45 protein-coding genes, 2 rRNA genes and 2 pseudogenes are annotated in these 57,671 nt (G+C 42.4%); 14 read left to right on the top strand and 35 right to left on the bottom strand.

From position 1 onward, the window contains the following. Window positions 1-4: 4 nt before the first annotated feature. Both ACUM5Y_RS15305 and ACUM5Y_RS15300 read left to right on the top strand, forming a co-directional pair. Window positions 5-535, top strand: coding sequence for a hypothetical protein (locus tag ACUM5Y_RS15305; protein WP_445977745.1), 531 nt, complete (start codon window positions 5-7; stop codon window positions 533-535). Continuing rightward, on the top strand, window positions 536-910 hold the full coding sequence (locus tag ACUM5Y_RS15300; protein ID WP_445977744.1) for a DUF4260 family protein: 375 nt from the start codon (window positions 536-538) through the stop codon (window positions 908-910). A 107-nt stretch (window positions 911-1,017) separates the two neighbouring features. Here ACUM5Y_RS15300 and ACUM5Y_RS15295 read toward each other — a convergent pair whose 3' ends face one another. Beyond that, entirely contained in the window at window positions 1,018-1,149 is a 132-nt protein-coding gene (locus ACUM5Y_RS15295) for a hypothetical protein (RefSeq protein ID WP_394183753.1), read from the bottom strand. 84 nt (window positions 1,150-1,233) lie between these two features. Between ACUM5Y_RS15295 and ACUM5Y_RS15290 the strand changes: the two genes are divergently transcribed. Further along, complete coding sequence (locus ACUM5Y_RS15290) at window positions 1,234-2,106, top strand: hypothetical protein (protein ID WP_445977743.1); 873 nt, start codon at window positions 1,234-1,236, stop codon at window positions 2,104-2,106. A gap of 17 nt (window positions 2,107-2,123) precedes the next feature. On the opposite strand, the pseudogene ACUM5Y_RS15285 reads toward ACUM5Y_RS15290, so the two are convergent. The 3 genes and pseudogenes from ACUM5Y_RS15285 to ACUM5Y_RS15275 form a co-directional block, all read right to left on the bottom strand. Next, window positions 2,124-2,192, bottom strand: a pseudogene (locus ACUM5Y_RS15285) (helix-turn-helix domain-containing protein); the annotation flags it as partial. A gap of 178 nt (window positions 2,193-2,370) precedes the next feature. After that, window positions 2,371-3,759 (bottom strand): sigma-54-dependent transcriptional regulator, encoded by a 1,389-nt coding sequence (locus ACUM5Y_RS15280; protein WP_445977742.1) that lies wholly within the window; start codon window positions 3,757-3,759, stop codon window positions 2,371-2,373. Window positions 3,760-3,771: 12 nt separating this feature from the next. Beyond that, window positions 3,772-5,703: an ATP-binding protein gene (locus tag ACUM5Y_RS15275; protein WP_445977741.1), complete on the bottom strand. Its 1,932-nt coding sequence runs from the start codon at window positions 5,701-5,703 to the stop codon at window positions 3,772-3,774. A 366-nt stretch (window positions 5,704-6,069) separates the two neighbouring features. On the opposite strand from ACUM5Y_RS15275, the gene ACUM5Y_RS15270 reads away from it, so the two are divergent. Then, window positions 6,070-7,479, top strand: a complete 1,410-nt coding sequence (locus tag ACUM5Y_RS15270; protein ID WP_445977740.1) for a cytochrome ubiquinol oxidase subunit I — start codon at window positions 6,070-6,072, stop codon at window positions 7,477-7,479. After that, entirely contained in the window at window positions 7,479-8,513 is a 1,035-nt protein-coding gene (gene cydB / locus ACUM5Y_RS15265) for a cytochrome d ubiquinol oxidase subunit II (protein ID WP_445977739.1), read from the top strand. The genes ACUM5Y_RS15270 and cydB overlap by 1 nt, the downstream gene beginning before the upstream one ends. Before the next feature lie 240 nt (window positions 8,514-8,753). Here the strand turns inward: cydB and ACUM5Y_RS15260 are convergent, their stop codons facing one another. Beyond that, window positions 8,754-9,452 (bottom strand): aspartate/glutamate racemase family protein, encoded by a 699-nt coding sequence (locus tag ACUM5Y_RS15260; protein ID WP_445977754.1) that lies wholly within the window; start codon window positions 9,450-9,452, stop codon window positions 8,754-8,756. Between the two features lie 9 nt (window positions 9,453-9,461). Further along, window positions 9,462-10,865, bottom strand: a complete 1,404-nt coding sequence (locus ACUM5Y_RS15255) for a Na+/H+ antiporter NhaC family protein (protein ID WP_445977738.1) — start codon at window positions 10,863-10,865, stop codon at window positions 9,462-9,464. Window positions 10,866-11,091: 226 nt separating this feature from the next. On the opposite strand from ACUM5Y_RS15255, the gene ACUM5Y_RS15250 reads away from it, so the two are divergent. Then, on the top strand, window positions 11,092-11,904 hold the full coding sequence (locus ACUM5Y_RS15250; RefSeq protein ID WP_445977737.1) for a helix-turn-helix domain-containing protein: 813 nt from the start codon (window positions 11,092-11,094) through the stop codon (window positions 11,902-11,904). 24 nt (window positions 11,905-11,928) lie between these two features. On the opposite strand, the gene ACUM5Y_RS15245 is transcribed toward ACUM5Y_RS15250, so the two are convergent. Then, the gene (locus tag ACUM5Y_RS15245) at window positions 11,929-13,119 is read right to left on the bottom strand and encodes a methyltransferase (protein WP_445977736.1); all 1,191 of its coding nucleotides are present in this window, start codon (window positions 13,117-13,119) and stop codon (window positions 11,929-11,931) included. Window positions 13,120-13,129: 10 nt separating this feature from the next. After that, complete coding sequence (locus ACUM5Y_RS15240) at window positions 13,130-13,393, bottom strand: hypothetical protein (RefSeq protein WP_445977735.1); 264 nt, start codon at window positions 13,391-13,393, stop codon at window positions 13,130-13,132. Window positions 13,394-13,675: 282 nt separating this feature from the next. On the opposite strand from ACUM5Y_RS15240, the gene ACUM5Y_RS15235 reads away from it, so the two are divergent. Together ACUM5Y_RS15235 and ACUM5Y_RS15230 are read left to right on the top strand one after the other, a co-directional pair. Next, a complete protein-coding gene (locus ACUM5Y_RS15235; RefSeq protein ID WP_445977734.1) occupies window positions 13,676-14,464 on the top strand; it encodes an ion transporter in 789 nt (262 codons plus the stop codon). Window positions 14,465-14,603: 139 nt separating this feature from the next. Beyond that, the gene (locus ACUM5Y_RS15230; RefSeq protein ID WP_445977733.1) at window positions 14,604-17,855 is read left to right on the top strand and encodes a VPA1262 family protein; all 3,252 of its coding nucleotides are present in this window, start codon (window positions 14,604-14,606) and stop codon (window positions 17,853-17,855) included. Between the two features lie 220 nt (window positions 17,856-18,075). Here the strand turns inward: ACUM5Y_RS15230 and ACUM5Y_RS15225 are convergent, their stop codons facing one another. Next, window positions 18,076-18,444: a helix-turn-helix domain-containing protein gene (locus ACUM5Y_RS15225; RefSeq protein ID WP_445977732.1), complete on the bottom strand. Its 369-nt coding sequence runs from the start codon at window positions 18,442-18,444 to the stop codon at window positions 18,076-18,078. A 100-nt stretch (window positions 18,445-18,544) separates the two neighbouring features. Between ACUM5Y_RS15225 and ACUM5Y_RS15220 the strand changes: the two genes are divergently transcribed. The 3 genes from ACUM5Y_RS15220 to ACUM5Y_RS15210 all read left to right on the top strand — a co-directional run bounded on the left by ACUM5Y_RS15220 (window position 18,545) and on the right by ACUM5Y_RS15210 (window position 20,722). Continuing rightward, on the top strand, window positions 18,545-19,072 hold the full coding sequence (locus ACUM5Y_RS15220; RefSeq protein ID WP_445977731.1) for a VspR family transcription factor: 528 nt from the start codon (window positions 18,545-18,547) through the stop codon (window positions 19,070-19,072). Next, window positions 19,072-20,436 (top strand): DEAD/DEAH box helicase, encoded by a 1,365-nt coding sequence (locus ACUM5Y_RS15215; RefSeq protein ID WP_445977730.1) that lies wholly within the window; start codon window positions 19,072-19,074, stop codon window positions 20,434-20,436. Before ACUM5Y_RS15220 ends, ACUM5Y_RS15215 begins: the two co-directional genes overlap by 1 nt. A 148-nt stretch (window positions 20,437-20,584) precedes the next feature. After that, complete coding sequence (locus ACUM5Y_RS15210) at window positions 20,585-20,722, top strand: hypothetical protein (protein WP_445977729.1); 138 nt, start codon at window positions 20,585-20,587, stop codon at window positions 20,720-20,722. A gap of 105 nt (window positions 20,723-20,827) precedes the next feature. Here ACUM5Y_RS15210 and ACUM5Y_RS15205 read toward each other — a convergent pair whose 3' ends face one another. From ACUM5Y_RS15205 to ACUM5Y_RS15095, 23 genes and pseudogenes are all read right to left on the bottom strand, one after another. Continuing rightward, complete coding sequence (locus ACUM5Y_RS15205) at window positions 20,828-21,949, bottom strand: hypothetical protein (RefSeq protein WP_445977728.1); 1,122 nt, start codon at window positions 21,947-21,949, stop codon at window positions 20,828-20,830. A gap of 75 nt (window positions 21,950-22,024) precedes the next feature. After that, entirely contained in the window at window positions 22,025-25,138 is a 3,114-nt protein-coding gene (locus ACUM5Y_RS15200; protein WP_445977727.1) for an HsdR family type I site-specific deoxyribonuclease, read from the bottom strand. A gap of 68 nt (window positions 25,139-25,206) precedes the next feature. Continuing rightward, window positions 25,207-26,208 carry a Fic family protein gene (locus tag ACUM5Y_RS15195; RefSeq protein ID WP_445977726.1) on the bottom strand — a complete coding sequence of 334 codons (1,002 nt, stop codon included), beginning with the start codon at window positions 26,206-26,208 and terminating at the stop codon, window positions 25,207-25,209. A gap of 69 nt (window positions 26,209-26,277) precedes the next feature. Continuing rightward, window positions 26,278-27,825 carry an AAA family ATPase gene (locus ACUM5Y_RS15190; protein WP_445977725.1) on the bottom strand — a complete coding sequence of 516 codons (1,548 nt, stop codon included), beginning with the start codon at window positions 27,823-27,825 and terminating at the stop codon, window positions 26,278-26,280. Next, window positions 27,826-29,094 (bottom strand): restriction endonuclease subunit S, encoded by a 1,269-nt coding sequence (locus ACUM5Y_RS15185; RefSeq protein ID WP_445977724.1) that lies wholly within the window; start codon window positions 29,092-29,094, stop codon window positions 27,826-27,828. Then, window positions 29,091-30,650: a type I restriction-modification system subunit M gene (locus ACUM5Y_RS15180; RefSeq protein ID WP_445977723.1), complete on the bottom strand. Its 1,560-nt coding sequence runs from the start codon at window positions 30,648-30,650 to the stop codon at window positions 29,091-29,093. The genes ACUM5Y_RS15185 and ACUM5Y_RS15180 overlap by 4 nt, the downstream gene beginning before the upstream one ends. A 116-nt stretch (window positions 30,651-30,766) precedes the next feature. Beyond that, complete coding sequence (locus ACUM5Y_RS15175) at window positions 30,767-32,950, bottom strand: AAA family ATPase (protein ID WP_445977722.1); 2,184 nt, start codon at window positions 32,948-32,950, stop codon at window positions 30,767-30,769. Beyond that, window positions 32,950-33,384: a VPA1267 family protein gene (locus ACUM5Y_RS15170; RefSeq protein ID WP_445977721.1), complete on the bottom strand. Its 435-nt coding sequence runs from the start codon at window positions 33,382-33,384 to the stop codon at window positions 32,950-32,952. Before ACUM5Y_RS15170 ends, ACUM5Y_RS15175 begins: the two co-directional genes overlap by 1 nt. Next, window positions 33,384-33,944 carry a recombinase family protein gene (locus tag ACUM5Y_RS15165; RefSeq protein ID WP_445977720.1) on the bottom strand — a complete coding sequence of 187 codons (561 nt, stop codon included), beginning with the start codon at window positions 33,942-33,944 and terminating at the stop codon, window positions 33,384-33,386. The genes ACUM5Y_RS15170 and ACUM5Y_RS15165 overlap by 1 nt, the downstream gene beginning before the upstream one ends. Window positions 33,945-34,000: 56 nt before the next feature. Further along, complete coding sequence (locus ACUM5Y_RS15160; RefSeq protein ID WP_445977719.1) at window positions 34,001-34,720, bottom strand: hypothetical protein; 720 nt, start codon at window positions 34,718-34,720, stop codon at window positions 34,001-34,003. A gap of 2 nt (window positions 34,721-34,722) precedes the next feature. Then, window positions 34,723-36,804 carry a site-specific integrase gene (locus ACUM5Y_RS15155; protein WP_445977718.1) on the bottom strand — a complete coding sequence of 694 codons (2,082 nt, stop codon included), beginning with the start codon at window positions 36,802-36,804 and terminating at the stop codon, window positions 34,723-34,725. Further along, the gene (locus ACUM5Y_RS15150) at window positions 36,797-39,010 is read right to left on the bottom strand and encodes a hypothetical protein (protein WP_445977717.1); all 2,214 of its coding nucleotides are present in this window, start codon (window positions 39,008-39,010) and stop codon (window positions 36,797-36,799) included. The genes ACUM5Y_RS15155 and ACUM5Y_RS15150 overlap by 8 nt, the downstream gene beginning before the upstream one ends. A gap of 8 nt (window positions 39,011-39,018) precedes the next feature. Beyond that, window positions 39,019-40,164, bottom strand: a complete 1,146-nt coding sequence (locus tag ACUM5Y_RS15145) for a tyrosine-type recombinase/integrase (protein ID WP_445977716.1) — start codon at window positions 40,162-40,164, stop codon at window positions 39,019-39,021. Window positions 40,165-40,733: 569 nt separating this feature from the next. Next, window positions 40,734-41,300: pseudogene (locus ACUM5Y_RS15140) on the bottom strand (ion transporter); the annotation flags it as partial. Window positions 41,301-41,437: 137 nt separating this feature from the next. Further along, the gene (locus ACUM5Y_RS15135) at window positions 41,438-41,713 is read right to left on the bottom strand and encodes a hypothetical protein (RefSeq protein ID WP_445977715.1); all 276 of its coding nucleotides are present in this window, start codon (window positions 41,711-41,713) and stop codon (window positions 41,438-41,440) included. A gap of 104 nt (window positions 41,714-41,817) precedes the next feature. Continuing rightward, window positions 41,818-42,396: a mechanosensitive ion channel domain-containing protein gene (locus tag ACUM5Y_RS15130; RefSeq protein WP_445977714.1), complete on the bottom strand. Its 579-nt coding sequence runs from the start codon at window positions 42,394-42,396 to the stop codon at window positions 41,818-41,820. A 32-nt stretch (window positions 42,397-42,428) separates the two neighbouring features. Beyond that, the gene (locus ACUM5Y_RS15125; protein ID WP_445977713.1) at window positions 42,429-43,316 is read right to left on the bottom strand and encodes an AEC family transporter; all 888 of its coding nucleotides are present in this window, start codon (window positions 43,314-43,316) and stop codon (window positions 42,429-42,431) included. A 69-nt stretch (window positions 43,317-43,385) separates the two neighbouring features. Continuing rightward, on the bottom strand, window positions 43,386-44,336 hold the full coding sequence (locus ACUM5Y_RS15120) for an ABC transporter substrate-binding protein (RefSeq protein ID WP_445977712.1): 951 nt from the start codon (window positions 44,334-44,336) through the stop codon (window positions 43,386-43,388). A gap of 102 nt (window positions 44,337-44,438) precedes the next feature. After that, window positions 44,439-45,236, bottom strand: coding sequence for an ATP-binding cassette domain-containing protein (locus ACUM5Y_RS15115; RefSeq protein ID WP_445977711.1), 798 nt, complete (start codon window positions 45,234-45,236; stop codon window positions 44,439-44,441). Next, complete coding sequence (locus tag ACUM5Y_RS15110; RefSeq protein WP_445977710.1) at window positions 45,236-46,318, bottom strand: ABC transporter permease; 1,083 nt, start codon at window positions 46,316-46,318, stop codon at window positions 45,236-45,238. The genes ACUM5Y_RS15115 and ACUM5Y_RS15110 overlap by 1 nt, the downstream gene beginning before the upstream one ends. Window positions 46,319-46,401: 83 nt before the next feature. Further along, window positions 46,402-47,421, bottom strand: coding sequence for a sugar ABC transporter substrate-binding protein (locus ACUM5Y_RS15105; RefSeq protein ID WP_445977709.1), 1,020 nt, complete (start codon window positions 47,419-47,421; stop codon window positions 46,402-46,404). 150 nt (window positions 47,422-47,571) lie between these two features. Next, entirely contained in the window at window positions 47,572-50,094 is a 2,523-nt protein-coding gene (locus ACUM5Y_RS15100; protein ID WP_445977708.1) for a PAS-domain containing protein, read from the bottom strand. Next, complete coding sequence (locus tag ACUM5Y_RS15095) at window positions 50,095-50,829, bottom strand: response regulator (protein WP_445977707.1); 735 nt, start codon at window positions 50,827-50,829, stop codon at window positions 50,095-50,097. A 139-nt stretch (window positions 50,830-50,968) separates the two neighbouring features. On the opposite strand from ACUM5Y_RS15095, the gene ACUM5Y_RS15090 reads away from it, so the two are divergent. After that, on the top strand, window positions 50,969-51,259 hold the full coding sequence (locus ACUM5Y_RS15090; protein ID WP_445977706.1) for a 2Fe-2S iron-sulfur cluster-binding protein: 291 nt from the start codon (window positions 50,969-50,971) through the stop codon (window positions 51,257-51,259). Between the two features lie 47 nt (window positions 51,260-51,306). After that, window positions 51,307-53,829 carry an ATP-dependent helicase HrpB gene (hrpB, locus tag ACUM5Y_RS15085; RefSeq protein ID WP_445977705.1) on the top strand — a complete coding sequence of 841 codons (2,523 nt, stop codon included), beginning with the start codon at window positions 51,307-51,309 and terminating at the stop codon, window positions 53,827-53,829. On the opposite strand, the gene ACUM5Y_RS15080 is transcribed toward hrpB, so the two are convergent. After that, a complete protein-coding gene (locus ACUM5Y_RS15080; protein ID WP_445977704.1) occupies window positions 53,822-54,835 on the bottom strand; it encodes a phosphotransferase in 1,014 nt (337 codons plus the stop codon). The genes hrpB and ACUM5Y_RS15080 overlap by 8 nt on opposite strands. A gap of 185 nt (window positions 54,836-55,020) precedes the next feature. Here ACUM5Y_RS15080 and ACUM5Y_RS15075 point away from each other — a divergent pair, with 185 nt between their 5' ends. After that, window positions 55,021-56,556 (top strand): hypothetical protein, encoded by a 1,536-nt coding sequence (locus ACUM5Y_RS15075; RefSeq protein ID WP_445977703.1) that lies wholly within the window; start codon window positions 55,021-55,023, stop codon window positions 56,554-56,556. A gap of 799 nt (window positions 56,557-57,355) precedes the next feature. On the opposite strand, the gene rrf (ACUM5Y_RS15070) is transcribed toward ACUM5Y_RS15075, so the two are convergent. Next, window positions 57,356-57,470: ribosomal RNA gene (gene rrf / locus ACUM5Y_RS15070) — 5S ribosomal RNA — on the bottom strand. A gap of 80 nt (window positions 57,471-57,550) precedes the next feature. Further along, a 5S ribosomal RNA gene (rrf, locus tag ACUM5Y_RS15065) occupies window positions 57,551-57,665 on the bottom strand. Between the last annotated feature and the right edge of the window lie 6 nt (window positions 57,666-57,671).

The raw sequence follows: 57,671 nt of genomic DNA, 5'->3' as shown, positions 1-57,671 counted from the left end.
AACCATGATAATAAAGCCCACTACAATGACGGCAATTGGCTTAATTAGTTGCGTAATCGCCAACAAAGCGTCGGCATTTGATATTGAGATAGACCCAAGTGCCTATTTGTTAGGAGGGCATTCGGTACACTTAGGCTTTGGAAATGATCATTACCGTATAGACATCGGCACCTTTGGCTTAAAAGTCCCTCAAGCTTTGCACGGTGATGACAACTACGATGTAGAGTTTTCTGGGCTGGGGGTAAAACTGGATTATTTGTTTGGTCATTACGCAGGCTGGTTTGTAGGGCTCGAAGCGGCCTCTTCCGATATGACCTACACACGCATCACTAGCAATGAAACCACTTTTCGCAGACAGACCTCCCTCGGGCCGAGATTCGGTTATCGCATTATGTACAGCAGAAATATCACTATAACCCCTTGGTTGGGAGTAGCTTTCAACCTTGAACATAAGGATGTAATTCTTGATGGGGAACGCTTTGAAAGTGAAGCGGTAAGCTTTTTTCCCGCTGTTCACCTTGGCTGGAGGTTTTGAATGATCACCCTAGGCCGAAATATCAAATGGCTACTGCAACTTGAAGGCGCTGCGGTATTAGTTCTTGCCAGCATAACTTACTTTAATTATCACGTGGGTTGGCAGATGTTCGCCTTGTTATTTTTGCTCCCTGACCTAGCGCTTTTAGGTTATTTAGTCAGCAATAGAACTGGCGCAATCTTATATAACCTGACTCATTCTTACCTTGGCCCAGCCGTATGCCTTGGCTTAAGCTGGGCTATCTTCAACAGCCAGAACGGCATGGCCATAGGACTCATATGGGCCGCCCACGTAGGCTTTGACCGCGCCCTAGGCTACGGACTTAAATACGCTTCTGGCTTTAAAGACACACACTTGGGGAAAGTTGGCAAATAGCTTTTGTGTTGGATCGAAAGCAACCAAAACACGTTCGCTCCACGCGCCAGCGCGAAAAGTCGCTGAACGTTGTTATGTTGCTTTCTTCTTATCCTTACCTAAGAGCGTTACTTCCCTTTTTCATGATCGTGCTCTTTTAATGTCGGATGTTTCTTTTTATTTTCAGGTGTCACTCTGCGTCGTTTGTCTGTCTTCCCTGTAGAATCAGCTTTTGGCTTTGGTCCAGGTTTAATGCTCATACTTTTCCCCTTACCTTTATGAAATAATGCAAAGTAAGTATATAAGAACAATTTAAGTCATTATGCTAAAAAGGACTTTGAGAAATGGATAAATCAGTGAAGTTAAATCTTTTAGAAAACAGCCACTCTTTTTTAGTAGAAGCTGTGGATAAAGCAATTGGGGCTGAAAATAATGTAAAGCATTGGCAATTCGCCATCTTGAATTTAGTTCAATCTTTAGAGTTAAGCTTAAAACTAGCGCTTAAAAATATTCATCCCCTCTTCATTTTTGAAAACATCGACAAACCAGCACATACCATAAGCATAACTACTGCGATTAAACGGATTTCTAACCCTGAAATAGGGAATGTGGTTTTCACAAAAAATGAGCGAGAGGGAATGGAATCTGCAATTAAATTAAGGAACAAAATAACTCATTCTGAATTCGAACTTTCAGTTGACTATGCACAAGCCCATTTCTTTAGAGTATTCTCCCTACTTGCAACAATTCAGCGTAGACAGTTTGGACACCAAATAGAAGACTTTCTTTCTGAAGAAGCCATTGGAAGCCTTATAATAATAGAAAAAAGTAGAAAAGTACTGACAGAAAACGCTATACAAAGAATTAAAGATGAAGAGATAAAAAGCTCTTATATTTTAGAATGCCCGAACTGCTTATCAGATACCTTTGTCATCCATGACTCGATTGACACTTGTTATTCATGCTCTTACAAAGAAGAGTTTAGAGACTGCCCTCATTGTGAGAACTTATTTTTCAGCTCCGAGCTTGAGTCGATCCATAATCATTTTGATATTGACTATTGTGAAGGCCTAGCAACTATTCATAATTCATATGGTTATGATGATATTGACGTTTGCTCAGATTGCGCGCAAAAAATAGCTCAAGATATCGAAGAAAAAAGATTACAAGAATTTCATAACGATGCCGAATACCACTACTGGATGGAGAATAATTAACTCCTTCTCACAAAATATCACAATCTATACCGCTCTATTTTCTTGATCAGCCCTTGTCGTGAAATACCAAGTTGTTTGGCGGGTTGAGAAGTTGTGAAACTACCGTAACCCGTTGGCTAGACAGGAACATGGCACAGTTCAGCGACTTTTCGCGCTTGCGCGTGGAGCGAACGTGCTATGTTACTGTCAAGCCTCCCAAATCAGACGTTTCTAACTAACAACCCAAATCAAAAGCTTCTGTCTAGCTCCCCGAATCAGTAGTAATCACAGCCCATACCGCTCTATTTTCTTGATCAGCCCTTGCCGTGAAATGCCGAGTTGTTTGGCAGCTTGGGTGCGGTTGCCTTGGTGGTGTGTGAGGGCTTGATGGATCAGGCGTATTTCCAGCTCTCGTACTTGCTCATCCAAGGTGCCATCACTGTTTGTTGCGTATTCACTAGGGTGAGATTGAGGCAATTGCACTACTCGGTTTGGGTAAAGCAGCTGAATGTCTTCCATGGTGATGCGCCCCGTAGGGGAAATGGAAGCGACGCTTTCTAAGGCATTTCTGAGTTCTCGTACATTGCCTTGCCAAGTTTGGTCGCGAAACCATTGCATGGCCTCTGGTATAAGCTGTAGGCTTCGCGATTGTTGGTTTTCTAAGTGTTTTAAAAACGCCTGTAGCAATACTGGTACATCTTCCAAACGCTCGGTTAACGCTTGGGTTTCAATGTTCACGCCTTTAATTCGATAATATAAATCTTCCCGAAAGCTGCCCGCTTGCACCTTGGCAAACAGGTCGGCGTTGGTTGCGGATACGACACGAATGTCGATGTGCTTTTGCTCTCGCCCGCCCACAGGAAAGAAGGTGCCTTCTTGTAGCACTCGCAGTAATTTTACCTGCATGGCCAAGGGCATTTCGCCAATTTCATCGAGAAATAAAGTACCACCATCAGCCAAGCTTAATAGACCAACCTTGTCTTTTTCCGCACCGGTAAACGCGCCTTTCACATAGCCAAACAACTCACTTTCCAACAGTTCAGCGGGTATAGCACCACAATGAACCGACACAAATGCCTTGCTCGACCTGTGGCTCATGTCATGCAAGGCCCGTGAAATCACCTCTTTGCCCGTGCCCGACGGCCCAGTGACCAATACACGCACATCGGTGGGGGCAATGCGCTCAATCAGGCCACGGATCATTTGTGCATTCTGGGAATGACCAATATAGGTTTCTGCCCCTTGCACCTTGGCGGTGACCTGTTTTAGCTGGTTGAGCTCTTTTTCTAGGGTATGTTTGGTAATCGCCCGGCGTACCACCACGGCCAATAATTCTGGGTCTATCGGTTTGGCGATAAAATCCCAAGCCCCAAGCTCTACGGCTTTAAGTGCTAACTCACGATCCGCATGGCCTGTAATGATGATCACTGGACGGCCAGCAAACAACCCCATGGCCTGTAATGTCTCTTGTGGGTCAAAGCTTGGCGGCATAGATAAATCGAGCAATACCAGATCCGCATCAAACTCTGCAATGGCCTGCTCGGCTTGCGCTAAGCTGCCAGCACTGCGCACATGGTAATCGTGTTTGGCCAACCAACGACCAGCCAACTCACGAAAAGCCGGCTCATCATCCACTAATAAAATACGTTGCTGGCGGTGGGAATTTTCCGTCATGTTATTGCCTTATTAATCCGCTGAATGGGTTGGTTGAGGAAAGCTCAGTTCAAAGGTGACTGGCCAATGGCAGTCACTACGGTGGCGAATACGCCCGCCGTGGGCTTCTAGAATACGACGCACAATGGCTAAACCTAAACCACTGCCGCCACTGCGTTTGGTGACAAAAGGCTGAAACATTGCCTCCCCTTGCATACTCGGCTCAATTACAGGGCCATTGTTATGCAGCTGAATCACCACCTGCTGAGCTTGTTGTTCGGCGCTGATTAGCAACTTGCCATCGGGCATATCCCTCACATACGCGAGGGCGTTATCGATAAGATTAATGAACACCTGCTGCAAGCGCTGGAAGTCTCCTGCTAGGTGTAGGTCATCTGCAATACGAACCTGACAATCCACCTGCTGGGTTTCACTTTGTGACAGCAGATTGTTAACTAGTGCAGCAAGGGGCACAGAAGAGATTTGCAAGTGCAAGCCGCCAGAATACACCAACATATCACTCACCAGACGATCGGCTCTTTGCAGCTGAGTTTGAATATGCTGACGTGTGTCTGCTGGGCTGTCGTAGGCCGCCATGGCAATAATGTTTAACGGGTTTCTCAACTCATGGGCCATGGCCGCAGACAGGCGACCGAGTTCTACTAGGTGTTGTTCATCTAGGCGTTTGCGCTCTGCGGCGGCAAGGGCTAGGGAACGCTCTAGCAAGCTACAGCTGGTGGAAAATAACGAGCCGAATACCTCCGCGGTTAGGCGCATACCCGGGCTGGCATCTTCCCAACCATGTAAGCTGAATTGCCAGCCTTGTTCGGTTACTGACACTTCCAGAGTTAAGGGGCTAGAAACTGTCGTGTCAGTCGTTTCGGCAGGTGGTGACCAAGGTGTTTGCGCTAACGCCTCTGCCGCTTCCGTACCATGAATCTGAATGGTCACTTTGCGCAACACTTGTTCTGATAGTAAGCGCTCACCTATTTGATTAAGGCTCGGCCAGTCATGGGCGGCTTTTAGTTGGCTCGACCAAGCTTCTAGAAGCTCTTCACTTAGCGTTGCGCCGGGGTAAATTACACGAGAGATAATTCGAGTTAGTGGCCGATGGATCAAGGAGGCCACCACCAGCATGAGCAGAGAATAAAACCAGAGCTGCCAGCTAGGTACATTGGCCAAGGCTTGCAAGCCTAAGCGGGCAGACACCACACTGATCACAGCAATCAGACACAGCATGACCAACATCATTGCCAGCCAGAGCAAGGCGCGATTAGCAAAGGCGTTTACAGACAAAATTTGATAGCGCACCACGCCGTATACCAACAGCAACAAGTAACTGGGCAGCAATAGCATGGGGTAAGGAAACCAGCTTATTCCAAAGGATGGAAACACAAAGCTGGTGGCCAGTAATAGCCCCCAAGCCCCCACCCCAAACATGGCAAGAATGGAGCGTTTTTTGTTGCCTTGGTGGCGCAACCAGCCATACAACAGCACCCCATGGGCGAGCACACCCACCAGCACTGTGTAGGCTAAATTAAAGATACCAGCATCGGTAAAAACAAAAAATGCCCGAGTGTCGTGGGTGTTTACCGTGCTGCCCCCTTGCACCCACCAGCTGTGCAGCACCACCAAGATGCTGGTCAGATAAACCAGCCACAGATACTGCCCCAAACCTTTTAACCATGGGCTTTTCACCTGTCCCGCGTAGACAAAACGAATGGCAAAATGCAGGAAAAATGTCGGCATTAATGGGTTCGCCAAGACGATGAAGATCCCTAATGTTTCCATGCCTTGATAAAGGGCCACGTGGCCAAAACACCAGATCGCCATCATGATGGCGAAGCCCGCCAGAGCTTGTAAATCCGCTTGTTTTCGTGCTCTCCACAAGAGCCAAACAGCTACAAGAAAGCCGCAGATACTAGAGATCAGCATGGACACTTCAAAGATTAAGGGAATCGCCATGGGTGTAAACCTTGTTTACATGATAAAAACAAAAATCGTAAACCCATTTTACACAGCAAACAAGCAAAAATAAAAATATCAAATAATTTCAACAACTTAAAAAAATATAAAACTTGGCTTAGCGTTTGCTCTTACCTATTTATATTTTTTGATCTATCTCAAGCTTTATCGAATTAATAGGAGCTACCCCATGAATATCCCTTTTCTTATGACAGAGATCATCGCGCTTTTTAGCATTATCAGCTTGGCATTATTGCCCCTAATATGGCGTCAAGCCTACTTAAGAACACGCACTAAGCGCTCCTAAAACAATGCTTTTATACACACTATTTTTTAGCACGATCACTTTATTAACAGGTTTATCTCATGGATCTTGATGTTGCTCTTTTGTCGCGATTGCAATTCGCTTTTACGGTGAGCTTCCATATTATTTTTCCTAGCATCACCATTGGCCTTGCCACACTGATCGCTATTTGGGAGGGCATGTGGCTGAAAACTCACAACCCCTATTATTTACAGCTGGCGAAATTCTGGATTAAGCCCTTCGCGATCACTTTTGGTATGGGAGTGGTGTCTGGCATTGTGCTGTCTTATGAGTTTGGTACCAACTTCTCAAAATTCTCCGAAATGACCGGTGCTGTGCTAGGCCCGCTAATGGCCTATGAAGTACTCACGGCTTTCTTTATGGAAGCGGGTTTCTTAGGTGTAATGTTATTCGGCTGGCAAAGGGTCGGCCGTAAGCTGCACTTCTTCTCAACCCTAGTGGTGATGACGGGCACATGGTTTTCGGCGTTTTGGATCATAGTTGCTAACTCTTGGATGCAAACCCCTACTGGCTATGAAATCGTCAATGGGCGCTTTGAGGTGACCAGTTGGTTTAAAGTGATATTTAACCCTTCTATGCCCTATCGTTTAACCCATATGGTGATAGCATCACTGATCACCGCAACCTTTGTGGTTGCCGGAATCAGTGCTTACTACTTGTTGAAAAAACAACACACCACATTCGCCAAGAAAGGCCTATCCATGTGTATGTGGTTTGCCTTAGTGCTCACGCCACTACAGGCTTGGGTGGGGGACATGCACGGTCTTAATGTGCGTGAACACCAGCCGGTAAAACTCGCCGCTATGGAGGGCATCTGGCCTGCCGTAGAAGAGAATGTACCTCTGCTGTTATTTGCTATGCCGAATATGGCAACAGAAACGAATGACTTAGAAGTCGGCATACCTAATTTAGGTAGCATGATACTCACTCACACTTGGGATGGCGCCGTACAAGGCCTGAAATCTGTCCCTGCCGAAGACAGACCCAATGTACCACTGGTGTTTTGGTCATTCCGCGTCATGGTGGGCATAGGGTTCGGCATGTTAGGCATCGCCGTCTTGGCGCTGATATTACGCCGTAAAGATCGACTCTTTAAAAACAAAGCCTTTCTTGGCCTAGTGACTCTGTTTACCCCCATGGGTGTGATTGCCGTGCTGGCGGGTTGGTACGTGGTGGAAGTGGGACGCCAGCCGTGGATTGTTTATAACCTAGTGCGTACCGCCGATATAGTATCGCCTCTGCCAGCGGAACGTGTTCTCTTCACCTTGGTGATGTTTGTCATTATTTACACCTTACTACTCGGGGTTTATCTGTACTTTATGCGCAAACTTATTAAAAAAGGACCGCCGAGTATGGCCACATTGGAGCAGCAGTTAATCGGTATGAAAGCACCCGGTTATGCCTTGGCTTGGGTTAAGAATCTGAATCATAAAGATCAAGGAGCAAACTAATGGATTTGCCACTGTTTTATTTTCTCGTGCTTGGCTTCGCCATTTTTATGTATGTCTTGCTCGATGGCTTTGATCTGGGTATCGGCATTCTCTACCCTTGGTTTCATCAAGCAGGCGAGCGAGACCATCTAATGCGTTCTATTTCACACGTGTGGGATGGTAACGAGACTTGGTTGGTGTTCGGCGGGGTGATCCTATTCGCTGCCTTTCCAGCGGCTTATGGAGACATAACGTCTATTTTCTATTTGCCGATTATGCTGATGTTGTTTGCGCTGATTTTTCGCGGCGTGGCCTTTGAATATCGCTTTAAGTCAGATACTTCGCGCCCCTATTGGGATCTGGCCTTTAGTGCTGGCTCAGCCATTGCCGCGTTTTGCCAAGGTCTACTGCTTGGTGCCATAGTGCAAGGCATACCCGCCACGGGCGGCGAGTTTAATCACTTATCAAGTTTGCATTGGCTCACCCCCTTCTCTATTTTGACAGGCTTTTCAGTGATGGCCGGTTATGCTCTATTGGCGGCTTGTTATTTGGTAATGAAAAGCCGTGGCCGAATTCAACGTCACGCGGCCAAATTAGGGATTAACTTATTGATGTTGTTGCTGTTGGCCATGTTAGCGGTGAGTTTGTCGACCCTTACCAACCAGCCAGAAATTCGGGAACGTTGGTTTAGCGGCATGAACTTCTTTGTCCTTGCGCCTTTACCGCTGCTGAGCTTATGGGCTGGCTACACCACCTTCAAAGACCTAGGAACCTTTAGTGACACGACAGCACAAGTCAGGACAAGTCGTCATGAAAAGCGCCCTTTTTGGTGTGCTAGTCTGTTGTTTCTAACCGGCTTCGCAGGCCTAGTAGTGGGGCTATTTCCCTACTTAGTGCCTCGTCAACTTACCTTTTGGCAAGCCGCTTCCCCAGACTCTAGCCTGTTATTTTTACTGCCCGGCATTTGTATTTTTGTGCCGCTGATCTGCGCTTATACCCTATGGGGCTATCGTGTGTTCGCAGGTAAGGTCGAAGATTATCAAGAGGGGTATTAGCATGTTGTCGATCTTTCGTCGCCAAACCTGGCGGGTTAAATGCCAGTCACTAAAGTCATGGCAATGGTTTGTGCTCTTGTATCTGCTTGGTTTTGTCAGTTTAGTGGGCATGTCCTATCTGCTTAAACTGGGTTTCAAGGTGTTACCTTAAGGCCCAAAAAAAGGGGACGTAGTATCCACTTCGCCCCCTTTTGTTTTCATGGCGCTTTCTCTAGCAGCAGTAGCTTTATTAGAAGCAGCCTATGCTAAAGATAACGCCACCATTTCTTCTGCCACCAACTCCGTCACATCCATCAATTGCTTATGGGTTTGTATTGGAATGAGTGGTAATTCCGTACACGCCAACAGCACCACGTCGGCTTCAAGTTCATCCACCAGCTTGGTAAAACGTGCCACTATGTCGGTTTTTGCACCGCCATAGGTTTTCACATCATATATAAGCTGATGTAAGCCGCTGTCAGCCTTAGGCACTTCTACCTGCACCACATCTTTAAGCTGACGATAGGGTGACCAAGTGCCAAGATTAGTCACCGAGTCGGAACCTAATAAAGCGACTTTAGTGAGACCTTCCGTCAGTATCTTGTGCTTCAGAACATCACCAAAGGATACGAGTTTGGCACTCAATCCCAAGGCTTCAAGTTGTGGCTGATAGTAATTAAGGGTATTACAGGCAATGGCGTAGTAATCTACTTGTGTCGCCAGTTGTTGTGCCACCCTTGCTAGATTTTGCCAAACTATGGCATCGTTTTTTTCTAACTCCATGGAAAGGCCAAGCTGAGGTTCAGAGATAATACTCACATTAGGTGCGTCTAAGTCTCCCTGAAAGCCCTCTTGCATCATGTGTTTATTCGCGGCAAGAATCTTTTGCCACATATCCACACCCGCTTCAGGGCCAGAGCCTGTGATAATGCCTAGTTTTGCTCGATTTACTTGCTTCATCACTGACTACTACTTCCCTGCCGCAGGCTGATCATCCACAAAGCTACGGCCCCACCCCGTAAGAATGGAAACACTCATCACCACCAACAATACCCAGGTATATAAAATCCAAGGAGTCATTTCTATTGGGCTTAATGCTGGTACACCCGCGAAAGATTCCGCTGCTTTTGACGACAAACCTGACGCAAACAGCAAGGCTGCAGACCAAGGTAGTGAGTACACAAGAGTACAAGCCATACTGTCGATAATATTAGCTCGACGATAAGGGTGCAGCTTAAAGCGTTCGCCCACAGGTTTGGCATAGGACAAACCGACCGCAAGGATTGCTGGAGCGTTAATACTCATCACCGCCGATAGGAATAGGGATAAACCCGCTGAGGAAGCTTCGGCACCACGTGGGGTGTTGACATAGCTTTTCAAGCCTTCGATAAGCTTGTCGCTACCACCGCCGTCCAGCATGATTCGGATGCCGCCCGCTAGCAGTAATACCAGAATAGACAAGTCCGACATCCAACCTGCCACACCGTTAATCAAGGCGCCATTTTCGACCGATAAAAAGCCATCAATTGTATTTAAACCTGTCACCACGGCCACCAGCATGCCTAATAATATGCCCACTGTCGTAGCAAAAATCACATCGCCCTTTTTCATAGCGACATAAATAGCTGCAAAGGCAGGAATCAGCATAAATAAGCCTTTCGGGTCCATATGCTCGGCCAGCACTTCATAAGGTACTTTCGCTGAAACACCAGAATTAGCAAGACTAAAAACCACCAGCAGTACCAGAGTGATCACGCCCGCTGTGGCTGAGTATTTCAAGCGAGAACGCACCACACCACCAATATCCGTGCCTTGGCTGGCCGCCGATGAAATAGTGGTATCTGAAATAGGTGCTAAGTTATCACCAAATGCACCACCTCCAACAATCGCTCCCGCCATCAGCAAAGGGTCTGCGCCGAGTAATACCCCTGCTGGGTAAAGCACGCCCATGCCTGCGGCTATGGTGCCAAAACCTGTACCCGCCGCGGTGGCAAATAACGCACTGGCGATAAAACTCACGACAACAAATGCTGTGCCTGTCGCTCCAGTGTGGTACGCCGCCCACAACACGCCATCGACCAAGCCTGAAGAACGCAAAACGGTGGCAAAAATTCCTGCGAAAATCCACGCTGCCACAGGCGCAATGGCTACTTTACTGGCCATGCCCTTCATGATGGTTTCGGCATATAAGGACTTATCTTTGGCGAATAAGAAGGTCACTAGCAAACCCGCAAGTATACCTACCCACATGCCTTGTATCGTGGCCTCTTCAAGAGCTGTGGCCACATAAATCGCCACACTAACAAAACTAATAATGGGTAAAAATGACAGCCATGGGCCACCGTAAAACGACAAACTCGATTTTTCCGTCATAAAAATTCCTCAAGATTTTTCTCATACTTACATCGCCCTGACAGTGAAATGACTCACTGGACGACATGGAGTTTTTAAGTAGAGCAAATGAAGACTTTTTAAGACATTTGACACTCTGTACTAGGTTGGCGTACTTTGACGCGCTTTGTGCATCAAAATGCGTCTTTCATGAAGCGTAAACTACTTGATATGCTTATAAATCCTCTCTCTTCTCTAGGCTCAAATAATGAATCAAGACGTTGCATTGAATCTTCGGCTGTTGTGCAGCTATTACAAATCGATCAGTGATGTAACTCAACGCTTGGGGATCAGTCGCTCGCAATTTAATCGTTATTTGAGTGGGCGACACCGCCCAGCGGCCAATACATTAAGACGTATTTGTGAGTTTTTTGATGTGGCAGAATATGAGCTACAGCTACCCCATGAGCAGTTCCAGCAGTTAGTACAGCACAGCCCTCGACAAGACAGCTTGGTAAGTGGTCAGCCAGAGCTTGAGCATTTAAAAATGCTGATGGACAAATCTAGCCCAGAATTAGACAAATATTTGGGCTACTATTTTGAATATTATTACTCCATGAGTAACCCGGGTAAGGTGCTTAAGTCCTTAGTGTGCTTTTCAAAAGTGGAGGATAAAATTCTCTATCAGCGTACCGAGCGCTTAGTGGAAGCCGGTGAGCAAAATCAACAAGTCTGTCATTGTAAATACCTAGGCGTGGCGCACTTTTTGTCTGATCGTATTTTTATGACGGACTATGAATCCTTAACCGTTAATGAAATCACCCAAACCATCCTTTATCCAACCTTTAAGAACCGAATTCATTGGCTGCATGGCTTACGCATGGGAGTTTCTTCTAACGATGAACGCATGCCTTGCAGCGCTAGAGTTTCCATGGAGTTTTTAGGACAAGAGATTTCATTGCGCAAAGCCTTAGCAGAATGTGGCTTTTATGCCCCAGATGATCCAGTTTTAGAACCTTCATTGCTAGAGATGATCAATAACCAAGGACACAACGAGCATTGGCAATTTCGCGCCAAGTAAGTAAGGACTGCCTAGTATAAATGCTTACTGCCCAGCACGAGACGCTCTAATAAGCCAGTTACGCGGGGTGATATTCTTCTCACAAAAGCCTCCTATCTCGACTTGATAGTCCTGCTCTTGTAAATAAAGGGCTCGGTCTAATACTAGCCAGTGCTCAAGGGCGGGACGGAACAATTGGCTAATGGCTTCGAGCTTTTGAACCACTTGGTAGCGCTGTTCTGCAACCTGTTCAAATTGGCCAAAACCTAGGGTATTCACATATTGGCTTAGGCCTTTGCATTCTGCCGCCCATTGGCAGAAGCCTGCGAACCCCTGCGCGAGTAAGGCTTTTTGAATTGAGGGTAATGGCAGGTATTCGTCTATGCCTCGAGCTTGTCGTTGCCAAGCATCAAAACCCAATCGGTAGGTGAGTTCTTGCTTCTTGAGGCGCTTTTCTCTCGCCCCTGCAGTCACTACTTCTTTCACCGCTAATTTTAAATCGGCTTTACGTATACTGAGCTGTGAATGCCTTGCCACGGTGGCAGATAAAGGCTGGTAAGTGTCATCTTTGGTTAACTGGTAGCAACAAGGAGACAAACATAAATTGGGCACTTTGGCCAACGCAGCTTGGGTGAGTAAGGTGCGGTGTAAATCCCCACAGGCATGCAAGGCCACCGCACAATCGGTACTGGCAAGGGCGGAAACTCCCTGTTGCTTTAACACATCGGCGTGCTGAAAAGTTTGCGGAAGTTTCAGTTTGGCGGCCTGTTGCTGGCCGTCCTCACAAAGAGTTTTTTGCCACTCTAAACTGACAACACCCTGCCCTGTTTGATAGGACAATAGTTTCCCCAAATGCCCTTTACCGGCACACCATTCAACATAGTTTTGCGCTTTGGGAGTACGTGCCACAAAGGCTTCTATCTGTTGCCATTTGCGCCCTTTAATACCCGCCGCGAGGTAACTAGGCGGGGGCGTATAAGCCGCCACTTCGCTAATAGGTTGAGGGCCTTGCCAAGCTTGCAAAGCTGATAGGCTCGGCAAAAATTCACAAAGAGTATTCAGGCCACATTGATCTTCCAGATCCGCCAATTCTAGGCCATCAAGATACTGACTCAATTGAGGGTATTGAGTCTGCCAAGGGTTCGTTAGGCTAGCAAAGGAGTCGAACTGCCATAGGGCTCGATGCTCGCTCAAGCAAGCATCGAGGGCTAAAAAGTCTTTATGAAAGCAAGCCATTAGCAGTGTGTTATTTAGGCTGGTCTTTATTATCGCTAGACTGAGCGTCTATCTGTTCTGCCAGTCGTGCTATTTGGCTCTGCAATTCACCGATCTGAGCCACGAGCGCTTGATGATTGTTCTCTTGGGCGTCGTGCTCTTTGGCGGCGGTTTCTTGGGTCATCACATCTAACACCACACCCACCATCATGTTTAAAAACACAAAGGCGGTTAAGAAGATAAAGATAATGTAGAAGATCCAGCTTAATGGGTAGACCTCCATAGTTTCGTACATGACATAGTTTTTATCGGGGAAATATTGTAAACTAGGGAGTGAGTGAATGAGTAAAGACCCCATTTATAAAGAGTTAAAGTGTATGCATAGAGGCATGTTAACAAAAATATCGTTAACATGCCTCTATGCATAGTAAAACTTAATCTAAGAGATCTCAATCTGTTAACCAAAATTTTATCGCATACAGAGATCAACGACACATCAAAGAATTTGCGGTAAATCATAACGAACATATCTATAATCATGACTTTCTATTATCTTCAAAGATTGGCTGAAAGAACCATGTACGATGCTGTAAAAATCAAACTAAACAACCTCAAAAACAATAAAATTTTCGAACTGCTAGTTGTAGCAGTCATCATTATTTCTGCCCTTGAAATAGGAGCAAAGACATTTGAGCTACCTGATACAGCGATATCGTTCACGAGCATCTTAGATGCCTTCATCACAATCTTCTTTCTTTTTGAATTAACTGTTCGATTTGTGGCTGATGAAGATAAGAAGGCCTTCTTTAAAAAAGGATGGAACATCTTCGATACATTGGTAGTGATTGTTAGCCTTATACCGATTGACAACTCTGAGATGGCACTCCTTGCTCGACTAGTACGAGTATTCCGTGTTCTTAGGATGGTCTCTGTTGTTCCAGAACTAAGAATTTTGATCAACTCATTAATAAAGGCGCTACCACAATTAGGATATGTGGTTCTTCTGATGTTTATCATTTTTTACATCTACGCGGCGATTGGTAGCTTTCTATTCAGTGAAATCAATCCATTTCTTTGGGAAGACATTGCTATCTCAATGTTGACATTGTTTAGAGTTATGACTTTTGAGGACTGGACCGATATTCAATATGAGACCATGGAAGTCTACCCAATGAGCTGGATCTACTATATGTCATTTATCTTCTTTACCGCATTTGCGTTCTTAAATATGGTAATAGGTATAGTAGTTAATGTGATGGAAGAAGAGCATCAGGCAGAAAGAGCAGAAAAGGAACCTTCACTTAGCGATCTACAGCAAGAACTTAAGGAAATTAAAGCAATACTGTCAGAGTCGCAGAAGAAATGATTCGAAAAGACTTTTAAAAGAGCTATTGCGGAGACTAAGAGTAACCTGGTGTTTAAATGATTCAAACATGCTTAATGTATTTTCATAAGATCCATAAAATTTTAATTTGTCAAACTATACACAGATACCCAGGCTAAATATGAAAAAACAACAAGGTTCTATGCCTTTTTCACTAGACGACATTTTAAATGATCAACGAATTCAAAGGCTATTTTCAGAGAAGCATTCATGTGCTCTACAGCTATGGGTTCTACGTATAGAAGGTAACAACTATGTTGAAAACAGAATCATTTATGGGCGTTTACTACCCTATAGTTTTTGCAACAACTCATGGTCCTTTAGTAACGATGACAATTCGAAGGCATTCGAAGGCTATAGAGCCCAAGTCAAAAAGTTCAACATATATTTAGATGGCAAAACAGCTAAAAGTGTCGTCGAAAAACTTTGTTCCGGTGAAACTCTTCGCGGTATTAGTGAGAAATGTGAGCTACGTTTTAGACAAAATAAGATTGCTGATCTCTTTGGGGACACTAAACTGTCTCAAGATAAACTCGCGTTTAAACCTATTACTTATTTAATCAATAAAGATGCCCACCCTAGTAATTCAATTGGGAGCCCTCATGCTGGCGCTGGGGCTTTTAGCGCATCTATTGTCCAATGTAATAAACAGGAACTATTTAGTGTCCAAGAAAACTACAACATTGATCTAACTTCAATGGTTATTGATGAATTAAATCAAGACACAGGGTTAAAGTTTAGAGAGCATGATTTATCTCGATTTGGTGACATCGAACTCATGTTCTTCCCTTCCATTGATGATAAAGAAAAGCCATTGAGAAACATTCAATGGTCTGATGATAAGAAAGAAATTTATGTAAATATAAGTCCAGCTGAACTTGATCAACACACTCAATTTCAATTCAATTTACGCCTTGAAAACAATGGTCAGCTTCTTTACTCATCACTCAAAACTGCAATTCAAGATGCTAGCGGAAGGCATGAGTGTACGTTTAATGTCGATAGTAAACTCAACTCGATTATAGACTCGATGTCTTTAGATATCTTCGGGGCTACAGATAAGCAAACGGGCGAATTTACGCTTTATGACCGCTGGACAACGTACTTCATTAGACAGGTGAATTACCAGATTCATGTAGACAGCGACTTTTCTGAGTCGAATAAGTTTGATTGGTTAGAGAAAACGGTAACTCAAAAGATGTCAGACCGCGTTGCGAAGGTTTTGTCGATAAATAATAACACCCCTACTACAAGAAATACTATTACAAACCGAAAAACAGATCCTTGGGTTCCAATCAACCGCTCCTTAAGCAAAGCATTCAAACTGATTTATCCCGAACAGTCAGACGGAGCTTTCTTTCCTCGGTGGGGGATGAGCTCAGGGGAAGGTAGACTTCAATTCACTGAATGGTTTAAAGAGCTCGCACAATCTAGTAAAAGGCACTCAATTACAATTTTCGACCCTCATTTTGAAGATGTAGGACTAGCTCTAATACTGTTCAGTTCAACACATGACTCCGACTATACTATTTTTAGAACAAACAACCATACAAAAACTAGAGGAACTGAAGCCTTATTAAAAGCATGCTCTCATAATCAAAAACTAATGCAACAAAAGAACATTAATATTTATGGTGTTAGTGATGGTAACCTACATGATCGTTACATATTAGTGACGGATAATAAAGGTCTACCAGTAAAAGGTTATCATTTATCAAACTCCCTCCAAAGTGTAGCCGAAAACCATCCTTTACTTATTACACCAATCCCAATGGATGTCCTGTATAAAGTAGTCGAGTATAAGAAAAACTTACTATCTAATTCTAATAAAAAAGTATCTCATCTCTACAACTCAAAAATACATGAGTCAAAGCTCGTTAAACCCAATAAAGGTGATACTTTTTTTGACAGTGATTTTATAGGCGATATCTTATCTCACTGGTTTAAAGAGCCAACACTAAAAGGGCTAAAAGAAAATGATCTAATCAATAAACTTAAGGATTTAAAATTATACAATGATAATTTCCCTAAAAACATAGACCCAAATGGATTGAAGTCATTTATTAATTCCATTGATTTCGATAAAATTGATTTTAGCCCATACTGGGAAGTCATTGGAGAACTTTTATCTCAAATAGAACTTAGTTGTTACGATACAAAATATTTTTCAAATAAACCGAATTTCTTGAATTCACTGTCTGGGATCTTAAAAACGACATTTAATAGAGAAGTTGGTAAAAGTACTAATCATGAATTATCTTTGATCTCCCCTAGCTATTTCAAAAAGACATTATCCGATTTTCTGCACAGTTCGGCAGCCCCTCATAACTTCTCCATGGGAGTTAAACAATCGCTTCTTACATGGAGTGAATACTACTGCGTCAAATATCTATGGACATACGATCCCGTTTCATTAATTAAGTTAGTTGATACTCAAGCTATGGAGCTTACTAACGAATTTAACGATTCCGATAAAATTCGCTTGTCTGTTTTAGAGCAAATTCTACGAAACATTTGCTTTTCTATTGAAGCTAGACTGACAAGCGAGCTACAAGTTACAGCTCTTTTAGGTAGCAAAAATGATTTTTTCAAATGGCTAGCATGGTGTGAATTAGACTACCGAGTAGGCGAAACTAGTAACCTTAACATAATTAAGAACTTGCCGAGAGATGAGCAATGCACCTTTATAAGTTGGTTAATCAATCGCTACTCGACCATTAAACAAGATACCAATTTAATCAATAAGCTTGTAGAAGAACTTCATCAACTTCTTCCAGAAAAATTAGACCTAACTATTCTTAGAGGTATGATTGATTCATTACGAGGGCATATGAAACAGCTCTCTTGGGCTGAACCTTGGATCTCACGTAACGTTATAGCCCCTTTAATTGACAAAAAAAGAGTTACATTTGAAGACGCGAGCCAAATTTGGCATGAAGAACTTGTTAATTTACTGGAACCTGCTAACTCAATGAAGATAAATAGGTTTAACTTTGACCGAGAAGGAGAAGTAACCAAAATTGCAGCATGGTTATTTGCTAATAGCTCACAAGAATATCAGAAGAAGTGTCTAAAAAATCTAAATCAGATCCTGAGAAAACAAAAACAAGTTATTCAACAACCATTGGCTAACACTGCTAATTGGTCTAACTGGAATAACGCTCTAAAGGTATCTTTATGGATATGGCTATTTACTGAGTGGTGTCGATATTACAATTCAATCAATGGGAATGATAACAGTCAGAAAATAGTAGAACTTTATGACACTGCGAAAGAGCTAGCTTTAATAAGACCTGAGTCCGAATTGCTACAAGACGAAATATTCCTTCAGATAAACAAGGTAGCTGAACAGAAAGGAAGCCACATTGATTGAAGCTCATAATAGGGCGTTCGACGTAAAGTCTTATGAAGCTCCTCTTACAACCTAATGGGTGAACCATCTTATTACCAGATAAAACTAGGGCTTAAAATTAATTAACGAGCCTGATAATGTAACAACGATTTCAATACACTAATCGGATCTAAATCGTGAGATGACGACCTTTCTGAATAATTTAACAAACAGCAAGAGAAGGCATGAATAGCTATAAATCTTAGATATCTATAGTAACCTCAGGTGAATTTTCACGCTGTTCTACGACTTTTTCTAAGTCTAAGTCTTCCAACTTCTCCAGTTCAGTGATTAATGCTTTCTTGGAAGTATCATCTAAACGAGAAATCAAACACGCCAATTCAGCACTTAGGTCGTCCTCACACAAAAAATAGTTCAGCGGAACATTGAGTTCTTGAGCGATTCTTCTCAGCGTTTCGAGATCAGGCGAATGCCGTCCCTTCTCATAGTGGTTCATACGACCGCTGGCAGAGCTTTCGTCCATGCCGATCTTTATCCCAAGCTCTTTCTGGGATATGCCGATTTTCTTACGAGCTTGTTTAAGCCGTAGTGGTATTGGGTTATCTGACAAAATAGTTTCATCTTTAAAGTCTCATGTACTTAGATTGTCTAAGTTTTACTTATTTCTGTATACTTAGCAATCCTAAGTATTTAGTTTTTGAGACACAAACATGACATCCAAACCATTTTCTTTGAATAAACAGTTCAAAGAACTTTTACAGCGCGTGAAAGGAACCAGCATTAGACGAAAAGATCTCATTCAATTAGCATCCAGTACAACTGAGCTAGATATAACCCAATCAACGAGACTGGTAGCAAGGAACGTTAACAGGCTAACATCTGAAGGTCTCCTAAATGCCAGTGGAGAGCGTAATGCCCGAACTTACCACCTAACTTCTGAATTGATTTTAATGCTAAGCAGAAGCTCTCATGAGCAGTCTGGCGAAGAAACTATCAAAATAAGTCAAAGCTCAAATGAAGTGCATCTTCTGGATGAAGAAAAGAAAGCCAATGCTGAATTAAAACTACTGTTGGGGGAGATTGATGCTTATCAGGAGTATTTAGGACTGTTTCCACATAATCGACCTGCTATTGTAAAACTGCTTAATGAGTCGAGAGAAAAAGCGACAAAGTTCTACGGCCGATTAAATGCCATAAAAAAAATTATTAAATCAACTCAATCTGAGAGGTGTGTGTAATGCTTAGGGAATGGCAAGAACAGTGTCTCGCTCAGGCAGTAACATCTTTTAAGAAGCGCTCTCAATTCTTAGTATTGGCTTCACCTGGTGCCGGTAAAACCCTGCTTGCAGCGCATATTGCAAAAGATCTTATTAACAATGGCGATATCGACTATGTAGTATGTTTTTCTCCTTCTCGAATCGTTTCACAGAGCATCGAAGAAACATTTGAGAAAACATTGAAGCGCAAGTTGAATGGAAGACTTGGAGCAATCGGAACATCACGTACTTATCATTCACTTAGCAACTCAGCTGAACTAATCAATGATCTTGCGGCCACTAGAGTCTTGGTCATTTTTGATGAAATACATCACTGTGCGGGCGACGGAAACTCTCCAGCTAACGCATGGGGAATGCAACTTTTATCGACGATACAACATTTAGCAACTTATACGTTGTCACTTACTGGCACACCTTGGCGCACTGATACGCTTCCTATTTCATTCGCTAAATACTCAGATCCAGAAGGTAACATTATGTGTGACTACTCGTATGATCTTGTTGATGCAATAAAAGACAAGGTCTGTCGGAAGCCTCAAATTACCGCAATTGATATTGAAAAAGTTACAGTGAAAGGAGTAGATAAATTTGAAACCTACACCAGCTTGCAGTCATTGCTAAGCGAAGGAGAAGTAAGTTATCAAGCTGTGATCAGACACCCTGAAGTCATCAAGCATTTACTTTCATTAAGCATTAATCAGCTGAATGCTCTTAGAAAAAACTCACCTAATGCAGGCGGATTAATAGTTGCATCTTCATACGAACATGCTTTACAGATTCAATCGATTCTATCAGACCAATTCAATAAAGAATCGACGTTAGTTTCCTATAGGCATGATGACTCCCCAGAGCTTATTAACCGTTTCCGCAAAGACAACAGCGAATGGATCATCAGCATCGCCATGATCAGTGAAGGGACGGACATACCAAGGTTGCAAGTCTGCTGTAGCCTGACTGATGTAACTACTGAACTATACTTCCGTCAGATTCTTGGACGTATCATACGAATGACCAAAGATCAGCCACCTGTCGCTGATATGTACATGCTGGCAGAGCCAAACCTAGTGGAGTTCGCAGAACGACTGAACAAAGCAATTCCAGGTACCTACAACTATCAAAAAACTGAAGAATTGCTCAATAGCATAAACACGCCAGTATCAAAAAATAGCAATAACCAAGGCTCTTGTGCAGATAGCGTATTACAGTCTGAAATAGACCTTGATGAGTTTATCTTGAGTGATAGTCATGAACTATTGAAATTAACAATTCTAAAAGAGCTTACGATGTCGTCATTCAAATCGAAAATCATTTCTTACTATTTATAGGTGCATTCTCAGATCAAAGTCTTGGCTTTTAACCAATGCAAAATTGTTTAGCATGCGCTCTTAACCCCCCTTATTTCACAGAGAGTCTCGATAGTAATATTTCCTTACAGCAGCAATGGTGCTGCTTAGTTAATAAAGGAAACATACCATGTCTCAATTCGAAAGTGACTACGAGCAAACTCAAGATGATATTGATAATCGCGCAGACCAATTAAACCCAAACAATGATTCGTATTGGCAGTCTCGTGGGGAAGAAGAACGACCTGAAAACTGGGAGGATCAATAATGACGACAAACAATCCGAATTGGCCAACTAAAAATGGTAGTGGCAACCCTTCAGGCAAAGGGCGAGGAAATAATCCACCTAAGAAATAGACTTATATACGGCCGCTTAAGCGGCCGTCTCTTTTTCTCTCAAATAGTAGGTCAAGTAGTTATCTGCGGAGTAGATTTCCTTAAGTATCCGCTGCTCATCATCTTTATACTTAACGAGCTGACGGTCTATTGCTTGGCAAATCAAGCAATAAATCAATAAAAGAAGTTGGTCTTCAAAAGCAAATTTTGAGCAAAATTTCTCTAGCGTTGCAAAGCTAGGTTTCGTTTTTCCTTTACGCCATTCTTTTAGACGTTCAACTTGAACTTCTAAGACAGTCCGGCCTGTTTCCGTACTTTCTTGCCGAATGGGTACACACTGAGCTAAGTCCTTAAAAGAAATATTAAGCTCAGTTTTGATAAAAGATATAAGTTTGCCAAAATAACATTTACCTTCTGATGCCAGAATTTTAACCAAAAAACTGTTATGTTGTTTAGTGCCTTCTTGATGAAGATGCTTCCAGTTGATGGCAACTAGGTCTAGAGCTGCAAATAAAGACAAATTGAAATCTTGCGTAAAAAAACCCATAGCTTCCAATTCGTCTTGGTTTGTTTCTATACTTTCGCCCAAAGCAAGCTTATCTAACCCGCTGATAACCAAATTTTGTTGTTCTGAGCTCAAAGCAGTTTTTTTGATAACTGGACGGTAAAAATTAGGGATTAGAGTAAGCATTTTGGGCTCATCTATTCCTCTATGGCTAGCAGCAAATGTGCGTTGAGGCTCAAATTCTATGCACCGTCTCTCAATAAAATCGATCAAAGGTTCTAAAAATCGCGGGGCTTGTTCTATAGATTGAAATTCAGCTAAAATTTGCTTAATTAGTATATCCCAAAGCAACTTAATATCATCTACCATTGACCCTGTGGGAATTAAATCATCAAGATTTAAGTTCAATCGATCCAATTGAGTGAAAAGAGGAGTAAGCGCCTCAACTGCTTTCTTTTCAGATATCCCCTTTCCCGATAAGTTATCAAGGCTGCGATCACTAACTTTCACCTCTTGCCCATGCAAGGTTGCAATAAATTTAATCTGTTTTCTAATAGAGGTTGAAAAACCAAATAGTTCTACGACCTCCTGAGGTGTTTTTATAAATGGATTTTTATAAATTATTGGTCTGATAACTACTTTTTCACTGCTCATTAGTTTGATCGCAAAATGACATTCAAAAAAAGGCTATAGCTCATTAGCACATGCCAGAAAAATATAATTACTAATTTAAAGTTTACCACCGACCCCCTTAAACTTTTCAACAAAAGCGGCAATTTTCTGAAAAACCGTTTGCTTCTGGGTTCGGTACTGTGGGTTCAATGGGCTAAGTTTGGGCAGCGCCTCATTAAGTGCAGTACCATTTTCAGAGGCGTACTCACGTTTGAGAGATGACGCAATATAACGTTTGGCAGCTTCTTCATTGAGCTTTTCAGACGCAATAATGGCATCGGCTTCGCGCTTCTGCTCAGCCTGGGCGAACTTGAAGAAGGCGTCGATAATGCTGGCTTTGTCATTGATCTCATCCAGGTTTGTCTGGTTAATAAAATCAACCACCAAGCTCTCTTTCGCTCTATTGCCAAGGCTACCACGAATCATACGACGAACTTCTTCAATCAAGCCTTCTTTGCTCTTGTTCTTCTTATTGTGGTCAAAGATCAGTTCAAGAATGTAGTCGAGGTTTATTTCTTGAGATTTAAGCAAATCAATTTCAAAGACCACATCGTCCCAGTCTACCAATGACTTTTCTTTGTCCTGACCTTCTTTATCACGTCGTAACCAGTCGCGGGTATCGTTGTAGGTAGAACGATAATCTTGGACAGCACGCTCGCTTGGCATATCAATGGTTTGCATTGCTTCGATGTCAGCATCGTTCAGATAATACTTTGATTTGAACTCTTCGACGGCTTGCTCATCACTGGTGTCTAAACTTTGCAGCGCTTTTAAACCAACAAATTCATCGTAGTTTTGTAAAATATTTTCTGCTTTTAGGTATTCACCAAACAGCTTGGCAAACTCTTTTTTATCTTGTTCTTTTTCAATATTTTCAGGGTTTGGAAAGCGTTCTTTAAGCTCTTTTACGATATCAACAAAACCTCGACGCGCTTGGCCAGTAGCAATATCTTCAAAGCCTTCCATGTATTCTTTGTAGCTCTTCTCCAACACCACGTTTTTGGTGTTTTTGTCACCAAACAAGGTGATGGCATCAATGGTTGCCTGCTCTAAGTCCCGGAAGGTCACAATATTGCCAAAGGTCTTGGTCGCATCATAAATGCGATTAGTGCGAGAAAACGCCTGCATCAAACCGTGATAACGCAAATTCTTGTCAATAAACAAGGTATTGAGCGTAGGCGCATCAAAGCCAGTCAAAAACATACCGACCACTATGAGCAGATCTATTTCTTGATTCTTCACGCGCTGGGCAAGGTCACGGTAGTAGTTCTGAAAGCCATTACTGTCCACGCCATAGTTAGATTTAAACATGGCATTGTAATCGTTAATCGCGGCGCTCAAAAACTCTTTCGCGCTGCTGTTCATCGCGCTAACTTCAAAGCTCTCATCTAAAATATCACCAATGGCGTCCTGCTCTTCATTGGCTGCAAATGAGAAGATAGTCGCAATTCGCAGAGGTTTACTTGTAGGTCCATTTTCGGCCTCGGCCTGCAATGTTTTGAAGGTTTCATAGTACGCTTTCGCTGCATCAACACTACTGACTGCAAACATGGTGTTAAACCCTTTGGCACCAGAATAGGCTCGATGCGTTTTCTGGTTAAAATGGTTCAGAATATACTGCGAGATTTCACGAATGCGCATCGGGTGTAAGAACGCTTTCTTGTTCTCCGCCGCACTAAGCTTCTTTTCATCCTGCTCAGTCTCGATGCTCTTAAATTGCGGACGAACATCGTTATAGTCCACTTTGAACTTGAGTACTTTTTCATCACGAATGGCATCAGTGATCACATAAGTGTGCAACTGCTGGCCAAACACGCTGCCCGTGGTTTCAGCACCCAAGGCATTTTCAGGGAAAATTGGAGTACCGGTAAATCCAAACTGGTAGTACTTTTTGAATTTCTTCTTCAGGTTTTTCTGCGCTTCACCGAACTGGCTTCGATGACACTCATCAAAAATAAAGACAACCTGCTTGTTGTATATCGCTAAATCGCTTTCGCTTTTGATTAAGTTGTTGAGCTTTTGGATAGTGGTGACGACAATCTTGTTATCGTCTTTATCCAGGTTGCTCTTAAGCCCTGCGGTGCTGTCTGAACCGTTCACACTATCAGGCGAGAACCGCTGATACTCTTTCATCGTCTGATAGTCGAGGTCTTTTCTGTCCACCACAAAAAAGACTTTATCGATACAGTCTAAATCAGTGGCCAAACGTGCCGCTTTAAAGCTGGTGAGTGTTTTTCCTGAACCGGTGGTGTGCCAAATATACCCGCCACTCTCGGTGTTGCTCCAATTCTTAGCGTTAAATGCGCACTTTATCTTCCATAAAATGCGCTCTGTAGCGGCAATTTGGTAGGGGCGCATTACCAGCAAAGTATTGCTGACATCAAACACCGAGTAACGCAAGATCACTTCAAGCAACGTCTCTTTCTGGAAAAAAGTGGCGGTAAAGTCTTTTAAATCCTTGATCAGTGTATTGTCCGACTTCGCCCAGTTCATCGTAAAATCGAAGCTGTTTTTGTCTCGCTTAGTTGTATTGGCAAAATAGCGCGTGTCGGTGCCATTAGAGATCACAAACAGCTGCAAGAACTTGTACAACGAGTTCTCTGCATTAAAGCTTTCTTTGCTGTAGCGATGTATTTGGTTAAACGCCTCACGGATCGCCACACCACGCTTTTTCAGTTCAATTTGCACCAAAGGCAAACCATTGACCAAAATCGTCACATCGTAACGGTTGGCATGGCTTCCTGTTTGCTCAAACTGCTTAATGACCTGCACTTTGTTACGAGCAATGGTCTTCTTATCAAACAGGTAGATGTTTTCGATATGGCCATCATCAAAGACAAAATCGAAAATATAGTCACTGTGCACCTTGCGAGTTTTATCAAGAATATTATCGCTAGGGGTGTTTAAGTATTGCTCGCAAAAGCGACCCCACTCGGCATCGGTAAACTCAACTTTATTGAGTGCTTGTAGCTGTTTTCGCACATTCGCCAGCATGGCGTCAGGCGTCGTTAGCGCAGGTAAATACTCATAACCCTGATTGCTTAAATCCTGAATCAGCTCGCGCTCTAAATCACCTTCGCTTTGAAAACTTTCGTTAACCTGCCATTCTTTAGTGTATTTATCTAACACAATAAAATTATTTGATTCAGCAACTGTTTTATACGTTGTCATTCATCTACATCCTTTTTCTTTTTGTAAGCCGTGGTGTGTTCCAAAATGGAAATAGCCACGGCGTCGCATTATTCAGTGACTTGCCAATGGCCGGTTTTATCTGAACCGACCCGAGTTAACCTGTCTTCTTTTTGTAGTTTGCTAATGGCACGGCCAATGGTTCTAACGTCTTTATTCAAGGTATCAGCGAGTTGTTGTCGGGTTAGCTCGGGCGTGCTACTGAGCAATGCTAAAATAGCCTCAGGCGTTTTAAAGCCCGTTACATTGATAAGGGTATTTACAGGGGCGTTTTCACCTTCTTTTAGGAGGGCGTTTACCGAGGCGTTTTGCGCGAGTGTTTGCTGAATAACCGACAACATAAAATGAATAAACGGCGTACTGTCTGCTTGGTTATCGGCCTGCTCTAGGACGTGATAATACGCTTGCTGATGGTCTTTAATCACACTTTCTAGCGGCAAGGATAAAAACAGCGGATGCCACTTGGATAAAATCAGCGTTTGCCATAACCGCTCCATACGACCGTTACCATCGGCAAAGGGGTGAATAAACTCAAATTCGTAATAGAATACACAACTGGCGATCAATGGGTGATCTTTTGTATGCGTGAGCCATTGGATTAAATCAGCCATTAAACCGGATACCTGATGGGCAGGCGGCGCAACGTGATGCACCACACCGCCTTTATGGATACCCACGACTTTACTGCGAAACTCACCCGCATTTACAAGAATATCTGACAGCATTAATCCATGAACTGTGAGTAAATCGTTAATGGTGCTAGGTGTAAAGGTAGGCAGTGCATCGTAAGCGGCAATCGCGCCTTTTACCTCGGCCAGCTCGCGCACGCTACCCAGCACAGATTTACCCTCAACAATGGCGGTGATTTGTTCTTCAGTTAAGGTATTGCCTTCAATGGCCAGCGTGCCAGTAATGGTTTTAATGCGGTTTTGCTTGCGCAGTTGCGGCGAGGCATTAAGGTGGCTGGCGTTTAACTCACCCACCTGCTGCCTGATTTGCGCCACAAAATTGAGAATCTCGGTGGTAATAGTAAACGGCAGTTGATAGGCCATTAGGCTGCCTCCTTATGCTTGACATCGTTGGCAGAGGAGTAAATGGTGTCAGGCGGCTTTTTGCTGATTTTAGTCATTAAGCTCTTCCTGTTGCCAATAATTGTAATTATTAACGAGGTGCGCTAACAGAAAGCCGACTATTTTCTTTTCTTCAGGTTTAAGCATGGCTGGACGCAAGTGAGCTAAAGAGTCATGACTTGAAAATTGAATTATACGATTAAGATAGGCTTCTCTATTTTCATCATTATCACCTGGTAATAAATTTGACCATTTTGGGTAACCTAGAAAACTAGCTGTTTTTTCGTAAAGGTTACGGATGAATATAAAATGTTGCCTATCAATATTTCCATTCTCAATTGCCTGTTCAAGCTGCCTTTTAAGCTCTAAATGATAGAAAAAACTCGTATTTGAATCACCATTCTTTTTAACTAATGAATAACTTTGATCTTCTAGCACTTCTAACAAAAAACATTCTTTTGAATTCAGTTCATTATAAAGAAAGTTATAAAACGTCGTGTCATGTGTTGAAACAATAAACTTAATCGAAAGCGGGCTATTTTTTATTAAAGAAGCTAAATCAACAGCAAGCTGCATTAAATGATTTTCATCTAAAGAACTCACAGGGTCATCAATATAAACATATTGAATTTCATCAAACTGATTTGTCTCTCGCTCACCTTCTTCAACCACATTTCGGGTATATATTACCTGCTCTAAAAGAGCATAAAAAACACTCCAAATAAAACAACTTTCTTCTCCTTTAGAAATTTTTATCTTACTTAAGCTATCATCCCCACCTCTTTCTAACGAAAACGACACTTTAGAAAAATCATCATTAAAATACGGTGTGATGTTTGAATTTGAATATTGTTGGAATCGACGAACAATCTGGCCATCCAATCCTTGGCTTTGAAGAAAGTTTAACAGCCTATTCGTAAATGAATTGGGCTGAATATTGAGCTGACGTTCTTTATCCTTATCTAAATCATTATCCCAATAGAACAAATCTTCAGTGAATGCGTTGTAATATAAAACTTTTGAATTTGAAAAATCTGCAGGATCTTCCGCCTCAGCTTCGCTCTTAGGATCGATTAGCTCCCTAAACTCACGAGACAAACGCGTCTTACCTGTGCCATTAAAGGCATAGATTAACTGCACTTTTTTATCAGTATTCTTTAATTTATGGGCAATCCCTGCAAGTGATTTTAAATACTCCCCATAAAATTCAGAAATATCACATTTCTTAACGGCCCAATGCCCCCGGTGAAACTCAAAATCATCGATATCTAATTTTTGTTGTTTCTCCTTTAGAAGGCCTCTGGTTAAAGGGTAGTAGTCTTTGTCAAATCGATACTTAATGCGTAAACTATTCGAATTAACTTTAATATCGGTAATTTTCCCAATTCTTGCATCAGCGACTTCATCCTCGACCGCAAACATAGTTGGCAGATTCTTGAGCTTATTTATTGCATCCTGATCTAATGATTGAAATTGCCCTTTGATAGAGGCTTCCGTGTATTCAAGAAACCTGCCTTTCGGAATCGTGAATTCCCCTTGCTCCCCTGAGTAAAAGCTAGGCACGCTTGCCATGATCAGGTTGTACATTTGACCGCTCATTTACGCTGTTTCCTCCATAGGTTTGCGGAAGCTCAACAACAGGTCACGATAATACTCGTATTGCTTTTGACGTAGCTCGATTTCGCGGGGGAGACCTTCTTTTATGGAACTTGTTAACGTATTGAAATTATCTAATATCTTAACAATTCGGGTTTGTTCATTAATAGAAGGGACAGGAATTTTAAACTCCGACATCTGTTTCAAGTTTATATTTGGCTGAGCAGAAGTTTTATTAAACCTAGCAATATAATCGGTCATTGCTGTGGTCTGCATGTAGTAAAAAGCAAACTTTACATTTACCTCCTGGCTCAAGCGAACAATAGCTAATGCTTGGTTGGTATTTGCAGGTAAAACACTCTTATCAACAATCGCGCACTTTCCAATAGTTGCCCCTGCTATAGCAAATAAAATATCACCTTCTTCTAATATTGAGCGTTTAAGTTCCTTATTGTGAACTTCTGGAGTAATAAACATAAACTTGTCTGGTTTGATTTGGTTATCATCAAAACTTTCCAGTTTAATAAAATTAACCCCGGAGCTTACAAATCCTTTTGGGGTTGTTCCTTTGGTAATAAGTCGGGTCACCTCACCCAACGTCTTCCACTCAACTTCACCCTCCTCAAAACTCAACAACTGGTCGCGGTAGTAGTTGTATTGTTTTTTGCGCATGCTAAGCTCGGCGGTCAGCTCGGCGGTCAGCTCGGCGGTCATGGCGGTAAATGCGTCCAGAATACGCACTATTTCAGCTTGTATTGCCAGCGACTTTTCTGGGTTATCTGGGCATGGGATGGGGAAAGGAAATTTTTTAAATCCACCCATATCAACAGATGCAAAACTGGACATGGTTGTATTTTTTTTACACCAATCCGCCAAAATAAAGCAGTAGTAGAAAATAAACTTGCTGTTAAAAGTGTCTTTATAACCAGGCTTTAAACTTAAATTAGTAAATCTCTGATTTGCTAAAAATGGAACACGAACCAAAGCGTGCTCTCCAATGGTTGCTGATGTGGCAATTATTATTGAATTTGCAGGAAATAGCTTTCCACCTTTGATTGCACTCTCTGAGACTTTTTGATGCGAGCCATCAAGGATTTGGCCATTTTCTCGGATGTCGTCCATTCTAAACCATGGAACAGTTCCATTTTCCCAGAATTCTTTTTTTGATTTTGATGGTGTATATCCATTTTTAAGCTGAAAAATATCTGCTAATTTTTTCCACTCAACATCAACCCCATCCAGCAGCTTCTCTAAATAACTCAAATGATTCATGCTTCAAGCTCCTCACCTTCAATTTCCGCGACAATGGCGTCAATATCACTGCGAAGTTGGTCGATCTTAGCAACAGTGGTTTTTAGATCCCGATTGAGTTCAGTAATGTTTGTGACTACGCGATTGTCTTTAGCTTCCACATAACTGCTTACCGATATGTTGTAGCTGTTGGCTGCAATGACATCTAAATCAACGGATTTGGCAAAATACTCATCGTTCTCTTTGCTGGCAAACACCTTGATGATGTCTTCAATGTGCTGCTCAGTCAGCACGTTGTTGTTGGTTTCTTTTTTAAACAAACCGCTGGCATCAATAAACTGGGTGGTAGTGTCAGTTTTGTGTTTAGACAGCACCAAAATATTCACCGCAATGGTGGTGCCAAAGAACAGGTTAGGTGCCAGTGAAATCACTGTTTCAACATAGTTGTTATCAACCAGATATTGGCGAATTTTTTGCTCAGCACCGCCACGGTAAAAAATACCGGGGAAGCAAACAATCGCTGCACGACCTTTGCTTGATAGGTAACTAAGTGCATGTAATACAAAAGCAAAGTCTGCTTTTGATTTTGGGGCGAGAACACCTGCGGGCGCAAAGCGGTCGTCGTTGATTAAGGTTGGGTCGTCGCTACCAATCCATTTCACTGAATAAGGCGGGTTAGAGACAATGGCATCAAAGGGTTTGTCATCTAAAAAGTGTGGTTCGGTTAAGGTATCACCCAACTGAATATTAAACTTGTCGTAGTTAATGTTGTGCAAAAACATGTTCATACGCGCCAAGTTGTAGGTAGTGTGGTTGAGCTCTTGACCAAAAAAACCATCTTCAATAATGTGCGCATCAAAGTGTTTTTTCGCTTGTAACAACAACGACCCAGAACCCGCAGCAGGGTCGTATATTTTATTGACGCTAGTTTGCCCATGCATGGCAAGCTGCGCAATCAATTTTGAGACGTGCTGGGGGGTGAAAAATTCGCCACCGGATTTACCCGCATTGGCGGCATAGTTTGAAATCAGGAACTCATAGGCATCACCAAATAAATCAATTTGGTTGTCTTCAAAATTACCGAAGGTTAAATCTGCCACGCCTTTTAACACAGCTGCAAGGCGTTTGTTTTTTGCCTCTACGGTATTACCTAAGCGATTACTGGTGGTATCAAAATCCGCAAACAAGCCTTTGATGTCTTTTTCTGAATCATAGCCATTGGCTGAGTTTTCGATTGCCGCAAAAATTGCTGCCAAATCCGTATTTAAATTTTCGTTTTTGTGTGCATTGGCCGTCACATTGCTAAACAACTGGCTAGGGTACAGAAAATAGCCTTTGGTTTTAATGGCATCTTCTTTGGCAAATTGGATGTTTTCGTCATCATCAGACATGGCCGCATAATTAACACTCTCATCACCGCCAGTGATGTAGTTGACAAAGTTTTCACTGATAAAACGGTAGAACAGCGTACCCAGTACATATTGTTTAAAATCCCAACCATCCACTGAGCCTCGAACATCATTGGCAATCGCCCATATTTGGCGTTGAAGTTCGGCTCGTTGTTGCATGCTTGTCATGTTTACTTCCCTAATTTAAATCGTTTTAAAGTCACGCGCTCTTTCAAATTTAAGCGCATGTTAGTGTTTGGTGAACCGGCTAAAAGGACCATTGTAAGGTATTAAATACATTAATCTTACACCGATAATAATTTTTCAAGATAACTATTCCTTCGACTTGCATTACTTGTGGCTGCGGTAATAGCAATAAAATCTTCCTTGCTTCCCACGATATGTATTTCACTCTCTGCACGGGTAATGGCTGTATATAGCCAGGCACGATCGACTATTCTGCCTTTATGCAATGCAATGATCACTCGTGGAAATTGTGAGCCTTGGGCCTTATGTAGAGTAATGGCGTAACCTAATTCCATACAATCCAAGACGTCCTGTGTGATTTGTATTCTGTCACCGGTATCAAGTGTAACATCACCAAAATATATTTCAGTCAACTCATCTGAGTCATCCTGTTCTGGCTCAACGCCACTAAGAACGCCAAGGCTGCCATTCTGGATCCCTCTGTGATAAAGGTTCTTCGTAAACAAAACGGCATCATTCAGTCGTAGATTTAAGAAGAACTCTTCAGAGTACATGGTGAATCTAAGCATTTCGCCATGACTATTCACAGCAGATTGAACTTTGTTATTTATCTCAGAGACCATATTTCTAGTAGGCGCAATAATACGACTCTTCTCAGGGCTTTCACGATACAGAAGGCAACACCTATCGGTTATTTCGCTTCTATTAGCCTCATGGAAGAATATAGAGGCGGTAGACAGTTTCGGAGGAATCTCTCCCTGATTAATGAGCTTCGAGTACTCAGGGATTCCGGTACTTCCATCCTGACGTTTCACAATATCCAGCATGGTGTTTGCTATTCGTTTTGAGTGAACGATATCAGCCAATACTTTTCCGCATCCAATAGGCGGCAGTTGATCCGGATCACCCATTAGTACGATCCGTACAGATGGATGTATATGCGTAACTATCCGATACATGGTCGGTAAATCAACCATGCTTGCTTCATCAATCACCAATAGGTTTTTATCGCTACCTGTGCTGTCCAATGGTGGGTTTCTCAAAAAGCCAGCAATAGTCATCGTGGTGAAGCCTATAGACTCATGTAGACGCATTGTAGCCCGACCACTCAGTGCAACTGCGTGGATCGCATACCCCATAAAACTAAAGGCTCTAAGTGCTGTTCTGAGTACTGTCGTCTTACCTGTTCCGGCCCCTCCTGTAATACAGGCTACAGCATTATCTAAGCATGTTCCCACTGCTTCTTTTTGCTTGCCTGTTAGATCATAAGGTAATTCTTTAAGAGCCGCACGGTAAGCTTGGCTGGTTTTTCGGTCATACAAACCGTTAATATCAGCCATTGTTAGCAGACGTTTGGCAACGGTAGATTCCATTAATAGCTGAGCGGTTGGGTGATAAGTCAGAGTGTCATTATTCAGCAGAAATTGAGCTTTATCGTGTCCTGCTTTGCAGGCGCTTGCGACTAGCTCATTATTACCCAGCAATTTTTTCAATGCAGGTACTAAGTCTTCTCGCTTCGTATAGGTATGACCTTTTTCTACTTGCTTTCGTAGGGCAATTTCTAGGGCTGCACTAAGTCGCCTCTGATCATCCGCTGCAATTTCAAAAGCCCATTTTTTAATAAGGCTTTCAACATCATCAAAGGACATTCCGAATCCACATAGTAGATAAGGGTTGTCCTGTATTGCGTCCACAGATTTATCATCATGAAATTTAAGGAGTCGTTGTTGAATTGAAACTGGAATACCGCGCAGCGTCATCCAGTTGGTATGTTTGAGATTTTTATACTTCTCGTATCCTTCGTAAAGCGCATCAATAGAATCCTCACTCAAAACCCCTTTAAGGCGATTTCTGGCTTCGCGTGTGTCAGTTTGAAGGGTCGAATGGAAAGAGTTGCCTAGCAACGCCCATAGAGCTCTGGCCTTAACCTCTCCAATTCCTCTAAATGCTTTTTCTTTGGCGATGAACTGTATTAGCTGTTCACCAGACTCTGGCAGAGTACATTCAACATAATCTGGTGCTTCATAGACATGCTGTAGCATTACGTAATCGCCTGAAGGCACTTCCTCAATACGTCGTGCGCCTTTGACCGTCCAATACTGCCCAATTGCCGGTTGCACTGGGATTGATTCAGGATTTACCTTGATAGTGACGTAATATTTACCGCTAGTGGTTTTATACGAATTTTTTTCCAGTGGCACACCGGTGAAGATAACTAGACTAAAAGAACTATGCGGAATGCTAGTGATTCTAACGCGATCTTCCTGGGTAGTATTATTCATCAAGGCATGAACCCCATCTCAGACAGGGTTTCAGACAACTCGCCGAAGCGTTCCAAGCGAGACTCTAACTCTCTAACCTTGGCTTTAAGTTCAATGTTTTCAGCCTCTAATTGAGATAACCTTCTAGACTCCAGTTGCTTAGAGGCTTGGCTAGCATCGTATTCCTTTGGATTAGACTTTACTGTTTCAGACTCAGCTGCGAAGGGCGGCAACACACCACGCGATCTTAACTCCGTTTCAAGGTTCTCAAGACCTTCTCTTAGAATAGGGTTCTGTGTCAGCGCGGACTTCCCACAACCAATAGCCTTCGCAACTTCACCACGCTTCAACTGTCCTCGGTGGACAATTTGCAGAAAATCATCATCCGATTGGGTAGCCTTCCAAACTTCAAAGGAGTTGACGTTTTGCTGTGCTTTCTGCTGACCGTTAGCCATTATTGTTCGTCCCTAATTCGCATGATAGTCTGCCTGCTTACCTCGAATTCTCGTGACAGTTTAGAAATACTCTTAAACTTGAGGCGTTTACGTATCTGCTTTCTTTCGTTGTCACTGATTTTGGGAGGCCTTCCCATATGCTTACCGGCTTGTATGGCCGCCGCTCGACCTTCGCTTGATCTATCAAAGATTAAGTCACGTTCTAATTGGGCAAAGACTCCAATGAGTGAAACCATTGCTTGTGATAGTGCTGTGCGTTGAGAAGTATCTAAAGCGCCATCTAGTGTTTTAAGTGAAGCGTTCTTTTCATGAATTTTGTTGATGGTTCTCAAAATAGCGTTCAGCGAACGGCCAAGCCTGTCTAGTCTTGTTACAACAACGGCATCGTCATCACGCACATAATCAATCAGAGATTGAAGCTGAGCATCGATATCCTTTGAACTACCGCTGTATTTTCCTGAAAATATTTTCTGGCACCCAGCATTCTCTAGGGAAGTGATTTGTGGGCTTAGGTCTTGCGTGATGGTGCTTACTCGAGCATAACCAATCAAATGTGACATTAGGTGCACCAAAGTTATAGCTCTAGTACATATTAAATTGATTATTTTGAGGCCAGCTATTGGTTCTTAGCATTAAACTGATGCAGTAAATTTTCAACCCGTCGCGCAAGCGCTTCATTTTGCATTTTTTCACTATTCAGTTGAGCTTCTAGTACATCAAGCTCAATCTTTGCTGCTTGTAATTGAGTTCGAGACACATCTGTTTGTTTCATTAAACTCCGAATTTTTTCATTTTGATTAAATGATTTCTCTTTGCATTGTTTTAAATCAAGTTGTACTACTTCTAATTTTTTTACCAGCCGTCTTTGTTCTTCAGAAACATTGCTAGAAAAAAAGTCTTCAATTAACGAACCGACTTTAAGCTGCCTAAGTTCCTCAACCTCTTTCTTTAGTTGATCGCATCTTGCTTCTAATTCATCTTTCCTAGGCTTTCTATCACGGGTTTTACGTTGGGCGTTAATTTCAAAATGTGCTGACAACATAACATTGGTCTTATCGATCAATTCTATTAATTCAGGTCTTCGAGACTTTACTAAAGCAGCACGGGAGCAACCTATCTCCTTCGCTAACTCCGCTACAACGATTTTCTTTTCTGCTACAAGAAGCTTATCCATAAGGTCTCGTGGTGTTTTCTTCAGCCTTTCTTCAATTTCCTGCGCTTTTTTTATTACAGCTTCATAGGCTGACATAGATAAAGCATTTCGACTTGCCCATTCTGGAGTTTTATCAGCTTTTTCCTCAAATTGATCTAACAGATTAGAAAAAAGATTATCCATGATTATTCCTTAGAGCTCACAATGATCTTATCTGAATTCATCCTTTTTAAGAGTCGCTCAGCACTTTTAACTGCACTTTTAGATGCTTGATAAAATTTGTTACTTTCTAAACTAAAGCAGGTTGTAGCTTCAATGGATTTCATCTGCTGCGCATGTGTCAATCCAATTTGCGCAATAGACGCTTCATGAGAGTTAATCTCTTGCACCGAATGAACACAACTTGAGCATGTAGAGAAGCCCGCCTCTTCGAGCTTTGCAACCTTAGATACTTTATCGAAACACTGGGATTGTGAGATAGTTTTGGTACGAGGCATACAATACCCATACTCATGCGGGACTATTTTTTCAAACCCCTCAGCAAATTCTTCAATCACGCTTTCCAATTCTTCTTCAGAAGAAATAACTGTGACATCTAACAACTCTAGAGCGGCATTCATTGCAGCACCAAAGAATCGAGGTTCAGTTTCATTTTGATTAAGAAGGTCACGAGCATCATTTATCATCTTCTCTGCAATTTCTTGAATCATAACCTCCTGAGCATAAAGGAACGTTTCATCCACTTTATTTGACAAGTAGATATTGGTCATGAAACTACGATTTGAATGGCGAAAATGACGACGAATAGCTTCATTTACATTGCCATCAAAACGTCTTAAAGCAAACTCAGCAAAGGTGTGGCGAAGCTGATGAGGATGTATATTAGGCCAGATAACTTTTATCTCTGGGTGCCTTTTCAGAAACGCTGCATAAAATTTTTTAAGCATACTAAAGGTGGCTTGGATTGAAGCACATTGCGTCCAAGATTCAAGACTAAAACATGTTCTTTTAACCGATTTTGAGAAGAATTTTCCAAATAAAAAGACCTCTATCTCTTCATTCGGATCCAATTTATCAAGATAACTAAGCTGCTCTAAAGCACGTACTGCCTCAGCAGCAAGGCCATGCACTCCTCTAATAGTTGATAACCCATGATTGGTTTTAACAATATCTGATTTGAAACCCCACAGACCATCAAGATTATAAGTTAGGTCTCCAGCTTTCATACTCGCTAACTCACTGATTCGAGCACCAGTTAGAGAGAGAAGGATCACTAATGCAGCCCGATAAACATTTTCGCACCATGAACTGATTTCCTTTAAACTTAAGGGAAAAGAGTTGTATGAAGCTCCGTAATGCTTATGAATTAGACTCAGTAAGGCTTCAGCGTTTGGCTTCGAATCCAATGCTTCGTTACTTCCGCTGCCTTCAAATCGCCATAATCCATCACAAAAATGTTGGAAAGTAGTTTTGTCAAACACCGAAATAACAGAGTAGTACATATCAGACCGTTGAAACTGAAAATACTCTATTAGAAATGAGGTTTTCTTATCGCGAATAACCTCTATTGCATCATTAAGTAGCAACATTGCTACAGGTTGTGGGATAGAAGACCAACTTCCTCCCTTTTTCCAATCTTCATAAATAATCTGATGACGTTTTAAAATAGGCCGCAATATCGCTTTCTGCTGCTTCTCATATAAGTTAAAACTTAACCCATCTTGAATGTTACCCATTAAGGCAAATTTTTCACTTTCGTTGAGAGCTAAAACTATGCTATCAATAACAGCGCGATTCGCAATACCTTCCTGTTTAACCCGGTGACGGTGACGATTTCGATTATCATCACTCTGCCAATCTACTTTTAACTCAAGCACATCCTGAAGCAAGTGCTTTACATCACCTTGATTCCATTCTGATAGCTTACTACTAGGCTTGTTCTCAGCCCACCAAACACCAAGTCTTCTCAAAGCAGTCAGTATAATTTTAATCGTACCCTGCCGACCTGATAAAGATTGAACACTTGGATTTGACCAACCTAATCCTTTAGAAACGCGCATGATAAATAGCTCACTTAACGTTCTGCGTATGTGCTCATTACTTTCGTAAGCGGGATGCGATAAGTCAAAACTGAAGTTTTTATCCTTTACTAAGTCATAAACTGTAAACTGAAGACTCCCAAGTTCGTTGATTAGCCCTGAACTCAACCCTTCTTCATTAGACTTATGCAGCTTAACCAAATTTGGCGATAGATTACTATCAGTCATTCGTTGAAGCCCCTGTGATATCGCTTAATTTAGCGTAACTAAAAGGTAGAGTATCCGCATATCTCTCACCTTGCTCTCGAACCTCTTTAGAGAATTTTTGTAAGATTGCTGAGAAATAAAAATAGTCTCGTGCAGCCAACGTAGCTTTAGTTAGCCGTGAAGAATCATCGTTTAAAACATCATCGAAATTGGCTCTGATATGCTCTAAGTATTTAATAATGAGCGCTACTGACATCTTATTAGCAAGGAATATCTTTTTACCATTGGTCTGGAATGAGTCCATCAAATCAGTATCAATACCTAACTCATCAATCCTTTTAGAGATGCGATCTTGAGCACTTTCATCGGCCCTAGGCAAACCAAGTATTTCAAGTGCTTGGTTATAATCCAATACAGAAGTCTCTTTGATTAAATCGCCCATTAATTCGGCATCTCGTTCCATAAGTGCTCCGATACGCGATACAAACAATCTATCATTCTCGACCTTTTCTTTGGCTGTTGATCGGTCGATGTAAATTTGGTTGTGAACTGAAGGCGAGTGGTTAGCTAACTGAGCCGTAACGTTAATATCATTAAATAAATGGAGAGAATTTAATGATTTCGCATCTTCTGAGATAATTGCAGACTGACGAATGAACTCTACGTTTAGTCCAATGGCTTTTTCTGTTACAAATAAATCTCTCTTGAGAGATTTATTTGTTCTGTATGCTTTAGCGAATACAGCCTCTTGCACTGTGACTTTTTTGTTTTGCTCTGCAATCTTACCTAAAAGCCAAAATATAGGTTCCAATTCATACGCTTTATCCTCGAAATCCTGTAACAATTTATGCCTTAAGTGCGTCTTTTCGGTCGTTAACAATTCAAGATATCGATTTGAAGCATTACTAAATCGTCTAAAACCAAACTGCGCATAATTAGCACCTTTAACTAAATAACTTAATAATTTGATTTCATCAGAAGTGTTATAATGATCACTTGCAAGTTTCATCGCACCGACATACTGACGATATGTTTTGCCAATTGTCGAGCCCAAAGGATGTAAGGCAGTCATGTTAACTTGATCATTTATAGGCCTCCGTTTCTTTTGAAATTGAAATTGGATACCCTTAGGCGTTTCCACAACATCGTCTATAATAAGGTTCTGAATACTAGAAGCATTCATTTTTTCACCAGCTAACAGACATTGCATGGCGAAACACTCAATGTCAGTTGGTACAAGCAGGCTTCTTATAGAGAAGCATTTAAACGCACCTATCATATATGATTTTTTCTTATTGCTCTGAGTTGTTTGATACTCTTTTCGACACCTAGCAGGCTCACCGTCAGTAGCTGTCAACAAACTACGATCCAATACCCAATTTAACTGTTTCTCTGTTAGTGCGTTTTCTTCAAAGGGGTGTCGTATGTCTACAACTAAACGCTCTTTGAGTATCAAGTTATTACTATTTCGAACTTCAGTTATAATAGCCCCGTATAAAACCCTAGCCTCACCCTGTGATGCATTTTTGAAATCAAAGGAAGCAAAAGAGATTGGACTTTCACCTATATTTCTGCGCCCGATACCTTCTATCAACTGACGTATACCATCTAACTGTAACGCCTCGCGACGAAAATGAGCTTCATGATTAATAATCCAAATACACAATTTTTTCAGCGAATCCAAAAGCTGTGTATCGTTATAAGGACACTCAGCAAAGAGTCTAGATAATGGAGGAATGGGTACTTTCTCTGGAGCCTGAACACTGGGTGCATATATATAATACTGGCGACAAAGAGATTTAGTGTGGTCGCTTAATTGATTATTTGTACTGAAACACCACTTAAGGCAAGTCTTTAATAGGTGAAGTTGCTGATAAATGGTTGTATGTCCAGCTTTACTATTTTTTCTTTGATTCTGAATAAAACCATTAAGACAATCGAATGATACTTCTTCATCAGCCTTAAATGAGTACAGAAAGCAAAAAAACAACTTAATAGCCCTATAGATATTAAGTCTTGAATTTTTTGATAAGCTCTTGACTACAGAGGCGTTTAGATAAGCAATGGTAGCTAAATGGAGCGATAAGCATCTCTCAGTAGGAGCTTCAATTTTTTTGGGTTGGAGTTGTCCGACATCAACCATTGCAACAGTACTAGATTCACTTATATCAGCTATAGTCGCACTGCTATCTTGGAAACCAACCTTTATATCTTCGTTACTGCTCATTCTGCTTTTTACTCCCTAAAGTCTCTTGATTGGTATGATTTCAATATCTTTGACATATCAATTTCATTACCAAACAACGTCCTTTGATTCAGCAGAGCTTCAAAATAGATATAAATCTCAGTTGTTTCGTGATTTTTATGCCCCATCCAATTGGTTACAAAGTGCCTTTTATCAATTCCTTCTCTATAGCAAAAAGTTACGGCATTCGTGGCATAACATTTTCGTAAACAATGAAAATGCCTTTGCCTCCATAAATCAGCTTCTTCTATAGATAATTCACCATTTAATAAAAGGCTCGTAACAACCCTACGAAAAGCTTTGGTGCCATGACCTTCAGTAGTCAGGGGAGTACCATCTTGTCTACACATTAAGTGCTTTGCACCTACGCGTTTCGCAATTTTTAGAAACTCATAAAGCGGCTGAACCAGTTCAGGCCATACGCGGACATCCCTGACCTTATTGCCCTTACCATATATTTTCATAGACCGTGTAATAGATGGAATACCACGCTCATCTAGTGCGATTAACTCATCCAGATTACTAACCCTTAGATTGCTAGGATGCACTAATTCATGAGTTCTAAAGTTAGCGTAATACCCTAACATCAATACCAGTTGATCACGCTTACAGTTGAAAAGATTGTTGGTAGGCACACTATCTAAAAGTGTTTTCAGATCATCTTTTGACATGTATTCAAGAGCAAGTTGCTTAGTAATACCTTCTAGCTCAGACGTTTTTACTTCATCAGAACGAACTAAAAAAGAAAAATTCTTTCTTTCAGCCATCCAGCCGTGAGAGTAGGCATAGTCATAAAATGACCTCAATGTGGCTATATGGCGATTGATTGATTTCAGTTTTAATCCGTGTTTTCTCCGAAGATACGCATTCAAATATGCGTTCATTTCGTTATCAGTCACATCGCGGAAGTCATACCCTATTAACCCAGCTGTGCTACTTACCTCTGACAGCTCACGAAAGAATTTCAGTAAGTCATTCCCATATGCTCGCACGGACTCTTTAGAACTCTTTTGAGAAATATGAACTAAAAACATAGTCGGCTCAATAATTGGATAAACGCTATCTTCAAGAATTGCATAACTATCAATGTGAACACCGCTCACCATAATATTATTTATTCTTTGCAACTTAAGCATCTAATAATTACCCAAAACATTTCTTATAAAACCCTATTACCCATCAAGCCACTTGTAAACGTTTATTTTCCACTAACGCATAAAAAAATTAAAAATCTTAAGGAAAAACCTTTAAAATCAAACGGATACAAAAAGACAAAAATCACCCCTACATCAACAATAAACCTCACAAATCAAACAAAACACGATTAAAATTTAAAACAAACACGCTTAGAAACCAACTTTAATATATTTTAATTTAACTTTAATATATTTTAATTTAACATTAATATACTTTAATTTGACTTTAATTTAATTTGATTTAGTTGTAGCCAATTAAACCCACACTTAATTAAAACCAAATTTAAAATACCATTTAATTATCATTAAAAATTTTAGGCTAATTGGAGCAACGGGGGTAGTAGAAGCAATGGGAGGTGTAAATATAATTTTAGGTTTGAAGATTGGAGCCATTAATTTTTAGGACTAATACGTTTATTAGTTGCTTTTTATATTTCATATACCCAAGAATATAACTTATCTTAGAATTAATTATGTATACATGGTTTCCCAAAAAAAATGTTTACAAAAAACCTGTAGAAATAGCTGTTCCGATAATCCGTCCAGTCTTCAAATGTGGCCACCCGAAATAGGGTTAGCATGGAAACCGCTATATCACCCCATAGGGTTTCATTCACTCGCTCGAAGAAAATAGAGCCTACTGCCGCAAAGATATAAAAAATAATAAACATTAACAGGGCTATGTAGCCCATTTTGGGAATGGCTTTTAGCAAGGCGTTAATCAAGAAGCGTAGGTCAGGGATGATGGAGACCAGACGCAAGACACGGAATACGCGTAGTAAACGCGCCACCAAAATCATTTCCGTTTCGGATAATGGCATTAGGCTACCGACAACGATAATGGTGTCGAAGATGTTCCAAGGGTCTTTAAAAAATCTTAGTTTGTCGTCACAGGCGAGAAAGCGCAGACTGATTTCAACTAAGAAAAATACGGTAATAAAGTTGTCTAGGTAATTGATGGCAAGTTCAACGCCATCAGGTAAAGGATAGGTTTTTGCCCCAACCGTCAGCGCGGCGATGACAATAATGCTGATAATAAAACCTTGAAACCAAACACTGCGTTCCACTTGCTTCATTAAGCTAAACAAATAACCCGTGTGACTTTTTTCCATTTACCTCATACCTAATAGTCAGATGAAAGATCAGACCGCCATATTAAGTACATCTTAGCCATAAGAAAAGTAACAATCTGGCAGATTATGAGGTTTCTAAGTCAAGTGCGCTTCACCCGCACAACTTTCATGATTTCCACAGGGATGCCCGCCACCATTTCTTGAGTGGCATAGTAGGTAAGGTTGACCCGAGCTCCGCGCAGGGTGCGATACTTCCCTTGGCGTTTAAAACGAAAAGGCACATCGTAGCCTTCTATCATTAGAGTGTGGAGAATCCAGTCTTCTTGGGATCTTTGCACGTGGGATTTCACTTTGAGCGCATCCGAATGAATGAGCTCATCGTTTTTCTTTAATAAGTCGTTTGGATCAGATTTCATAAAACGCTCTCTATTCGGAAGGACGAGAGCGTTTTAGTATGACACAAAGAATAAAAATTCTAAAATCTTGTTTATTTTTTGAGCAAGTCTATTTACAGCAATAGCTATTTTTTCACTTCTTCCGGAGTTTTCTCTTCAACCACTGACGCTTTTGCTGGCAGATCTTTAGCAAACTGACTCATCGATTGCGCCTTGTCTTTATTGTCAAAACGCACAACGGCTTTTTGCAAAATTAGGTTGTTTGGGTAAGTCACAATGTCCCCAGAGATACGCTGGATAATAACGTGAAAGGTAGAAATATCTATGATCTGGCCAAGAATTTCGTCGTCTTTGTCGACAACCTTTACCCAGTCACCAACACGGTAAGGAAAGCTGAAAAAGATAATCAAGCTGGCAGTGATATTACTTAAAATCGACCATTGAGCGAATAACGCCACACCCACCACGGCAAATACCGATGAGAAGAAAATCGCTAATTCGCCGTAGCCAACCCCCAGTACCAAGCAGATCAGTAGCACAAAGACGCCTGTAAGCCCTAGGTTAAGCATTTTGGAGACATAGCTTACTCGCACATCTTTAGCGGACTTTTTCAAACCCAAGGTAGTGATGTTTGACTTAATTACTCGAGAGATGACGATATATCCCAAAATTAAGAGCGCCACCAGACCAATTTTTACCATCATTTTAATTACCTACTTAATTTATTAAGCGAATCTTAGAGAACATAAAACAAGACACAGGGAACAATACCAATACTCATTAAATTGCCGATCAGTACAATTGAGGCCACTTTATGAGGTTCTTGCTGATACATTTCTGCCACCATATAGTTGAGCACTGCAGGAGGCAAGCAAGCAAACAATAACAAATAGCCGACGTACTCACTGGGCACATCCACTAACCAAAGCCAAATCAGCGCCACAATCAGGCCACTCAGCGGGCAAATTAAGCCGCTAATCACGCCAAGTTTCCATTGGCTGAAGTCCACATTGGTCATCCGCACCCCTAATGCGAACAGCATAAGCGGAATGGCAATTTGCCCCAACATGCTAACCGACACTTCTACGGCAGGGGCGAGTGTCCAGCCCTGAAGACTCCACACTAACCCTAGAATAGTTGCCACAACCATAGGCATTTTGAGTACATTGATAAAATTTGTTTTGGGGTTCATTAGGTACATACCAACCGTAAAATGCAGCAAGTTTTCGGTCAGAAATAACACCAAGGCAATGGGCAATGCGGACTCACCAAAGGCCAGCAGAATTAATGGTATGCCGAGGTTACCACTGTTGTTAAACATCATGGGAGGCACCAGAGTCTTAACCGATACTTTTAACCATCGACACAGGGGCCACACCAGTAACCCAGAGCCTAATACAACAACCGTCGTGGCGACAATTAAGTCTACATATTTACTGATATGGAACTCTTTCGAGGCCATGATGGAAAAGATCAGCGCAGGCACAAAAACGCTAATATTCAAGCGGTTGGCAACACTCATGTCCGTAGGCCGCACCCGCGCATATAAGAAAGCCACCAAGACAATTGTCGCTAGAGGAAAAACGGTATTAAAGATTTTTAGCAATAAACTGGCAGAGTCCATTCATATCCCCAACATCTAGGGCAGTCTAATTATGGCCCTAACTTATAAAGACCCATTAAACGCTGAAGGCTAGTTTTTTTCAACGAGTACAGAAGGGATAAGGATAAAACGTTGGGGCACCTCTTCACCTTTCAGCAATTTAACGCCAATTTCTATGGCCGTTTCTGCTAGCAAAGCTGGGCGTTGCACCGCCGTTGCTATCCAAGGGTTATTTTCTTTGATTGTCTTTTTAGCGATAGGAGAACCATCCACAGATGCAAGTACAAATTCGCTACGCTGAGCTTGCTTTGCTGCTCGCAAAGCGCCTAAAGCGGTGGGATCATTAATTGTGAATACTGCATCAATATGAGCGTACTCTTCCATTAAATAGGTCATTGCTTCCATGCCACCCTCGACACTGCCAGTGCCATTCATACGATCACTGAGTAATGTAATGTTAGGGTATTTATTTAAAGCTGATTTACACCCTGCGACCCTTTCGATAACCGACGACACCGATACGCCATTAATAATGACTAAATTGCCTCGATAATGGATTTTTTTAGCTAGTTTTTCACAAGCAACAACACCTGCTTGCACATTATCTGTGGTCACTGTGGCATCTGCCCCTTGGGCATTCACATCAACGGCGATAACTTTGATTCCCGCCCGTTGCGCCCTAGCAACAACTGGAGCAACTTTATATTCATCTGCTGCCGTCAATACTATGAGATCCACATCTTGCTCAATAAATTCATTAAGCTGAGTGATTTGTCGCTCCAGATCGTAGGCATCGGAACGAATAAGCATTTTAACTGGGTGTTGGGAAAGTGCTTGCGCCTTTGCCGTCGCAGATTCGACCAATTGCACAAAATAAGGGTTGCCTAAATCTGCGACACTTATCCCTATTGAGCGAAGCGGTTCAGGCTCAGAGGATTTTGATATCAAAGGCGACAATGAGAAAACCAGCACAGCCAGAAGTGAAAACTTCTTTAGAGGATGCTTTTTGGGTGATAAGAACCCACCTAGTTTACTACTCATTGCCACCTTCTTGTCTGACACAGTTATTCTGAATTTATAATCATAAACATACATTGCATAATGAGCGCCGCATCAGCCAATCTGCTAGTGTGACGCGAGTTATTATGCCGCTTGCGTGGGCTCTTCTGAAACATCCATTGCACCGGTCATAATTGCCACGGCATCCGACATAGAATGTGATTCAGGTGTGACCACAGCCGCCCGTTTACCTAAACGGTGAATATGAATGCGGTCTGCCACTTCAAATACATGAGGCATATTGTGACTAATGAGAATGATTGGCAAGCCTCGATCGCGTACCTCTTTAATGAGATTTAGTACTCGTCGAGATTCTTTTACCCCTAATGCCGCCGTGGGTTCATCCATAATCACTACTTTACTGCCGAACAACGCTGAGCGAGCCACCGCCACCCCTTGTCGCTGACCACCAGATAGTGACTCCACTGCCTGGCTAATATTCTGAATTGTCATCAAACCCAGTTCCGACATTTTATCCCGTGCTCTTTGTTCCATGGCGTTTTTATCCAGCATACGAAATAGCGAACCTAGAATGCCAGGTTTACGAATTTCACGCCCTAAAAATAGGTTATCCGAAATATTTAATGCTGGAGAAATTGCTAAGTTTTGATAAACCGTTTCGATACCAAGCTCTCTTGCTTCCATTGGGGAAGAAAAATGTACTGGCTTGCCGTCTAATAGAATCTCACCACTATCGGGTATTAAGGCACCAGAAAGGGCTTTGATTAAAGAGGACTTACCCGCACCGTTATCCCCTATAACAGCAAGGATCTCTCCTGGGTACAACTCAAAATCTGCATGGTCAATGGCAGTTACACTACCATAGCGTTTAACTAACTGTTTAGTTTGTATTACGGGTGTTTGATCATAACGTGCGCTCATTATGCTGTTCCTCTTCTAATCCATTGATCGACACCAACGGCGACGATAATCAAAATACCTACGGTAAACTCTTGCCAAAGTACATCAACACCAGCGAGAGCAAGACCATTACGGAACACCCCAACAACTAAGGCGCCGATCAGAGTACCGTATATGGAACCGCGACCGCCAAATAAACTACAACCGCCAATCACCACTGCCGTAATACTATCCAAGTTGGTGGTATAACCCGCTTGTGGGCTCACCGAGCCGATACGGCCAATCAGAACCCAAGCACCAATGGCACACACCACACCTGCAAGGACATAAACCGATAACAAAACACGATCAGTACGAATACCGGCCAATTTGGCGGCGGCAGGATCATCTCCAGTAGCGTAGACATGACGCCCCCAAGCAGTCCAGTTCAGCGCATACCAAATGATAAAGAACAACCCAAGCATTAAAATCGAGCCATAGGTTAAACGCGCCCCAAAGACGTTAATGGTTTCACCCAACCACTGTAAAAGTGGGGCCACGGCACTGATGTCTTGTGAGCGTATGGTTTCACTTTTTGAGTACCATAGGTTCAGTGCAAAAAAGACGTTCCATGAGCCTAAGGTTGCAATAAATGGCGGAAGCTTCATACGGGTAATTAATTGGCCATTAATGAAACCTGCCACAGCGCCAGCAGCGATCCCTATTAGTAACGCTATCCAAGCTTCAAAACCATAATCAACCGCCATACGCCCCATTACCACAGACACCAGCACCATGATGGCGCCGACTGACAAGTCAATGCCAGCGGTTAATATAATAAGTGTCTGCGCGATGCCGATCACGCCAATGATTGTGACCTGCTGAAGCACTAATGAAAGGTTAAAAGGGTGTAAGAAACGATCACCCACGATAATACTGAACGCTAGCACCGCAAGCAGCAATACGATACTTGGGGCGGCGACAGGGTACTTATGTAGAAATTTCTGAAAACGCTGCAAAGGTGTGACTTGATTTTCAAATTTAGCCTCATAACTCTGCGCTTGATCCGCGACTTTGTCATGATCCAATACAGCGGTGGAAGGTTTTTGTTCAGTGGAACTCATAGGTTACTCCAGGCAGAAAAAGGGCCGCTAACGCCTTACGATGTGAGCGGCAAACAAGGGCGCCTTCGGCCCAAGAGGATTACTTAGCCCCAGCACATACTTAGGCCAGGTTTCGAGCCGATTGATTGGATACCGGACACGGGTTGATCAGTAATTAACTGTACGCCTGTGTCATAAAAATCCAGACCATTTGACGCAGAAGGGCGTAGACCTGATTTCGCAAATTCGACAATGGCAGTCACGCCTTCAGAGGCCATTTTGAGGGGGAATTGCATAGAAGTAGCGCCGATCACGCCGTCTTGGATATTACGTACGCCTGGGCAACCACCGTCAACAGATACAATTGTGACGTCTTTCTCTAAGCCAAAGGACTTCAGGGCTTCATAAGCTCCTGCTGCCGCAGGTTCGTTAATGGTATAAACCAGATTTAAGCTAGGGTCTTTTTGCAATAGATTTTCCATCGCTCGACGGCCACCCTCTTCAGAACCTTGCGTGACATCATTACCGACAATTCGAGAATCGGTTTCGTCAGTCATTTGCTGAGGGTTTTTAATGTCGACTCCAAAACCTTTTAAGAAGCCTTGATTACGAGCCACATCAACGGTGATTTGGCTGGTATTTAAATCCAGTAGGGCAATTTTAGCATCTTTGGCTTTATCACCTAATTTGGCTTTCGCCCATTGGCCAATCATTTCACCCGCTTTAAAATTATCTGTCGCAAACGTCATGTCAGCGGCATTGGCTGGGCTTAATGGGGTATCTAAGGCAATAACCAGTAAACCTGCTTCTCGCGCTTTTTTGATAGTTGGAACAATCGCTGCCGGATCACTCGGAGCGATCAGAATACCTTTAGCACCTGAAGCGATTAGGTTTTCCACCGCTTGTACTTGTGCTTCATTATCGCCATCGTAGCGACCTGCAAAAGTACGTAGATCTACCCCTAGTTCCTCAGCTTTTTGCTGTGCTCCTTCTTTCATTTTTACAAAGAATGGGTTGGTATTGGTTTTAGTGATGAGACCAATGATGGGGGTTTCAGCCATAGCAACACTAGACAATGCACTGGCAGCAACAAGACAAGCGATTTTGCGGTACATGAATTTCATTATGAAAACTCCATTGTTGTTTTTATTATTGGCGATAAGGCCGTCTGAGCAGGGCTCTAAGAGTTCCCTGCTGCTAGGTAACCACTATGCAAAATAAAAACTAATGAATAATTTCATTACCTTTGAAAATTTAGTAATAATTGTAATATTTCATTCGACAATGTCTAAAATTCTATACAACTGCTTGATTGTAAAAGGCTTTGAGATAAATAAATCTTCGTCTGAAAGTTGATATTTTTTCCTTAACTCTTCTTTTGGAAGACCAGACATGAGTAATACTGGGCCACAATAAGCAATATCTTCATCACTTTCTCGCGTAATAATATGGGCAAGTTCTAAGCCATTCATGGTGCCAGCAAGGTTGACATCGGTGATGATTAAATCGGGTAGGAGATTACTTTTTAAGGCACTATATACATCTTCAGCTCGATCAAACTCTTGCACGATAAACGCCATTTTTTCTATTTGCTCTCTCATCACCCGACGTACTTCTTCATCGTCTTCTAACAACCACACCATACCTTGCGCAGGTACAGTAATGGTTTTTGTTAACTCGTCTAAGTCCTCATTTGGCAGTTGAAACTCACTGTTATGCAAAGGCAGAAATAGGCACACTCTGGTCCATTGACCATATTCAGAGGTCACTTTTATCTCACCGCCGCTTTGCTTAACGAACCCGTAGATCATACTCAACCCCAAGCCACTCCCCTTACCTATTGGCTTGGTGGTAAAGAAAGGCTCAAAAATTCGCCCCAAAATATCCTCAGAGATTCCATCACCAGTATCTTCAACTCGGATGCGGATGGCTGCCTGTGAGCTTCCAGGCAAGGTGCTTAGTTTGGTCGAAAAAGACAATGTACCGCCTTTTTCCATAGCACTGGCGGCATTTAACGATAGGTTCAGTAAGGCATTTTCAAGCTGGGAAGGATCTATCAGGCTCATCAGCTGATCACATTGCAGATCACTATTTACCTGAATATGGCTACCTACACTGTATTCAACTAGGTCTAACATCCCCTCTATCAAATCATCAATTACCACAGCTACAGGGAATAACTGCTGACGACGACTAAACGCGAGTAAGCGCTGCACTAAGTTGCTACTTTTCTCAGACACCGCCAAGGCCCGTTCGATATAACGGGTTTGATCTGCTGTTTGTGGATGGGAGTCTGACAGCATCTGCAAATTGCCCATGATGGCGGCTAATAAGTTATTAAAGTCATGGGCTACCCCGCCGGTTAATTGCCCCAGCATTTCCATTTTTTGCGCTTGTCTTAGTTGGCTCTCGACACTCTTACGTTCAGTCAAATCTGTATAAAGGGTAACAAAGCCCCCTTCTGGCATAGGTTTCGAGCGGAACTCGACAATTTTCCCAGACTCAAAATGGCGCTCGAATCGTTGAAAACGAACATGTCGCGATACATTCACTTCTTCCATATAAACCTGTTGGTTCTCAAGGTTTACATTTTTGTGTTCACCACGATTAATGAGGCGCTGTACGTCATCAAGAGGCATACCTTCATATAGATCATCATCGCTCAAATCAAACAAGTGCTGATAACCTAAATTCCATGCGACTAAGGTGCCTTGAGCAGAGAAAACACTTAAGCCATCATTCATGTTATCGAAGATGGTTTCTAATAAATGTTTTTGCTCTGAAAGCTGTGCTGTTACCTCAAGTCGCCTTTGGGCATCGCTATGGAATACTTCAAAGGCATTGGCCAAAGTCCCTATTTCATCGTTTCGTTGTATGGTCGAGCTTTTTGAATCCACCAACCCTAGAGACAATTGCTCCATATCCTGAGTGACGGATTGCAAATCTCGAGTCATACGTTGGCTGTACCAATATAAACGCGTCAGACCAAGTAATAAAAACACCGATATACCAATGATCCAGTTCTGGCCTGTGGACACAAAACTAGACACTGCTTGGCGTTGACGGCTCACCTTTTTCTGCAAACCACCCACAAAGTGACTGACTCGTTTGGTCAGTTGCTCAGATTTAGCACGTATAGCAATGAGTAAGTAATTTTTACGACTTTCAATATGCGCGAGACGCTGATGCGCCTTTAAAAGCTCTTGCGTAATTTGTGCAACCTCTCCTCCTTGAGCGTTAAGGGAAAGGGCTTGAGAAAGACCTTCGGGCACTAAGGTAGGGTTTTCAAGTAACTGTAATAACCAAGTCAGCCCTTGCTGAGAGGTTAATGATTCAGCCTCTGTTTTTGCTATTGAGAGAGATCGAATTCGAAACTGTAGCGCAAGACTGTCTTCTCTTAAATACAGCTCTTCACGCACTAAACCGACCAATTCCTCAAGGGTATTTTGCAAATCGTCCAATCTCGCCTCGATGGCATCGCGAAAAGATTGATCTTTCAAACTGTCAGCAACGCCTCGTAATTCGGCAATACGCTGTTGAATACGCTCAGACTCAGTTTGTAACTGAAAGGGGCGACCGGATCCAGCGGTATAAGGAGCTATCGCTGCCAATTGCGCCACACCTTCAGCGAGAGTTAAAGCTGTGCTAATTTCAGGCAGCGTTTCCGACTCAAACTCAGATAGTGATGACTCACTTACTTGCATTGATTGCCAGCCAATTGCCACCATAAATAAGGCCACCAAACTAATGGCAAAAATAGCAAGCGAGGCTTTTTGGCGAATACTAAAAAAACGCATCTAGTTAGACCGTACCGGTCCTTGAAAAAAGTAGCCAAGGCCTCGCTGAGTTTTGATAAATTGTGGTGTCTTAGGGGCTTGCTCAATTTTACGGCGCAAACGTAATATCAGTACATCAATAGTACGATCGAATACTTCACTTTCTAAACCTCGACTTTGGTCAATGAGCTGCTCCCTCGAAAAGATGCGATCTGGGTGACGAGCCAGCACCTCTAATAACGAAAATTCGCCGAGAGTTAATGCGACTTCAGAACCATCGGAATGAAGCAGCTGCCGAGCCGTCAAATCTAATTGCCACGGACCAAATCCTAAGCACTCATGTTTCTCCTTGATGATTTTAGGAAGCTCTTGCGATAACGCTCCAAACCTTCGTAAGAGCGCATGCACTCTGGCCGTAAGCTCACGTAAATTAAAAGGCTTCATCATATAATCATCCGCCGCAAGCTCTAAGCCCAGAATTCTATCTGTCTCATCTCCCTTACCGGTTAGCATCATGATTGGCATAGTGTGGCGAGCACGCACTTCTCTGGCGAGCTGTAACCCGTCCTCGCCTTGCAAATATAAGTCCATCAAGACAAGGTCAACATTACTACCCGCTAACAGTTGCCACATCTCAGCTCCTTTTTCTGCGGTCAGTGCGATATAGCCCTTTTGCTGAAAAACATCACTGAGTAGCTCGCGTATATCTTGGTCATCATCAACGATTAATATGGTTTTTTTTTGCTGCTCTGACATGGTCTATTCTTGATCCATTTATCATTATTATTAGAAATGGGCATCTTTAGGCCCAAAAGACGATCATTAACTTTAGCTATAGCACGCTAAAGTTAATGAAAGATTAACAGACTTTAAGTAAATAAGAGTATTGGCTTTGATGATTAAAATAACTATATCGATCAACCAAGCAGCCCTTCACCTAACCGCTAAACCAGAGCAAAGTGTTTTAGAAGTACTGCTTGAGCACGGCATTCCGATTCGTCAGGCCTGCACGAATGGCGTATGTGGTATTTGCATCACTCCGCTCTTAGAGGGGCAAATTAGTTATGGCCAACGCCAAGCAAGAGGACTCAATGCTAAAGAATTACAAGCGGGTTATTTTTTACCTTGTATCGCTCACTGCGAATCTGATATTCATATCGGCAAACCCAAAGTGGCACTGCGTTAAGCGTTGAAAAACGGTATCATGACAGCTGTCTTTCCTTGAGCATGACTATGTTAACTGATTTACCCATTCAAGCCTTAATCCCTGCTTTACAGCAACAGCTTAGAGACCAGCACCAAGCTATTTTAGAAGCCGCCCCAGGGGCCGGTAAAACGACTGTTGTGCCATTAGAGCTAATGAATGAAGAGTGGCGACAAGGCCGTAAGATCATCATGTTGGAGCCAAGACGTTTAGCGGCTAAAACCGCTGCCCAGCGTCTTGCGGATAGCCTTAATGAACCTTTAGGCCAACGCATTGGCTACCGTATTCGCCACGAAGGCAAGGAAAGTAAACAGACACAAGTTCTGGTGGTCACCGAAGGCGTGCTTACCCGCATGTTACATTCAGACCCAAGCTTACAAGACGTTGCCTTGATCATCTTCGATGAGTTTCATGAACGCAACTTACACTCTGATCTCGCCTTTGCCCTGTGTTTGCAAGCCAGAGAGTTATATCGTGACGAGGACCCTCTTAAACTGTTGGTGATGTCGGCCACTCTCGACACTGAGTTACTTGAAGCTCGGTTAGGTTGCCCCACCCTTAGCAGCACTGGTCGAAGCTTTCCCATTGAGGTAATTTACGCCAATAAGGCACTTAAAATAGCAGAAGTAACGGATGAAGTGGCGCGCTTAACCTGCCAAGCCTTTGCCGAACAAGAAGGCAGCTTATTAGTATTTTTACCCGGACAAAAAGAAATTCGATCAGTAGAAAGACAATTACGCGAGCGCCTTGGCCATCATCCCCAATTACAAATTCTGCCTTTATATGGTGAACTCAGCCTCAAAGAGCAGCAAGCCGTTATCCAACCGTCACCCGCTTCTCAGCGCAAAATTGTCTTAGCCACCGCCATTGCACAAACCAGTTTAACCATCGAAGGAATTCGGGTTGTCATCGACAGCGGCCTAAGCCGTGAAGCTAGATTTGATGCTAATACCGCCACCACTCGTTTACACACCCGTCGTGCCACGCAAGCGGAAACCACTCAACGCATGGGCCGAGCAGGCCGTACTCAAACGGGCGTTTGTTATCGTTGGTGGAGTGAAAACCAACAGCACCAGTTGGCACCTCAGGCACAACCTCAGATTGAAATTACCGACCTTAGCAATCTAGTTTTAGATGTGGCTTGTTGGGGGGTGCAAGAACGTTTAGAACTTGATTGGATAACACCACCACCCTTGGCGCATTGGCAACAAGCCATCGACTTTTTAGGAAAAATCGATGCACTGGACGCAGCCTCTAATTTAGAGCTGACCTCAGTGGGTGAAAGCATGAGCAAGCTGGCGATTGAGCCCCGATTAGCTCGATTATTGATTGAGGCCGTTAAACAAAATGACAGTGTCACGGGCAGTGCCATATGTGCTATTTTGTCGGAAGGTGATCCATTCAAACAACACCACACAGATCTGGCCGATCGTCTTGCTTGGCTAGCAGGAAACACCAACCAGCAAAGCAAAAAACCACGGGCTGTTTACCAACAAGCACAACGCCAGTGGCAACAACGCTGTCAGTCTCTTAATTCTATACAGATTGAAAAAAGCCCTTCTCTGTCACCCATAATCGAATGTCTGTTGATCAGCGCATTTGCCGATAGAATTGCTCAAAGGGTTCAACAGGACAATCAAAAAGTTCGATATAAGTTAGCGAATGGTCGTATGGCTTCTATCGATATTCAAGACCCCTGTGTGCAAAATGAATGGCTCATTGCTTTGGACATGGGTGGACATAATGGCCAACAGGAAGACCGTATTTATTTAGCCTGTGGTATTCATTTATCCTCTATCGAAACCTCTTTCAAATACTTGATCGACACTAGGCAGCAGCTTACATGGTCCAATAAACATGGCCGCTTAATCTGTGAAGAACAGCAATGGGTCGGCAAGTTATGCATTACCACAAAAGCCTTACAAGCACCCAATGCAGAGGCAGTGTGCCAAGCTGTTTGTAGCCATATTCGCCAACAAGGTTTAAATGTTTTACCGTGGGATGAACAAAGCCGACAGTTGCAAGCCAGAGTCGCCTTTGCAAGAAGCTTTGATAAAAAGAACGAATGGCCAGACTTTAGTGATCAAGCCTTATTGGCTAACTTGGAAGATTGGTTAGGGCCATATCTTGGGCAAGTTACCAATCAGCAAGCCATGGACAAATTGCCTTTGGCAAACCTACTGCTAAATCAGCTAAGCTGGCCTGAACAACAAGCTTTATCAGCGCAAGTGCCGAGTAAAATCACCGCTGCATCGGGCAACCAACATAGCCTAGATTATACCGTTTCACCGCCGACGTTACGGGTTAAGCTGCAAGAAATGTTTGGCGTTACCAGCAGCCCAACCGTGTTACAACAAGCCATTCGAATTGAGCTTTTATCACCCGGTCAAAGGCCTTTAGCAGTCACCCAAGATTTGGCTTTCTTCTGGCAACAAGCTTACCCAGAAGTGCGCAAAGAAATGCGTGGTCGCTATCCTAAGCACCCTTGGCCAGAAGACCCTCTGACGGCACTTGCCACAGCTAAAACAAACAGAGCACTGCGTTCTACTTAGCCTGATTTCTAATTTCTTCTAAGGCTTGCTCCGTTAACTGACGGCTTAACGGCGTATTTTTAGCATGATCAGGACACCAGCCCATGATGAAACGATGAAAGTCTGCCCAGGCAATGGTAAATAGCGACTGCCACTCTTCAACCACTTGCTGGGCAAATGCTTGGTTTTCACCCTGTGCCATAATGGCTCGGGCCAGTTCTTGAAAATAATGTTCCTGCAAATAGCCTAGTTCTTGTTGCAAGCAAGATTCTGATAAAGCACTGCCGAGCAAATACACGAGATCTTGAACGCCAACACCACCACCAAGATATTGAAAGTCCACCGCAGCCACCTGTTTGCCATCCACAGAGAAACAGAAATTGGCAACCTTGGCATCGCCATGTACTAAGCACTTAAAACGAGCACTATCCAGAACTCGAGACAACGCCGCCGCTTGATCTTTTAACTCCCCCTCTTCCATAGCCAGCCACTCTTCTTGGCGTGTATCGAGATGCCAATAAGTACCTTTTTCCCATAAGCCTTGTGGCCAGCCCAAAGGAGGTGAATCATAAAGAAAACCGGCGTGGAAGTTCGCTAACCAATCAATACAAGCCAGTAAATGATCACGATTAGAGACGTCATAATCTTCTTCAAAACCTGAAGTACGTAAATCTTCTAAAAGAAGTAACCGCTCAGAGCTCTCTTCATCAGTAAAAGCACCATAACAGTTAGCCACCCTTGCTTGATTACAATGCTGGTTTAAATAATGTTGGTAGCCAAATTGTTCTACTTCATAGGAAGTTTCTTTGCGTTGATGCGCATGGGCAGATTGCCAGCCTCTTGGATGTTGTGTAACAGAAGGAATACGGCAGTGCTTTACAATTAGTGTACTTGCTGAATTATCTGTAGACATATTTATCTGGTAACGCGCTATCTCACCATAACCACTCCATAACGACTGAATAACTTCAATACGCTGCACTTGCAAAGCATTACATTGGCGTTTAATAAAAATTTCTGGTGTCATCAAAATATAATATATTCCCATTTACTCTAATTCAGCAGAGAGATTACCAACCTCTAATGCAATAGATACATTTTATTACAAACAATCGGGTAGACATAACAAACGCTTATAATTCTCCAATGTAAAGGCGATCAATTTATGATCTAATTCCCCCCCTATTTTATATACTAAGGCTCTTTTCTCGAATGGAAGCAAACAACCAACTTTCAAATCAAAAACTTTTTAATATTGGCGTTAAACTCGTTAAATTTGCATGGATTGTTGAGATTCTTGCTGTTTCAATTGGTTTTCTAATTTCAATTATTGTTTCCTACTCTGTCTATGCCGAGTTGAACAGAACAAATAGAGAAATGAACTTTGGCGATTACAGTAGCATCCTTGTATCTGCTCTACCCTTTATATTAGTCGCTGTTGTTGAAGCCGCAAAAATCCCTGTTGCCACGGCAATGATGTATGCAAAACATACCGCTTGGCGCCTCCTATTTTTCATAGGCCTAGTGTTATTAGCATCCATCACTTTCGAAACTATGTTGAACGGTTTTGAACGAAACTTCTCGGGACTTAACATAACAATAGATGAGAAGAAACATGAGGCTCTACTATTACAAGATCAAATTGATGTTCTTAATAACCGTAAAGACGAAATAAACGTCATTGACCCTGAAGTCGTTGATAAAACTTACCAAGCGAATGCAAGTAATGCTAACAGTATCTATTACCAGACCCTAGATAAAGAGCGTGATCACATCGCCCAGCAGCTCAATCGCTTGGATTCCGAAAATGAGATAATACAACAGTATCAAAATGAAATCGCAATTCTGAACGAGAAAGAGCGTGGTATCTACGAGGCTTGGGACAGAGATAGAGACGAACTACAGAGTCGCCTTAGAGGCTTGTTAAACAATTACGTATCAGATTCTCAAAGTGATAAAGAGAAGCTTCAAAAAGAACTAGACGAGCTTAAAGCTGAAATGGATCAAGCCTTAGCAGACGCTAATTTCTTTACTCGAAGCCAGGTTGAGAAAAAATATCGCCAACTGGTGGCTGAAAAAGAAGAGCGCCTATATGCGGTCACAGATCGTACCGGTGGCGAAGAGGCACTAGCAAAACAAACTCAAAGTGAACAGCAGTTACAAAATCAGTTACAAGTATTAGGAAAGAGTTACCAGAATCGAATTGATATTGGCCGTAAGCGAATTGATTACCTTGAGAATCAAATTATTGAAGAAAGCCAAGCAAACGAAGCTAAGAAAGAGAGTGTTCGTTCTGGCTTTAATCGCGTCTCCCAGCAAGCTGAAGTGAACCGCTCACAAACTCTTACTAGAGCACTGCAAGAGAAGAGTAGCCTCTTGTCAGAGTACGACATCATTCAGCAGGAAGTAAAAAAAATCGATCAAGAAATCTACGGGATTAATCAACAGCAAATACAAATAAAGCACGAGATTAACCGACTAGTGAATTCTAACCAAATTTATCGCCTCGCAGCTTATTTTAGTGATAATGAGCAAGCCATTGACGTGCCTAAATCCATGGTAGGACTGGTCGCATTAATCTGGTTTTCCTCATTAGCCTTTATTAGTGCTGTAACAGGTGTATTTCTGGCCATAGCCGGTATATACATGCAACGTCTCTACGCGAGAACAGACGACAATCCAGATGGGACGCCAACCCAACAGGCATTAAAAGCAGAGGAAGAAGAACCTTTACACTCGGTTGCCTAGAACGGAGCGATAACTCACATAGTAACAACTCGCTGGCTATAATGAAGTAAACATTTCAGTATAAATACGCACCTACAGGCTAACTCTGTAGGTGCGGCTTTAGCCGCAGGCGGAGCTGAAGTTAATCAAGCGCAAACATGTAATTCAAACATTAGCTCAAGCATCTTCAGTAACCGTGGTTCCTGCGGAACCATTTCCGCATAAATGCGAACCTACATTCGGTCATCTGTATAAATTGCGATAATTTTGTAGGCTCGGCTTTAGCCGCAGGCGGAACTGATGGCAATCAAGCGCAAACATAAAATCCAAAGATTAGCCCAAACATCATCGGTAATCGTGGTTCCTGCGGAACCATTTCCGCATAAATGCGAACCTACAATTGGTCATCTGTATAAATTGAGCTAATTTTGTAGGTGCGGCTTTAGCCGCAGGCGGAATTGATGACAATCAAGCGCAAACATATAATCCAGAGATTAGCTCAAACATCATCGGTGGCTGTGGTTTCTGCGGAATCATTTCCGCATAAATGCGAACCTACAATTAGTCATCGGGATTAATTGGATCTGTTGTTTATGATTAGGGAAGGTTGTAGGTTTGCATTTACGCTGACGCGTCAAGTCACGAGACAGGCGCAAGTAAATGGAAGACCATAACCTGCGTTGACTACGGCTCGAAGCGAAAACGCACTTGATCTTCAAGAGGTTTTCCGCGTCCCGCTAAAGCGGTACCTACTTTTGGTATGGCTGAAACGAAAAAACCCTGATAGCAGCTAAGCTATCAGGGCTTCTCTTTATTTAAATCTTGATAACGACCTACTCTCACATGGGATCTCCCACACTACCATCGGCGATGGCGCTTTTCACTTCTGAGTTCGGGATGGGATCAGGTGGTTCAACGCCTCTATGATAATCAAGAAAACTTTTAAACCCGAAGGTTAATTCTGACTCTTAAACCTAATTTGATAGACTTAAAAGGAGCAAAGCTCTTAATTTAAGCTTGACGACGACCTACTCTCACATGGGATCTCCCACACTACCATCGGCGATGGCGCTTTTCACTTCTGAGTTCGGGATGGGATCAGGTGGTTCAACGCCTCTATGATCGTCAAGCAATTC

This window comes from Marinomonas dokdonensis (genome assembly GCF_052747885.1).
The sequence above is the reverse complement of the archived record's forward strand: the minus strand, read 5'-3'. Positions and strand labels throughout refer to the sequence as shown.

What these genes read in the sequence shown, in the direction of transcription:
- ACUM5Y_RS15075 (WP_445977703.1), top strand. Translation starts at nt 55,021, where the DNA reads ATGGAAGCAAACAACCAACTTTCAAATCAAAAACTTTTTAATATTGGC.
- ACUM5Y_RS15080 (WP_445977704.1), bottom strand. Translation starts at nt 54,835, where the DNA reads ATGACACCAGAAATTTTTATTAAACGCCAATGTAATGCTTTGCAAGTG.
- hrpB (WP_445977705.1), top strand. Translation starts at nt 51,307, where the DNA reads ATGTTAACTGATTTACCCATTCAAGCCTTAATCCCTGCTTTACAGCAA.
- ACUM5Y_RS15275 (WP_445977741.1), bottom strand. Translation starts at nt 5,703, where the DNA reads ATGGCGATTCCCTTAATCTTTGAAGTGTCCATGCTGATCTCTAGTATC.
- ACUM5Y_RS15255 (WP_445977738.1), bottom strand. Translation starts at nt 10,865, where the DNA reads ATGACGGAAAAATCGAGTTTGTCGTTTTACGGTGGCCCATGGCTGTCA.
- ACUM5Y_RS15170 (WP_445977721.1), bottom strand. Translation starts at nt 33,384, where the DNA reads ATGGCTAACGGTCAGCAGAAAGCACAGCAAAACGTCAACTCCTTTGAA.
- ACUM5Y_RS15290 (WP_445977743.1), top strand. Translation starts at nt 1,234, where the DNA reads ATGGATAAATCAGTGAAGTTAAATCTTTTAGAAAACAGCCACTCTTTT.
- ACUM5Y_RS15135 (WP_445977715.1), bottom strand. Translation starts at nt 41,713, where the DNA reads ATGAAATCTGATCCAAACGACTTATTAAAGAAAAACGATGAGCTCATT.
- ACUM5Y_RS15230 (WP_445977733.1), top strand. Translation starts at nt 14,604, where the DNA reads ATGAAAAAACAACAAGGTTCTATGCCTTTTTCACTAGACGACATTTTA.
- ACUM5Y_RS15305 (WP_445977745.1), top strand. Translation starts at nt 5, where the DNA reads ATGATAATAAAGCCCACTACAATGACGGCAATTGGCTTAATTAGTTGC.
- ACUM5Y_RS15250 (WP_445977737.1), top strand. Translation starts at nt 11,092, where the DNA reads ATGAATCAAGACGTTGCATTGAATCTTCGGCTGTTGTGCAGCTATTAC.
- ACUM5Y_RS15095 (WP_445977707.1), bottom strand. Translation starts at nt 50,829, where the DNA reads ATGTCAGAGCAGCAAAAAAAAACCATATTAATCGTTGATGATGACCAA.
- ACUM5Y_RS15180 (WP_445977723.1), bottom strand. Translation starts at nt 30,650, where the DNA reads ATGACAAGCATGCAACAACGAGCCGAACTTCAACGCCAAATATGGGCG.
- ACUM5Y_RS15100 (WP_445977708.1), bottom strand. Translation starts at nt 50,094, where the DNA reads ATGCGTTTTTTTAGTATTCGCCAAAAAGCCTCGCTTGCTATTTTTGCC.
- ACUM5Y_RS15175 (WP_445977722.1), bottom strand. Translation starts at nt 32,950, where the DNA reads ATGAATAATACTACCCAGGAAGATCGCGTTAGAATCACTAGCATTCCG.
- ACUM5Y_RS15185 (WP_445977724.1), bottom strand. Translation starts at nt 29,094, where the DNA reads ATGAATCATTTGAGTTATTTAGAGAAGCTGCTGGATGGGGTTGATGTT.
- ACUM5Y_RS15215 (WP_445977730.1), top strand. Translation starts at nt 19,072, where the DNA reads ATGCTTAGGGAATGGCAAGAACAGTGTCTCGCTCAGGCAGTAACATCT.
- ACUM5Y_RS15115 (WP_445977711.1), bottom strand. Translation starts at nt 45,236, where the DNA reads ATGAGCGCACGTTATGATCAAACACCCGTAATACAAACTAAACAGTTA.
- ACUM5Y_RS15205 (WP_445977728.1), bottom strand. Translation starts at nt 21,949, where the DNA reads ATGAGCAGTGAAAAAGTAGTTATCAGACCAATAATTTATAAAAATCCA.
- ACUM5Y_RS15105 (WP_445977709.1), bottom strand. Translation starts at nt 47,421, where the DNA reads ATGAAATTCATGTACCGCAAAATCGCTTGTCTTGTTGCTGCCAGTGCA.
- ACUM5Y_RS15110 (WP_445977710.1), bottom strand. Translation starts at nt 46,318, where the DNA reads ATGAGTTCCACTGAACAAAAACCTTCCACCGCTGTATTGGATCATGAC.
- ACUM5Y_RS15145 (WP_445977716.1), bottom strand. Translation starts at nt 40,164, where the DNA reads ATGCTTAAGTTGCAAAGAATAAATAATATTATGGTGAGCGGTGTTCAC.
- ACUM5Y_RS15150 (WP_445977717.1), bottom strand. Translation starts at nt 39,010, where the DNA reads ATGAGCAGTAACGAAGATATAAAGGTTGGTTTCCAAGATAGCAGTGCG.
- ACUM5Y_RS15160 (WP_445977719.1), bottom strand. Translation starts at nt 34,720, where the DNA reads ATGGATAATCTTTTTTCTAATCTGTTAGATCAATTTGAGGAAAAAGCT.
- ACUM5Y_RS15120 (WP_445977712.1), bottom strand. Translation starts at nt 44,336, where the DNA reads ATGAGTAGTAAACTAGGTGGGTTCTTATCACCCAAAAAGCATCCTCTA.
- ACUM5Y_RS15190 (WP_445977725.1), bottom strand. Translation starts at nt 27,825, where the DNA reads ATGAGCGGTCAAATGTACAACCTGATCATGGCAAGCGTGCCTAGCTTT.
- ACUM5Y_RS15235 (WP_445977734.1), top strand. Translation starts at nt 13,676, where the DNA reads ATGTACGATGCTGTAAAAATCAAACTAAACAACCTCAAAAACAATAAA.
- ACUM5Y_RS15210 (WP_445977729.1), top strand. Translation starts at nt 20,585, where the DNA reads ATGTCTCAATTCGAAAGTGACTACGAGCAAACTCAAGATGATATTGAT.
- cydB (WP_445977739.1), top strand. Translation starts at nt 7,479, where the DNA reads ATGGATTTGCCACTGTTTTATTTTCTCGTGCTTGGCTTCGCCATTTTT.
- ACUM5Y_RS15280 (WP_445977742.1), bottom strand. Translation starts at nt 3,759, where the DNA reads ATGACGGAAAATTCCCACCGCCAGCAACGTATTTTATTAGTGGATGAT.
- ACUM5Y_RS15195 (WP_445977726.1), bottom strand. Translation starts at nt 26,208, where the DNA reads ATGGCCTATCAACTGCCGTTTACTATTACCACCGAGATTCTCAATTTT.
- ACUM5Y_RS15245 (WP_445977736.1), bottom strand. Translation starts at nt 13,119, where the DNA reads ATGGCTTGCTTTCATAAAGACTTTTTAGCCCTCGATGCTTGCTTGAGC.
- ACUM5Y_RS15155 (WP_445977718.1), bottom strand. Translation starts at nt 36,804, where the DNA reads ATGACTGATAGTAATCTATCGCCAAATTTGGTTAAGCTGCATAAGTCT.
- ACUM5Y_RS15300 (WP_445977744.1), top strand. Translation starts at nt 536, where the DNA reads ATGATCACCCTAGGCCGAAATATCAAATGGCTACTGCAACTTGAAGGC.
- ACUM5Y_RS15165 (WP_445977720.1), bottom strand. Translation starts at nt 33,944, where the DNA reads ATGTCACATTTGATTGGTTATGCTCGAGTAAGCACCATCACGCAAGAC.
- ACUM5Y_RS15240 (WP_445977735.1), bottom strand. Translation starts at nt 13,393, where the DNA reads ATGTACGAAACTATGGAGGTCTACCCATTAAGCTGGATCTTCTACATT.
- ACUM5Y_RS15295 (WP_394183753.1), bottom strand. Translation starts at nt 1,149, where the DNA reads ATGAGCATTAAACCTGGACCAAAGCCAAAAGCTGATTCTACAGGGAAG.
- ACUM5Y_RS15220 (WP_445977731.1), top strand. Translation starts at nt 18,545, where the DNA reads ATGACATCCAAACCATTTTCTTTGAATAAACAGTTCAAAGAACTTTTA.
- ACUM5Y_RS15200 (WP_445977727.1), bottom strand. Translation starts at nt 25,138, where the DNA reads ATGACAACGTATAAAACAGTTGCTGAATCAAATAATTTTATTGTGTTA.
- ACUM5Y_RS15260 (WP_445977754.1), bottom strand. Translation starts at nt 9,452, where the DNA reads ATGAAGCAAGTAAATCGAGCAAAACTAGGCATTATCACAGGCTCTGGC.
- ACUM5Y_RS15270 (WP_445977740.1), top strand. Translation starts at nt 6,070, where the DNA reads ATGGATCTTGATGTTGCTCTTTTGTCGCGATTGCAATTCGCTTTTACG.
- ACUM5Y_RS15130 (WP_445977714.1), bottom strand. Translation starts at nt 42,396, where the DNA reads ATGATGGTAAAAATTGGTCTGGTGGCGCTCTTAATTTTGGGATATATC.
- ACUM5Y_RS15090 (WP_445977706.1), top strand. Translation starts at nt 50,969, where the DNA reads ATGATTAAAATAACTATATCGATCAACCAAGCAGCCCTTCACCTAACC.
- ACUM5Y_RS15125 (WP_445977713.1), bottom strand. Translation starts at nt 43,316, where the DNA reads ATGGACTCTGCCAGTTTATTGCTAAAAATCTTTAATACCGTTTTTCCT.